This is a genomic window from Paenibacillus sp. SC116 (assembly GCF_024733555.1).
GTDB lineage: Bacteria > Bacillota > Bacilli > Paenibacillales > Paenibacillaceae > Paenibacillus_B.
Genome location: NZ_JANIOF010000004.1, coordinates 230,687 through 288,357, shown reverse-complemented (window position 1 = coordinate 288,357; position 57,671 = coordinate 230,687). Strand labels below are relative to the sequence as shown.

General features: G+C 43.8%; 55 protein-coding genes (2 of these 55 running past the window's edge). All 55 read right to left on the bottom strand.

Annotation, left to right across the window (positions count from 1 at the left end; all coding sequences use genetic code 11):
• Positions 1-843, bottom strand: the 5' portion of a protein-coding gene (locus NQ117_RS17575) for a competence/damage-inducible protein A (protein WP_258279308.1). The gene continues 408 nt to the left of window position 1, outside the view; the window shows 843 of its 1,251 coding nt (coding positions 1-843); it begins with the start codon at positions 841-843; the stop codon falls past the left edge of the window.
• 114 nt (positions 844-957) lie between these two features.
• A complete protein-coding gene (gene pgsA / locus NQ117_RS17570; RefSeq protein WP_258279307.1) occupies positions 958-1,536 on the bottom strand; it encodes a CDP-diacylglycerol--glycerol-3-phosphate 3-phosphatidyltransferase in 579 nt (192 codons plus the stop codon).
• Between the two features lie 289 nt (positions 1,537-1,825).
• Positions 1,826-2,314 (bottom strand): YajQ family cyclic di-GMP-binding protein, encoded by a 489-nt coding sequence (locus NQ117_RS17565; RefSeq protein WP_258279306.1) that lies wholly within the window; start codon positions 2,312-2,314, stop codon positions 1,826-1,828.
• Positions 2,315-2,421: 107 nt separating this feature from the next.
• Positions 2,422-2,586, bottom strand: a complete 165-nt coding sequence (locus NQ117_RS17560; protein WP_258279305.1) for a hypothetical protein — start codon at positions 2,584-2,586, stop codon at positions 2,422-2,424.
• A gap of 141 nt (positions 2,587-2,727) precedes the next feature.
• Entirely contained in the window at positions 2,728-3,666 is a 939-nt protein-coding gene (locus NQ117_RS17555; protein WP_258279304.1) for a helix-turn-helix domain-containing protein, read from the bottom strand.
• Between the two features lie 59 nt (positions 3,667-3,725).
• On the bottom strand, positions 3,726-4,490 hold the full coding sequence (locus tag NQ117_RS17550) for a DUF3388 domain-containing protein (protein ID WP_258279303.1): 765 nt from the start codon (positions 4,488-4,490) through the stop codon (positions 3,726-3,728).
• Positions 4,491-4,709: 219 nt separating this feature from the next.
• On the bottom strand, positions 4,710-4,964 hold the full coding sequence (locus NQ117_RS17545; protein ID WP_258279302.1) for a DUF3243 domain-containing protein: 255 nt from the start codon (positions 4,962-4,964) through the stop codon (positions 4,710-4,712).
• Between the two features lie 141 nt (positions 4,965-5,105).
• Complete coding sequence (ymfI, locus tag NQ117_RS17540; RefSeq protein WP_258279449.1) at positions 5,106-5,852, bottom strand: elongation factor P 5-aminopentanone reductase; 747 nt, start codon at positions 5,850-5,852, stop codon at positions 5,106-5,108.
• Positions 5,853-5,945: 93 nt separating this feature from the next.
• Positions 5,946-7,235: an EF-P 5-aminopentanol modification-associated protein YfmH gene (yfmH, locus tag NQ117_RS17535; RefSeq protein ID WP_258279301.1), complete on the bottom strand. Its 1,290-nt coding sequence runs from the start codon at positions 7,233-7,235 to the stop codon at positions 5,946-5,948.
• On the bottom strand, positions 7,232-8,524 hold the full coding sequence (gene yfmF, locus NQ117_RS17530; protein ID WP_375163087.1) for an EF-P 5-aminopentanol modification-associated protein YfmF: 1,293 nt from the start codon (positions 8,522-8,524) through the stop codon (positions 7,232-7,234). The genes yfmH and yfmF overlap by 4 nt, the downstream gene beginning before the upstream one ends.
• A gap of 295 nt (positions 8,525-8,819) precedes the next feature.
• Positions 8,820-9,575, bottom strand: coding sequence for a spore cortex-lytic enzyme (gene sleB / locus NQ117_RS17525; RefSeq protein WP_258279447.1), 756 nt, complete (start codon positions 9,573-9,575; stop codon positions 8,820-8,822).
• A gap of 81 nt (positions 9,576-9,656) precedes the next feature.
• Positions 9,657-12,416, bottom strand: a complete 2,760-nt coding sequence (locus NQ117_RS17520; protein ID WP_258279300.1) for an FtsK/SpoIIIE family DNA translocase — start codon at positions 12,414-12,416, stop codon at positions 9,657-9,659.
• A 162-nt stretch (positions 12,417-12,578) separates the two neighbouring features.
• Positions 12,579-12,812: a YlzJ-like family protein gene (locus NQ117_RS17515; RefSeq protein WP_258279299.1), complete on the bottom strand. Its 234-nt coding sequence runs from the start codon at positions 12,810-12,812 to the stop codon at positions 12,579-12,581.
• A gap of 11 nt (positions 12,813-12,823) precedes the next feature.
• Complete coding sequence (locus NQ117_RS17510) at positions 12,824-13,636, bottom strand: ClpP family protease (RefSeq protein WP_258279446.1); 813 nt, start codon at positions 13,634-13,636, stop codon at positions 12,824-12,826.
• Between the two features lie 309 nt (positions 13,637-13,945).
• Entirely contained in the window at positions 13,946-15,622 is a 1,677-nt protein-coding gene (locus NQ117_RS17505) for a ribonuclease J (protein WP_258279445.1), read from the bottom strand.
• 297 nt (positions 15,623-15,919) lie between these two features.
• Positions 15,920-16,810 (bottom strand): 4-hydroxy-tetrahydrodipicolinate synthase, encoded by an 891-nt coding sequence (dapA, locus tag NQ117_RS17500; protein WP_258279298.1) that lies wholly within the window; start codon positions 16,808-16,810, stop codon positions 15,920-15,922.
• Positions 16,811-16,881: 71 nt separating this feature from the next.
• Positions 16,882-18,099 (bottom strand): aspartate kinase, encoded by a 1,218-nt coding sequence (gene dapG / locus NQ117_RS17495; protein WP_258279297.1) that lies wholly within the window; start codon positions 18,097-18,099, stop codon positions 16,882-16,884.
• 66 nt (positions 18,100-18,165) lie between these two features.
• The gene (locus NQ117_RS17490) at positions 18,166-19,209 is read right to left on the bottom strand and encodes an aspartate-semialdehyde dehydrogenase (protein WP_258279296.1); all 1,044 of its coding nucleotides are present in this window, start codon (positions 19,207-19,209) and stop codon (positions 18,166-18,168) included.
• 81 nt (positions 19,210-19,290) lie between these two features.
• The gene (locus tag NQ117_RS17485; protein ID WP_375163086.1) at positions 19,291-19,893 is read right to left on the bottom strand and encodes a dipicolinate synthase subunit B; all 603 of its coding nucleotides are present in this window, start codon (positions 19,891-19,893) and stop codon (positions 19,291-19,293) included.
• A complete protein-coding gene (gene dpsA / locus NQ117_RS17480) occupies positions 19,890-20,789 on the bottom strand; it encodes a dipicolinate synthase subunit DpsA (RefSeq protein WP_258279295.1) in 900 nt (299 codons plus the stop codon). The genes NQ117_RS17485 and dpsA overlap by 4 nt, the downstream gene beginning before the upstream one ends.
• Positions 20,790-20,960: 171 nt before the next feature.
• Positions 20,961-21,419 carry a dUTP diphosphatase gene (gene dut, locus NQ117_RS17475; protein WP_258279294.1) on the bottom strand — a complete coding sequence of 153 codons (459 nt, stop codon included), beginning with the start codon at positions 21,417-21,419 and terminating at the stop codon, positions 20,961-20,963.
• Positions 21,409-22,662, bottom strand: a complete 1,254-nt coding sequence (locus NQ117_RS17470; RefSeq protein WP_258279293.1) for a M16 family metallopeptidase — start codon at positions 22,660-22,662, stop codon at positions 21,409-21,411. The genes dut and NQ117_RS17470 overlap by 11 nt, the downstream gene beginning before the upstream one ends.
• Before the next feature lie 57 nt (positions 22,663-22,719).
• Complete coding sequence (locus NQ117_RS17465) at positions 22,720-23,745, bottom strand: polysaccharide deacetylase family protein (protein ID WP_258279292.1); 1,026 nt, start codon at positions 23,743-23,745, stop codon at positions 22,720-22,722.
• A gap of 202 nt (positions 23,746-23,947) precedes the next feature.
• On the bottom strand, positions 23,948-26,173 hold the full coding sequence (gene pnp / locus NQ117_RS17460) for a polyribonucleotide nucleotidyltransferase (protein WP_258279291.1): 2,226 nt from the start codon (positions 26,171-26,173) through the stop codon (positions 23,948-23,950).
• Between the two features lie 239 nt (positions 26,174-26,412).
• Entirely contained in the window at positions 26,413-26,682 is a 270-nt protein-coding gene (rpsO, locus tag NQ117_RS17455; RefSeq protein WP_028595531.1) for a 30S ribosomal protein S15, read from the bottom strand.
• 184 nt (positions 26,683-26,866) lie between these two features.
• The gene (locus tag NQ117_RS17450; protein WP_258279290.1) at positions 26,867-27,805 is read right to left on the bottom strand and encodes a bifunctional riboflavin kinase/FAD synthetase; all 939 of its coding nucleotides are present in this window, start codon (positions 27,803-27,805) and stop codon (positions 26,867-26,869) included.
• A 155-nt stretch (positions 27,806-27,960) separates the two neighbouring features.
• Entirely contained in the window at positions 27,961-28,881 is a 921-nt protein-coding gene (gene truB / locus NQ117_RS17445) for a tRNA pseudouridine(55) synthase TruB (protein ID WP_258279289.1), read from the bottom strand.
• The gene (locus NQ117_RS17440; RefSeq protein ID WP_258279288.1) at positions 28,878-29,960 is read right to left on the bottom strand and encodes a DHH family phosphoesterase; all 1,083 of its coding nucleotides are present in this window, start codon (positions 29,958-29,960) and stop codon (positions 28,878-28,880) included. Before NQ117_RS17440 ends, truB begins: the two co-directional genes overlap by 4 nt.
• Positions 29,950-30,312, bottom strand: a complete 363-nt coding sequence (gene rbfA, locus NQ117_RS17435) for a 30S ribosome-binding factor RbfA (protein ID WP_258279287.1) — start codon at positions 30,310-30,312, stop codon at positions 29,950-29,952. The genes NQ117_RS17440 and rbfA overlap by 11 nt, the downstream gene beginning before the upstream one ends.
• A gap of 31 nt (positions 30,313-30,343) precedes the next feature.
• Positions 30,344-33,046 (bottom strand): translation initiation factor IF-2, encoded by a 2,703-nt coding sequence (gene infB, locus NQ117_RS17430; protein WP_375163096.1) that lies wholly within the window; start codon positions 33,044-33,046, stop codon positions 30,344-30,346.
• 40 nt (positions 33,047-33,086) lie between these two features.
• A complete protein-coding gene (locus NQ117_RS17425) occupies positions 33,087-33,431 on the bottom strand; it encodes a L7Ae/L30e/S12e/Gadd45 family ribosomal protein (protein ID WP_258279285.1) in 345 nt (114 codons plus the stop codon).
• A complete protein-coding gene (gene rnpM, locus NQ117_RS17420; RefSeq protein ID WP_144990915.1) occupies positions 33,421-33,732 on the bottom strand; it encodes an RNase P modulator RnpM in 312 nt (103 codons plus the stop codon). The genes NQ117_RS17425 and rnpM overlap by 11 nt, the downstream gene beginning before the upstream one ends.
• 48 nt (positions 33,733-33,780) lie before the next feature.
• Complete coding sequence (gene nusA / locus NQ117_RS17415) at positions 33,781-34,971, bottom strand: transcription termination factor NusA (RefSeq protein WP_258279284.1); 1,191 nt, start codon at positions 34,969-34,971, stop codon at positions 33,781-33,783.
• A gap of 76 nt (positions 34,972-35,047) precedes the next feature.
• On the bottom strand, positions 35,048-35,509 hold the full coding sequence (gene rimP / locus NQ117_RS17410; protein WP_258279283.1) for a ribosome maturation factor RimP: 462 nt from the start codon (positions 35,507-35,509) through the stop codon (positions 35,048-35,050).
• 224 nt (positions 35,510-35,733) lie between these two features.
• Entirely contained in the window at positions 35,734-40,047 is a 4,314-nt protein-coding gene (locus NQ117_RS17405; protein ID WP_258279282.1) for a PolC-type DNA polymerase III, read from the bottom strand.
• A 124-nt stretch (positions 40,048-40,171) separates the two neighbouring features.
• Positions 40,172-41,620: a proline--tRNA ligase gene (gene proS, locus NQ117_RS17400; protein WP_258279281.1), complete on the bottom strand. Its 1,449-nt coding sequence runs from the start codon at positions 41,618-41,620 to the stop codon at positions 40,172-40,174.
• A gap of 114 nt (positions 41,621-41,734) precedes the next feature.
• Positions 41,735-43,009 (bottom strand): RIP metalloprotease RseP, encoded by a 1,275-nt coding sequence (gene rseP / locus NQ117_RS17395; RefSeq protein ID WP_258279443.1) that lies wholly within the window; start codon positions 43,007-43,009, stop codon positions 41,735-41,737.
• Between the two features lie 106 nt (positions 43,010-43,115).
• The gene (locus NQ117_RS17390) at positions 43,116-44,267 is read right to left on the bottom strand and encodes a 1-deoxy-D-xylulose-5-phosphate reductoisomerase (protein ID WP_258279280.1); all 1,152 of its coding nucleotides are present in this window, start codon (positions 44,265-44,267) and stop codon (positions 43,116-43,118) included.
• Positions 44,268-44,320: 53 nt separating this feature from the next.
• Positions 44,321-45,115, bottom strand: coding sequence for a phosphatidate cytidylyltransferase (locus tag NQ117_RS17385; protein ID WP_258279279.1), 795 nt, complete (start codon positions 45,113-45,115; stop codon positions 44,321-44,323).
• 18 nt (positions 45,116-45,133) lie between these two features.
• Positions 45,134-45,904: an undecaprenyl pyrophosphate synthase gene (locus tag NQ117_RS17380; RefSeq protein WP_258279278.1), complete on the bottom strand. Its 771-nt coding sequence runs from the start codon at positions 45,902-45,904 to the stop codon at positions 45,134-45,136.
• Positions 45,905-46,026: 122 nt separating this feature from the next.
• On the bottom strand, positions 46,027-46,581 hold the full coding sequence (gene frr, locus NQ117_RS17375; protein ID WP_258279277.1) for a ribosome recycling factor: 555 nt from the start codon (positions 46,579-46,581) through the stop codon (positions 46,027-46,029).
• On the bottom strand, positions 46,581-47,309 hold the full coding sequence (gene pyrH / locus NQ117_RS17370) for a UMP kinase (RefSeq protein ID WP_258279276.1): 729 nt from the start codon (positions 47,307-47,309) through the stop codon (positions 46,581-46,583). The genes frr and pyrH overlap by 1 nt, the downstream gene beginning before the upstream one ends.
• A 119-nt stretch (positions 47,310-47,428) precedes the next feature.
• Positions 47,429-48,079 carry a translation elongation factor Ts gene (gene tsf / locus NQ117_RS17365; RefSeq protein ID WP_258279275.1) on the bottom strand — a complete coding sequence of 217 codons (651 nt, stop codon included), beginning with the start codon at positions 48,077-48,079 and terminating at the stop codon, positions 47,429-47,431.
• A 128-nt stretch (positions 48,080-48,207) separates the two neighbouring features.
• Complete coding sequence (rpsB, locus tag NQ117_RS17360) at positions 48,208-48,906, bottom strand: 30S ribosomal protein S2 (protein ID WP_028595549.1); 699 nt, start codon at positions 48,904-48,906, stop codon at positions 48,208-48,210.
• Positions 48,907-49,101: 195 nt separating this feature from the next.
• On the bottom strand, positions 49,102-49,677 hold the full coding sequence (locus NQ117_RS17355) for a hypothetical protein (protein ID WP_258279274.1): 576 nt from the start codon (positions 49,675-49,677) through the stop codon (positions 49,102-49,104).
• The gene (locus tag NQ117_RS17350) at positions 49,670-50,266 is read right to left on the bottom strand and encodes a hypothetical protein (RefSeq protein WP_258279273.1); all 597 of its coding nucleotides are present in this window, start codon (positions 50,264-50,266) and stop codon (positions 49,670-49,672) included. The genes NQ117_RS17355 and NQ117_RS17350 overlap by 8 nt, the downstream gene beginning before the upstream one ends.
• 83 nt (positions 50,267-50,349) lie before the next feature.
• Positions 50,350-50,676, bottom strand: a complete 327-nt coding sequence (locus tag NQ117_RS17345; RefSeq protein ID WP_258279272.1) for a hypothetical protein — start codon at positions 50,674-50,676, stop codon at positions 50,350-50,352.
• Positions 50,677-50,700: 24 nt separating this feature from the next.
• Positions 50,701-52,104 carry a flagellar assembly protein A gene (locus tag NQ117_RS17340; protein WP_258279271.1) on the bottom strand — a complete coding sequence of 468 codons (1,404 nt, stop codon included), beginning with the start codon at positions 52,102-52,104 and terminating at the stop codon, positions 50,701-50,703.
• An 87-nt stretch (positions 52,105-52,191) separates the two neighbouring features.
• The gene (locus tag NQ117_RS17335; RefSeq protein ID WP_375163085.1) at positions 52,192-52,983 is read right to left on the bottom strand and encodes a FliA/WhiG family RNA polymerase sigma factor; all 792 of its coding nucleotides are present in this window, start codon (positions 52,981-52,983) and stop codon (positions 52,192-52,194) included.
• A 9-nt stretch (positions 52,984-52,992) separates the two neighbouring features.
• Positions 52,993-53,433, bottom strand: coding sequence for a hypothetical protein (locus NQ117_RS17330; RefSeq protein WP_258279269.1), 441 nt, complete (start codon positions 53,431-53,433; stop codon positions 52,993-52,995).
• A 1-nt stretch (position 53,434) separates the two neighbouring features.
• The gene (locus NQ117_RS17325) at positions 53,435-53,929 is read right to left on the bottom strand and encodes a chemotaxis protein CheD (protein WP_258279268.1); all 495 of its coding nucleotides are present in this window, start codon (positions 53,927-53,929) and stop codon (positions 53,435-53,437) included.
• Positions 53,926-54,546, bottom strand: a complete 621-nt coding sequence (locus tag NQ117_RS17320) for a chemotaxis protein CheC (protein ID WP_258279267.1) — start codon at positions 54,544-54,546, stop codon at positions 53,926-53,928. The genes NQ117_RS17325 and NQ117_RS17320 overlap by 4 nt, the downstream gene beginning before the upstream one ends.
• Positions 54,547-54,550: 4 nt before the next feature.
• A complete protein-coding gene (locus tag NQ117_RS17315; protein WP_258279442.1) occupies positions 54,551-55,012 on the bottom strand; it encodes a chemotaxis protein CheW in 462 nt (153 codons plus the stop codon).
• A gap of 16 nt (positions 55,013-55,028) precedes the next feature.
• Complete coding sequence (locus tag NQ117_RS17310) at positions 55,029-57,122, bottom strand: chemotaxis protein CheA (RefSeq protein WP_258279266.1); 2,094 nt, start codon at positions 57,120-57,122, stop codon at positions 55,029-55,031.
• A 41-nt stretch (positions 57,123-57,163) separates the two neighbouring features.
• Positions 57,164-57,671 carry the 3' end of a protein-glutamate methylesterase/protein-glutamine glutaminase gene (locus tag NQ117_RS17305; RefSeq protein ID WP_258279265.1) on the bottom strand. Its footprint extends 893 nt past the window's final position, so the window shows 508 of its 1,401 coding nt (coding positions 894-1,401); its start codon lies off the right edge, out of view; it ends in the stop codon at positions 57,164-57,166.

Genomic DNA, 57,671 nt, shown 5'->3' with positions numbered 1-57,671 from the left:
ACAACTCTCAGCCGATGCCAATGTTAATCCACGCGCAGTCATCAGGTCAACAACAATACTTTCAAGCGGCAAATCCGCTGTTGCATAAATATATGATTCCAAGCGTGAACGTATAAGCAGCTCCAATTGGTCCAGTTTGTGATTAGCGTCATATTGTGAAGCACTTTTCGTCGCTAATCGAATCAACACTTCGCCTTCCTTTGCATAAGGAGCGATGGTAGGATCTGTCTGTCCAGCGATCAAATCTTTCAATTGCTCTTCTAGGCTCGATTCACCAATACCAGCAAATTTCAACATGCGCGTGTACAATGCTTGTTCTTCCTGAAGCACATGCTGCTTCAGCCAAGGAACTGCAACATTAAGAAACATAGGCTTCATTTCTTTTGGAGGACCGGGCAGAAGCAGGTACGTGGTACCATCAGCAACAATTGCATTACCAATTGCAAGGCCTGCTTCATTATCCAATGGGGACGCACCTTCAATCGAATCTGCCTGGCGCTTATTGCTCTCTACCATATGAATACCGCGCTCACGGAACATATTCTCGATCTTCTCTAAACCCGGTTTGTAGATGCTTATTTTTCGTCCTAGCAGCTCCGCTACAACTTCCTTCGTTATATCATCCATAGTCGGTCCAAGCCCACCTGTTAAAATAACGATATCTGCCCGCTTTCGAGCCGTATCAACGACTTCTTTCATCCGATGAGGGTTATCTCCCACGACAGTCTGATAATATACATCGATACCCAACAGGGCAAGTTGCTGCGATAAAAACTGTGCATTCGTATTTACGATCTGACCGAGCAGTAATTCTGTTCCAACGGCTATCATTTCCGCTTTCATCTTACGTCCACCACCTTCATTTTATAAGTATAAATCTTATTAACCTTACAAATATCAAAAGCAGCAGGCTACTCAAATTAAACTGAGCTTAAGCCTGCTGCCAATCTTTTAGTGCTAAGAGAGCCGCAGCACTTTTTTATTCTTTACAAAGTAGTCAATCCCAGAATATACCGTAATCAGCGCCGCCGCCCATGTTGCAACCACATCAAATGGGAAGCCGATAAAAGCAAACGGGAAATTGTTCAACAACATAGCAACAATAGCTGTAATTTGGATGGCCGTCTTCCATTTGCCCCACTTGCTCGCAGCAACAACAGTGCCTTCAAGCAATGCAACTTGGCGCAAGCCTGTTACAGCAAATTCACGGCTAATGATAACAACAGCAATCCACGCATCAGTTTTGCCCATTTCCACAAGTGAGATGAGAACAGCTGCAACCAGCAGCTTATCCGCTAGCGGATCAAGCAGCTTGCCCAGATTGGTTACCATTTTGCGCTTGCGCGCTATGTATCCATCCAAACCATCCGTACTCGCAGCAATGATAAAAATTAGTGCCGCCATTATCTGGTTGTACGTAATATAAAATTCGTTTATACGGATTGGCGGGAAATAATCAACGTTCACCAGTAAAAAGAACATCATAATTGGAACGAGAAAGATACGCGCCAATGTAATCTTGTTAGCCAGATTCAACTAAACACCCTCCCCGGCCAAGTAAAGCTCATGTGCATGTGCAATGACCGATTGTTTCAATGCCATGATTGTATGCTTGTCTGACATAAATGCATCTCCCACTATGGTAATACAATTCAAACATACCTCTATTCGAATCGTAATATACCTCTGTAATTATTAAGTTTTCTTAATAAGTATAATACAGAGCAAATGATATAGTCAAAATGCAAAACAAGCATGCGCCCTCTCATGGCCCTAATGTCGACAATGATAAAGTCAATATACCTAGAAATAAATCTATGTAGTCCTAGCGATAGTTAGTAAATTGCAAATCCAATTGCAAATTCGCTTCACGCAGCAATTTCATAACAGCTTGAAGCTCATCCTTGTTTTTTCCTGTTATCCGCAGTTGGTCACCTTGAATCTGGCTTTTTACTTTAAGCTTAGAATCGCGGATTAGTACATTAATCTTTTTAGAAATATCTTGCTCAATTCCTTGTTTTAAGCGAACACGCTGGCGCACAGTACCGCCTGAAGCTGGTTCAATTTTGCCGAAATCCATATTTTTAATAGAAACTCCGCGCTTAATTAGCTTGGATTCTAAAATGTCGATCAAACTTTTCAACTTGTAATCGTCATCTGAGACAAGTACGAGCTCCTCTTTTTCCAATGACATCGCACTTTTACTACCTTTAAAATCAAAACGAGTAGCTATTTCGCGTTCTGCCTGCGTAATGGCGTTGCTTACTTCTTGCAAATCCGTCTTGCTTACAATATCAAATGAATATTCAGCCATATGTATGCCTCCTTAAATTTCATGACCTAATCTATAACAACACAAGGGCATCCCTTTGCACGCAAACTGCGATAGGAATGCCCCAGTGCTTTCATCCGATTACGGCGCTAATATCGGGCACGAGAAGGTGCTCGGAACATGTCCAATATTCCTAGGAGGACATGTGCTAGACCGAACCCCATGATCCCAAAGCCCCATGCACTAGGCGTCAAATAATAACCTAACAAGCTGACGACAACACCAATAGCTGCTACACTCCAACTAACCGCCATAATCGACACCTCGCTGTTCATGAGAATATTCGCCGCAGTCCTATTCTCTCCGAAGCCAAATCAAATATGCTTCAGAAATGGAACAGGAAAATAGTGCGCAACTGTTCAGCATGAAATCAGCAATCAGCAGTTTAAATAAACCTATGGTGTCTCTGTAGCAGCACCTGTGTTGCTAGTATCTGCCTGTTCTTGAAGTTGCTTAGCTTCCTCTCCAGACACCGCTCTAACCCGTATCGTCTTCGAACTCGTCTTATCACCGTCATCAAGAACTTGACCATTAACAGTTATCTCAATAAGGTCAGCTCGTCCAGTACGAATATTGACACCTTGCTCAGTTATATCAATAACTTGTGATTTTCCATTTTCAAGTGTGTTCCAGAACAACCGTTTACCATTCTGATCCCGTTCAGTGACGCCAAGCCAACTATCACCGCCCACACCTTTAATTTCAACCTTTAAAGGCTCCTCACCAGGCGCAGCTACGACGAACGTATTCATACGAGAAGTAGAACTTTCCTGAACAACTAACGGCTCTTGAGTCTGCTCAGGTTCAGTTACAGGTTCTTGTTCAGGAGTTGGTGTCGACTCTGTAGTACCACCGCTTCCATTTTCCGCATTTCCTGTATTTTCAGCAGGCTGTTGAACCCCTTCAGAAACATTGGTGTTATCAATGTTTTTCGATTCATCGCCTTTGGAAGCCTGGTTCGCAACAATATAGAGAATAACCAGTATTAATATGACAAATGACCACATTAATAGTGTCGTTGCCCATTTTCCAAAGCCTTCGCTATGTTGTACCTTTCGCTTGTTGCGAATCATCGGTTCAACAGGCTGCTCTTGCTCTTCTACCGGCATTGTATTGCGATAATATTGTAAAATTTCATCCGGGTTCAATCCGACCGTTTCTGCATAAGTCTTAACAAACGCCCGTACATAAAACGTACCTGGAAGAACGTTATAGTCTCCCTCTTCGATCGCTTCCAAATATCGTCTGCGAATCTTTGTTGCTTCCTGTACGTCATCTAAAGATAATCCTTTTTCAAGTCGAGCTTCCTTAAGCATTTGCCCAAGTTCTGACATATTCTCACTCACCTCCTACATCAAATAATGATCCGAGCTTATCAGGAATATTATTTATATTATAAATCGTTATAATTCAGCGTAAACGTTTCATACGTAATTTCTTCTTCAGGTGTGTTCCGCAGCTCAATAATATAATCGAAAAAGTCATAATCATACTGCGTTTCCCGTACAAAAATATCTGGATGTTCGATCACTTTTGTAGAAGGCATATTCATTATTTCTTGAAGAAGCAGTTCGTGCTTCTCATTGGAACGAATTGTAGAAACGATGCCATCAATAATGAATATATTACTCGGCTGACTTTCTTCTTCAGACATTTGGCTGCGCACCGTCTGTCTAAGCAATGTGGATGACACAAATGTCCAACGCTTCATGGCACATACACTTCCAGCTATTATGGATTCCGTCTTGCCGACACGCGGCATTCCACGCAAACCTATAACTTGATGCCCATCTCGTTTGAAGATTTCGCCCAGAAAATCGACGAGCAAACCCAGCTCATCACGCGTGAATCGAAATGTCTTACGGTCATCACAATCCCGTTCAATGTAGCGACCATGGCGAACAGCCAAAATATCAACTAACTTCGGCTGACGAAGCGCAGTAATCGTGATGTTGTCTACTTTCTTCATCATTTGACCCATGAGCTGAATCTTCTCATCATCATCTGTCTGAAGCAGCATACCCCTTGTCTTACCTTCAACACCATTTATCGTCAATATATTGACTTCCAACATCCCAAGCAACGAGGCTATATCTCCTAGCAAACCGGGACGATTTTTATGTATTTTATACTCCATATACCACTGTTTATACTCCATAACACAACCCCATTCTGCGTTATCCGCTTCCATTCTACAATAACTGAGACATAAATACCACAGACCTTGTCGAAAATTAACGAAAATTATAATTTATAGATGTAATCTTACTCTTCAAGGTAGAATGACCTTATTATAACAGATTGTGAGCACGTATTCATGGGGCAGTGGAAAAAGAGCGGCCAGATAGCTTTTACCGCTTCTGTCCGCTCAATTGTATCAGCCTTTTTGTTCCGCAAGCTTTACCATCAAACGAGCAATTGTCTTTTTATCCTGCTCGTCTCCAACGTCCCATAGCTCTTTAATCGCATGCTCTTGCTCATTCTGAGGCGATACCTTTTCATCTAAAAAAGAACCGATCTCGTAAGCAAGCTTAGCAATGGTTTCTTCACTGAGACCTACTTTTTTCGCTTGCTGAACACGCTCACCAAGGAACTTTTTCCAAGAATCAAAGTTTTCTAATACAGATGACATATTCCATACCTCCTGACCAGTTACTCAACTCAATGGGTGAAACATCGCGCATTTGTAATATGTGCGAACGTTAAAAACTTATGCATGCTTTGCACATCACCACTGACAAGAGAACATAGATATGGAAGGTTCAATAACGTATTATGTAAGCCAACCACCGTTAGGACTAATAATCTGTCCATTAATATAGGCAGACTCAGGCAATGAAAGGAAATAAATCAATGATGCAATTTCCTGTGGCGTGCCTAAACGACCAGCAGGTATTTCGGTCTCAAGCGCAGCCTTATCTTCCATTGCTAAGTGAGACAGCATGTCTGTCTGCACCGCACCAGGAGCAACCGCATTAACTGTAATGCCCGATGGGGCAAGTTCCTTAGCAAGTCCTTTTGTAAAAGCGTTAATGCCACCCTTGGCTGTCGAATACAGCACCTCACAGGATGCCCCGGTCACACCCCATATGGAAGATACGTTAATAATACGTCCATACTGCTGACGGATCATATGCGGCACAAAAAGCTGTGCACATCGGAACGGACCTTTTAAATTGACGGACATACAGTCGTCCCATTCTTCATCCGTTACATCCGTAAAAAGACCGTATGTAGAACTACCGGCATTATTGACAAGTATATCTGGTGCAAAACCATGTATATCTAGCTGCTCCTTCATACGCACAAGCTGTTCTCGGCTGCGAATATCTGCTGCAACCGTTAATACTTCACTGCCTCTGGCCATACAACGTCGTGCTACCTCATTGGCAGCTTCATGGGCCTGATGATAATGTATCGCAATGCGTACTCCCTCTGCCGCGAAACGTTCAGCAGTAGCAGCCCCAATCCCTCGACTTCCGCCTGTTATTAGAACGGTTGTCTCTGATAAAGCCTTCATCATCCAGTTCTCCTCTTCTCCTTGTATGCACATACATAAGGCGCACTTCCGCATAAGTGAAGTACGCCCAGATGTTATTTCGCTGTTGTCGAATCATTCTTCTGTTTTCTGCTCCACGATGGAAACAGCTAACTGCTCCCATTTAAAATGATCTTGTAAACGTTGATTGATTTGCTCTAAAGTTACATGTTCATATACATCCAGTATATCAAACAAATCAGTCCCGCGAAACGTATGCTTTGTGAATTCATTTGCAATCGATTCCGGAGAATTCAACAAACGCATATAGGTTCCAATGCGCTTATTTCTTGTCCGTTCGAATGCCTCTTGCGAAAAGCCCTCTTTTTTCTGAGCTTCAATTGCTTCCTTTACCCGCTTTACTAGCTCATCAGGATCTGTTGTTTCCCCCCCAATGATCGTAAACGCAGCGTTTGTATCACAATTATACTCATAACCTATATTATCTGAAGTTAGCCCTTCTTCATAAAGAGTCTGGGATAGCTTTGTACTGCTGCCCAGCATAAGGTCCAGCATAATGCGTGTTGCCAACTCATGCTCCAGCAATGCTTTTCCTTCTAATCCTGGACGTTCTTCTTTACAACCGAATAAGCATTTAGGCATCGACACAGGCAAGCTCGTTACTTTGCGAGGCGTTCTTACTTGTAACGGTTCCTCATCGAAGAAACGCTCGATTTCCCCTTGTTCTGAGAATGACTTGGCTGCTTGATTTCCACGTACTAACTCAAATATTTCCTCTGGCTCTACACCACCTACAATGAATAGCATCATATTGGAGGGGTGATAGAATGTATGGTAGCACTGAAGAAGCGTATCTCTCGTAATTTCTTGTATCGATTCAACCGTACCTGCAATGTCAATATAGATTGGATATCGCTGATACATCGCTTCAATAAGTCCGAAGTACGCTCTCCAATCCGCATTATCACGATACATATTAATTTCCTGCTCAATAATTCCCTTTTCCTTTTCCACACTTTCTACGGAGAAATAAGGATTTTGCACGAAATCGATCAATGTCGTTATGTTCTTTTCAATCTGATCGGTAGCCGAAAACAAATAAACCGTGCGATCAAATGTTGTAAAGGCGTTTGCAGAAGCACCTTGTTGAGCAAAGGAAGTGAACACATCTCCTTCAGGCTCTTCAAACATTTTATGTTCTAAAAAATGCGCGATTCCATCTGGTACTTGAACAGGTTCTTCTGCTTCTACCTTAAAGTGATTATCGATGGAACCATATCGAGTAGAAAACGTCGCATACGTTTTCTGAAATCCTGGCTTTGGCAAAACATAAACATCTAAACCATTGTCCATACGCTCATAGTAAAGTGTCTCTTGGATGCGATTATACTCCCGCTTATTCATGACTTCTTTTCCTCCCGATTGCGTAAGACATAAATCGTATCGAGATGAAACGTTGCTGCCGCGGTCTGTATCTCATCAGCAGTAACATCCCCTAACTGCTCAATTAAGCTAGAAGTTGTTCTTTCACGTCCCGATAGGACACGATTGAAATCAAAGCTTATCATTTCAAAAGCAGAATCATCTATTTCTCTCAATTGATTAGCGATCATCGCTTTCGTTTGACTTAACTCTAATGGTTCAATACGGCCTTGACGCATCACTTCAAGCTGTTCTTGGATAATCGTCGAGGCCTTTTCAATCTTGTCAAACTCTACGCCTGACTGAATCGTACAAATGCCTTTATGTCCATCGAAGCGGGAAGAAGCATAATAAGCAAGACTGTTCTTCTCACGCACATTGATAAATAATTTGGAATGTGGGTAGCTGCCCAATACTCCATTGTATAACAGGGCCGCAGGATATTTATCGTCATGATACGTAATGGTAGTTCGAAGCCCCATATTAAGCTTGCCTTGCGTAACATCCAGTCTATCAGTTACGTAACGAGGCTCTCCTGTACCTGGAACAGACAAAGATCGGATATAAGCTACATCTTGTGTACGCTCCACTTGAAAATACTTTTCTACATACGATTGAACGGTAGAAAGATCGGTGTCACCAATCACATAAATATCGATACTAGCATGCTCAAGCCACCATTTATACGTATCATATAAATGTTTCGACTCGACTTTCTTTACTTCATCACGGCTGCCTAGCGGATGTAATCGATACGGTTCATCCTTGCACATCTCTTCGACGCATCGTTCTTGAGCATATCGAATTTTATCGTTTACGATCGCTTCCAAGCGCTTGCGTACCGTCTCTTTTTCCTCTTGAACATATTTATCCCTAAACTTCTCTTGTTCCGAAACAGGAGCTGTAATCGCCTCGCCTAAAAATTGGAAACACTGCTCCAATAATGGTTGTGACGCATTGACAAATGCATCATTTATAATATCCATTCGGAACTGGACAATTTGATAGTCTCCTCGCTTATATACATCAAAGCCAAATCCCGCTCCATACAGCTCATCAAGACGTTCACGAAACTGGATCGTTTCAGGCAAAGAAGTCGTACCACGTCTCAATACGAATGGCGTCAAGCCAACAGCTGTAACCGTCTCCTCCTTTAAGGGAACACCGATATAGGCACCGATGGCAAATGTCTTGAATCGCTTACTCGGCATTACATGGATACGAATACCGTTCACAACACCTCGTTCAAATGCTTGTTGGCGAACTTTCACGATAGGCAATCTCCTTTTCTCTGTCAGTTAATTGTCCTTACATCCAGATGTTAGCTTTAAATCAATTAAATCATATCTTACTCTCAGTATATGCATGTTATTAACTTATCAACATCTTACTTCTAAATGACGCCTTATACAAAAGGAAGAAGCAGTGCCGTTAGGCCAACCGCTTCTTCGCTTGTGCAATGCATGTGAATTTCGAGATGATGCAGCTGTTGCTGCTCTCCTGTTTATGGATAGACCCAAGATCTTACCGTCGCTATACGCTGTAAATAGACTCTGTTGACGTACTCTACATACAAAAGATATGTTTGCCAATTGTCTTCACTTGCGGTCGTGTCCATATCCACTTGGAAGTGGCCGTCACCGGATTAAAATAGTACAAGCAGCCGCCGGATGGGTCCCATCCATCAACTGCATCTTGCACAGCTTGTCGTGCTTTTTCATTAGGAGTCAAATAAATTTGTCCATCGGCAACTGCCGTAAAGGCGCGTGGCTGGAATATGACTCCTGCAGCTGTATTAGGGAAACTAGGCGACTTTATGCGGTTTATGATAACTGCAGCTACAGCTACCTGACCTTCATACGGCTCACCGCGTGCTTCTCCATAAACCGCATTTGCCATCAGCTTCAAATCATTTTCGGTTAATCCCAAATTATTGGAGCCGCTTGGCTTGGACTTAGGCTTTCCAGTTGATGTTTGTGGCGGCTTTGAAGTTTTCGATGATGGACTCCAATTTTTCGTAGCCTTTACTAATTTGGAACGTGTCTTTGAACCTACAACTCCATCAACCTTCAATCCGAACTGTGATTGAAACCATTTTACAGAGCCTTGCGTCTTACTCCCGAATACACCGTCTACTTTGCCGTAATAGTAACCTAAAAAGGCAAGTCGTCCTTGTAACTCCGTTACGTCTTGTCCTCTAGAGCCAGATTGCAATTGGGCACCGCTAAAGGCAGCCGTACTATCTGACATATGTGTATACTGATAAGCCCCGAACAGGATGCATACCATACAGACGGTAATCCAGATTATCCGTTTTCTCATCATCGTTACCTCTTTCGTTCTTGGTTTGACAGTATTGGCAACTTTATTATGAGATAACGGATTATGTTCTATACACGTCTTTTAGGAAGACATCTTTGTTTGTTGATATTGCTCCAGAGTCATCAAGACTTCACGCGGACGACTTCCATCAGGTGGCCCTATAATGCCTTGCATCTGCATCGATTCAATGAGACGGCTCGCACGGTTGTATCCAACACGTAATCTGCGCTGCAATAACGACGCTGATGCTTGCTGTCCTTCAAGCACGATCGTAACAGCCTGCTCGAATAATTCATCAACCGGCTCCCCATCAAATGAGGCAAGGTCATCAATTTCAGGTACCAAGTCTTCATTGTATTCCGCTGTTCCTTGATCTCGACAGAATGACACGACGGCTTCTACTTCTGGATCAGATAAGAATGCACCCTGAACCCGTTGTGGCTTCGAAGAGCCCATAGGAAGATACAGCATATCCCCTCGACCAAGTAGCTTCTCAGCGCCAGCCATGTCTAGAATGGTGCGGGAATCCACTTGCGAAGATACCCCGAATGCAATACGAGACGGGATATTTGCCTTGATAACGCCTGTAATTACGTCAACGGACGGTCTTTGTGTCGCAATAATAAGATGAATGCCCGCTGCACGCGCCATTTGAGCCAAACGACAGATCGCATCTTCAACATCATTTGCGGCAACCATCATCAAATCAGCCAGCTCGTCCACAATAACAACGATATAAGGCAGGAATTTCTCTTTGTCATCTCCGACCAGTTTGTTGTATCCTTCAATATTCCTTGTACCAGACTTGGAAAATAGCTCATATCGCTTTTCCATCTCTACTACAATCTTCTTTAGCGCTAAAGATGCGCGACGAGGATCGGTTACGACAGGAGCTAACAAATGAGGAATGCCATTATACACGTTCAACTCCACCATCTTTGGATCGACCATTAGGAACTTTACTTCGTCAGGCTTTGCTTTATACAAAATACTCGTAATAATCCCGTTAATACAAACCGATTTACCTGATCCGGTAGCACCTGCAACGAGCAAGTGAGGCATCCGGGCTAAATTGCCTATAATAGGTGCTCCTGAAATATCACGCCCGAGTGCAATCGTTATATTCGAATTGGCATCGACAAATGTCGGTGTTTCCATTACTTCACGCATCGTAACTATTGATACTTCATTGTTAGGCACTTCGATTCCGATTGCAGACTTGCCTGGGATTGGTGCTTCCATCCGAATATCCTTAGCTGCCAGCGCCAGTGCAATATCGTCAGACAAGCTAACAATCCGACTTACCTTAACACCGATGTCAGGCTGAATCTCGTAACGAGTGACAGCAGGTCCACGAACAACTTCCAGTACCTTAGCTCGAACGCTGAAACTCTCCAATGTAGCTTCTAGCTTACGAGCAGTCTGCATGAAGTCCGCTTGCTCTCCTCCTTTGCCACTTCCTTGTGGTTTGGCCAGCAATGAGAAGCTAGGCAATTTGTATGGCTTAACAGGCGGTTTTACTGGAACTATAATTTCTTCCTCATTGGAAGCACTATCTTGCTGTGTACCATTCGTTACATCTAGTGCCGAAGATACTTCTTCTCCTGCTGCTGGAAGCTGCGGCAATGAAGGCACAGACGAATCTACCGTGGCTGTTGTAGGTTGTTTCCCATCAGACACAGCATCTAAATCAATGTTCCAATCTTCATCTATATCATCTTGTGTTCCTATATATTCTGCTTCAGCAGCGGGGTTCCAACCATCATAATCAGGGGACATAAAGTCTCGGAATAATGGTCCATTGCGATCGTCAGCTTCATTTTCCAATGGAGCGTTATCTGCATTGCTCATACTATCATAGCCACGTGTATGTTGCGCTTCCCTCACAGTACGTGCATCTGCATCGGAGTTCGACACATCCGTCCACTCTGCTTCAACAGCAGGCTCTGCCTTCGTTCGTTTGCCTTTACGTTTCAATGAACGGTCCAGCCATTCATCATCTGCATCAATCAGCTCTTCCTCATTAGAGACATTGCGTCTATCGCCAAACAATTGAAAGAACACAGGTGTCTTAGATGCTTTACGTGGAGAACCATATTCTTCGATATCTTCATCATCAGAGAAATCAGGAATGTTATCGTTTTTAGAGCTTGAACTTTCTCGTTTTTTCTGCTCAGCCTCCCGAACTTTTCGCTCATTGATACGTGCTTTACGCTGTTTATGTATAGCTTTCATTAGTTTTTTAATTTGCGTGCGCATGAGCTGCGCGAGTTCCACATAAGATAATTGGGTTGCCAGCATAAAACCGATAATAAATAGAACGATTATCAACAACTTCGTCCCTAATGCCCCAAATAATGCAAAAACGAGGCAATATAATGCTGCCCCTATATACCCGCCGCTTATGTCTTTATTCCACATATCACTTGCTGTTCCCGTTTCGGCAGCCGTAACTAGTTCTTCCTTCATTGTGTTATGTATCGCTTGAAATATACTTCCTGCACTAATATCATCTGCTACAGGGAGCAACCGCATTTCCACTGCGCTCATCGTGCTCATCATTGTGAATCCGATCAAGATTATTATCAATCCAGACTTTCTTGCGCTCCAACCATTGGGCCATTGCCGTTTAATCATTACAGCTAAGCCTACATAAATAAGAACAAGCGGTATAACAAAGTAAAACTTTCCAAGCAGTAATCCGAACAGCTTGGACAACGCTCGTCCGAAGGCTGCTCCGCCGGAAAGCGCGATGACAGAGCTCGTTATGAGCAATATACCATATATTTCATATTTGAGACTCTTGCTTAAAGACTGCTTTTTACGTTTTCTTCGGGCCAATTGTTGTCACCTCCACATGCCATTATATCACAGAACAGCCGTTCTTACTATGTTCTACCGTTATCTGCTTGGAGATCATTCCGAAGTCATGCAAAATAGCGTAGTTATCATGAACAGGAGCTTACTCGTTCTTCAAACCACGCTATTTTATAGTGGAGTTATTTACGTTTTATTTAGTTGTAGAACAGTGCCAGGTTGAAAGGCAGGCTCTAAAAAGTCTTGAATCCCGCACGGCTGTAAAATTCTTTCCACCCGAATATATTCATCATTAAGTCTTTCGACAAGCAGCAAGCGCCCCTCCCAAGCCATTTCAAGAAATTCACTTACTTGCTCCGTTCGCTCCTGACTTGCATTTTTAAATATTTCTTCTTCAGGTATGACGGTATAAAGAGTCATTACCGATCCCCCTATCTTAATGTTGGAGGAATTGGCGGCATGGTTTCATTCCCCAGTGTAGGTAAAGCTACAGATTGATCTCCCAAAGGAGCTCTGCGCAGTTCAATGAATTCATTCAACCGCTTTAGCGCTTGACCAAGTCCACCAATTTCATCAATAAGCCCATGCTTTACTGCTTCCGGACCAATAATCGTTGTTCCAATATCACGAGTCAGCTCTCCAGTTTTAAACATTAATTCTTTGAACGTTTGATCTGAAATTTTTGAATGTGCAACTACAAACCGAACGACCCGCTCCTGCATTTTATCCAAATATTCAAATGTCTGAGGCACGCCGATGACAAGGCCTGTCAAACGGATTGGATGTATAGTCATCGTCGCTGTCTCTGCTATAAATGATGCCTGTCCTGACGTTGCAATCGGTACACCTATACTATGCCCTCCACCGAGGACAAGCGTTACGGTCGGCTTCGTCAATGACGATATCATCTCTGCGATTGCTAATCCTGCCTCCACATCTCCTCCAACGGTATTCAACATAATCAAAATGCCTTCAATTTTAGGATTTTGTTCTGCTGCGACAAGCTGTGGAATAATATGTTCATACTTAGTCGTTTTGTTTTGAGGAGGAAGCACGATGTGGCCTTCAATCTGACCAATAATATTCAGACAATATATATTGGATTCGCCCGGGCTCGGAATCGATGCGGTTCCCAACTGCTGTATCGTTTGGATAGCAGGTGGAGCTTCTTTGATCAATGGAACTTCGAGCGGTGGCGCTTGAGGAGGCTCATCTTGGCGAAGCCAACCTTCTAATGCATCCATATTCCATCTGTGCATAGAAGAAAAGTCTAAGGTTGTTTCTGTTTTACTATAAGTCGATAGATCCTGTGAGTTTGTCAAGCTTCTCCCTCCAATCTGGGAATACACGCTTATCTTGCGTAGACCACTGCATCGTTATGCAGCATATTTATAATTGTTTTTCTTGAAGTAGTAAGCACAGAGCATGATGATTAAAAATAAAATCGGATGAACTAATGACACTAAAAAAGTCCTTTGCCGGGTAGGCAAAGGACTGAATTCAGTGACGTGAGCGCGACCTAAGGTCACACGATATAATATTTGTAGCAATTATTATACTTCCATAATGATTGGAAGTATCATCGGACGGCGCCGTGTTTGTTCGTATAAGAAACGACCAAGAGCATCTTTCACATGTGTTTTAAGTGAAGCCCACTCATTGACGTTCTCATTCATAAGACGGTGCAGCGTGGATGTAACAATGCGATTCGCTTCATCGAGTAGACCCTCAGACTCACGAACATAAACAAATCCACGTGAAATAATATCTGGACCAGACATAATTGTACCGTCCTGCTTACTTAATGTAACGACGACGACGAGAATACCGTCTTGTGACAACAGCTTGCGGTCGCGCAGAACAATATTGCCTACATCTCCCACTCCAAGACCATCAATAAGTACATAGCCAGATGGTACTTTAGAGCCGCGACGAGCAACTCCATTCTGAATCTCAATCGTTTCTCCAATATCTGTAATAAAGATATTTTCAGGTTCAATGCCAACTGATTCTGCCAATCTTGCATGATGACGAAGCATGCGATATTCACCGTGAACTGGGATGAAATATTTAGGTTTCATCAAGTTAATCATTAGCTTTAGTTCTTCTTGGCTACCATGTCCGGAAACGTGAACACCAGTCATTGAACCGCCATAAATTACATTTGCACCTAATCGGAACAGTTCATCAACTGTGCGACCCACATATTTCTCGTTACCTGGGATAGGCGTCGCTGCGATTACAACTGTGTCACCTGGAAGGATGTCCACTTTACGATGCGTAGAACGTGCCATACGCGTCAATGCAGACATTGGCTCCCCTTGGCTTCCTGTTGACAAAATAGCAACACGATCAGCAGCCATTTTGTTTACTTCTTCAGGCTCAATGAGCATTCCATCTGGAATGTGCAAGTAGCCTAACTCTGAAGCTATGGAGACGACGTTCACCATACTTCTTCCAACTACTGTAAGCTTGCGGTTTGTTGCATATGCAGCATCAATAACTTGCTGAACGCGATGAATATTGGAAGCAAATGTAGCAACAACGACGCGCTGCTGAGCTTTGCTAAAGATATTTTCTAGTTCAACTCCAACACTGCTTTCTGAAGGCGTAAAGCCTGGACGTTCAGCATTTGTACTGTCTGATAACAGAGCTAGTACACCTCTTTTACCGATTTCAGCCATACGGTGAAGATCAGCATATTGCTCATTAACAGGTGTGTGGTCAAATTTGAAGTCACCCGTATGTACAACAGCCCCTTCAGGAGTATCTAAGCATACTCCAACGGAGTCTGGGATCGAGTGATTCGTTCTAAAGAAGCTCGCACGCATAGAGCCTAGCTGAACTTCAGAATCAGCAGTAATCAAAATGCGCTTCGTTTCTCCAAGAAGGTTCGCTTCTCTAAGCTTGCTCTCAATAAGACCAAGTGTTAGACGAGTACCATACACAGGAACGTTCAAGTGACGCAATACATATGGCAAACCACCGATATGGTCTTCGTGTCCGTGCGTAATCAATATTGCTCTTACTTTATCTCGATTTTCTGTTAAATATGAAATGTCTGGAATAACAATGTCAATTCCAAGCATATCTTCTTCAGGGAACTTCAGCCCTGCGTCGATAACGACGATGTCATTGCCATATTGAACTGCGTACATGTTCTTACCGATTTCACCTACGCCGCCCAATGCAAAAATTAATAGTTTATCCGAGTTGTTCTTCTTCGACAATGTCAATCTTAACCTCCTATATTCAGTTGGCCGTCGCACCAATGAACTGCTTTCTTTTGTAAAATATACCGCACCCAGTCACTTGTAACTCATTATACATGAACGTGTGAGAAAAACACAAGCAAGCGTTTTTATTGGCCTATATAATCCCAAAATCATATCATGTAATGCCTGATTTCTTACTCCATAACATTCAAACAGTGGCTGATGAGTGTAAAGTTTTAAGTTAAATTGGAGTGGAAATAAAAAAAGAAAGCGACCACGGCCGCTTTCTTTTTTTATTAATATTGAATTCTTTTACGAGCAAGTTGAATCCAACAATTGTTTAATAAAATCTTGTTCCTGCTCTGTTGCTTGCACAAGCGGCAAACGAACCCCGCCTACGGATACACCTTTCAAGTTCAACGCATGTTTAACCGCAACTGGGTTAGGAACTGGATGTGGACAGTTAAATAACCCTTTGAACACAGGGGAAAGTTTATGGTTCAACTCAAGTGCTTCTTGATTACGACCTTGAACATATGCTTCTATCATTTGTTTCATTTCCAGACCAATGACATGGCTAGCAACACTTACAATACCGTAAATGCCGATACTAAGTCCTGGCAATGTCGTAATATCATCACCACTGTACACCTTGAAATGCTCAGGTGCCTTAGCAACAATTTCAGCCATTTGGTCAATGGATGCACACTCTTTAGTAGCTACAATATTCGGTACATCATTAGCTAAACGCAATGTTGTATCTGTGCTTATGCTGGATACTGTACGTGAAGGCACATTGTAAAGCATAACTGGAAGCTTAGTAGCACTTGCAATAGCTTTGAAGTGCTGATACATGCCTTCCTGACTTGGTTTATTATAATAAGGCACGACAAGTAGAACCCCATCTACTCCAGCTGCCTCCGCTTGCTGCGTCAGATGTATAGAATGAGCTGTATTATTGCAGCCTGTTCCTGCTATAATGCGTGCGCGCCCACGCGCATGCTTAACAGCAAATTGGAACAACTCCACTTTCTCTTCATCTGTTAAAGTTGGGGATTCGCCTGTTGTGCCGCTTATAACGAGGCTATCTGACTTCTGCTCCTCAATCAAATAGTCTATAAGTCTGCCCGTTTGTTCCCAATCAATTGTTAAATCATTATGGAATGGCGTTACCATAGCCGTAATTAATCTGCCAAAATCCATAATGAACACCTCCTTATAAAAGCCTCAGCCTCTCATTTTCTATATCTATGTCTTAGTGTACTTTAATTTGTCTATCGATGAAGTTCAAACTTTGCATGCAAGGCTCGTAAAGCACGGACCATATCATCTTTGCGGACCAGTACCCAAATTGTCGTATTTGAATCCGCAGATTGAAGAATTTGTATTTCTTGTTTTGTTAATGCTTCAACGATATGAGCCATAATACCAGGCACACCATTTATACCGCCACCAATAACGGAAACTTTGGCACATCCAGACAAGGATTTTGGTGCATATCCCATTTCATGCAATACTTCAAGCGCTTTTGGTGCATCTGTATCAAATACCGTATATACCGCCCCAGAAGGGGTTACATTAATAAAGTCAACACTGATTTGATTGTGAGCCATTGCCTTAAATACATGAAGCTGAAGGTCCACCGCACCTTCTTGAGCTTCGACCGTAATTTGGGTAACGTTGCTCACATAGGCAATGCCCGTTACATAACGATCCACGATACCATCCTGAACTTGATTGAAGCATTCTGGATGTGTAACGAGTGTACCTTCTTCGTCTGAGAAAGTACTACGCACACGCACAGGAACACGCGCTTGCATCGCGATTTCAACTGCACGCGGATGTATAACTTTGGCACCATGATGTGCCATGTTGCATATTTCAGCATAACTAACTACCGACAATGGCTTCGCATCTTCAACAACTCTTGGATCTGCCGTCAAAATTCCGTTAACATCCGTATAAATGTCAACCATCTCAGCACGCAATGCTGTTCCAAGTGCAGTAGCAGATGTATCACTGCCTCCGCGGCCCAATGTCGTGAAATCACCGTTCTCCGTTTGCCCTTGGAAACCCGTTACGATAGCAACCTGATTGTTTTCCAACGCTTCACGAACCCGATCAGGTTTAACATCTAGTATACGAGCATTACCATGATGACCATCAGTCTTGAAGCCCGCTTGTGCACCTGTAAATACAGTTGATGCAATTCCTTCTGCCTGAAGCAGACTGCACAACGTAGTTGCTGAAATAATTTCACCACAGCACAACAATAAATCCTGCTCGCGTGATGGCAATGCGTTACCATTGTCCGCAGTCCATTCAAGTAGGGTATCCGTTGCATATGGCTCGCCACGACGTCCCATCGCAGACACGACAACTGCAAGACGATAGCCTTGTTCGAGTTCTCGCCGTATATGATGAATAACGCGTTGTCTTGCTTCAGGAGTTGATAAAGAGGTCCCCCCGAATTTTTGAACTAAAATACGCATGTAACATTCCTCCAACTAAGATGACTGACCGTATTAGAACACGCAAAAAAGGCAGGAGCAACCTGCCTATTCCTGCCGCTCCGATGCCAAATGCTCTGCAATTTGAACCGCATTCCAAGCAGCGCCTTTGAGTAAGTTATCAGATACGATCCACATATTTAACGCTAATGGATGATACAAATCACGGCGTACACGGCCCACAAACACGTCAAGCTTGCCAGCAGCATCTGTCGCAAGCGGGTACGTCTGCGTCCCGATATCATCTTGGAGGGTAACTCCAGGTGCATCACTCAATAGTTGCCTTACTTCATTTATATCGAAATCTTGCTTCAATTCCACATATACAGATTCAGAGTGACCATAGACAACAGGAATACGAACACATGTTGCTGTTACTTGGAGGTCATCGTCGCCCATAATTTTTTTGGTTTCTTGAATCATCTTGATTTCTTCATACGTAAAGCCGTTATCTTGAAACTTATCAATTTGCGGTACTGCATTGAATGCTATTTGATGCTTAACAGGCAGCGAAGATACTGGCAATATATCTGCCTCTACTTCACGCCCCTCCAATACTTCCTTAGTCTGGCGAAGCATCTCATTAATCGCGCTACTACCTGCACCTGAAACAGCTTGATACGTAGATACGATAATGCGGGAAATGCCATAACGATCATAGAGAGGTTTGAGTGCCGCTACCATCTGAATCGTTGAACAGTTCGGATTTGCGATGATTCCTTTATGTTCCTTAATTACATCCGCATTCACTTCAGGAACGATTAGCGGTGTATTTGGGTCCATACGATATGCACTTGTGTTGTCGATGCACACTGCACCGCGCTCAACAGCTGCCGGAGCAAGCGCACGACTTACATCTCCTCCCGCACTGAACAAAGCAAAATCAACACCTTCAAAGCTCTCTGGTTTTGCTTCTTCAATCGTGTGTTCAACTCCGTTAAACATAACGGTTTTGCCTGCAGAACGAGCTGAAGATAATAGCTTCAAGTTACGGATCGGGAATTTGCGTTGTTCTAATAGCTTTAAGATCTGTTCCCCTACTGCTCCAGTAGCCCCAACTACTGCAACGTTAAATTGCTTCTGATTCGACATCTGTTTTGTTTCTCCCCTCTGTCCCGTATATGGAGCACAAAGGAGCGTGAGGACCGGGGTCTTCACGCTCCTTGCGACTTATCATGTATACTGAAAGCGCTCAATAATGAGCGGCTGCAGTTGCTTACCTTCCAGGGCTGCTGCACACGCCTCAGGAATCAATTCCATCCGCGCTACTAAAGAATTTGGCTTCTGAACAGGATTATCCTGACCATAAGGTACAAAATATATATATTTAGCTACTAGCAACTTTGCAATGTTGGCCGCGTTCAAACCCAAACCATCATTGGTCGATATCGCTAATACTAAAGGCCTCTGATTGCGCATTTGCGCCTTAGCTGCCATAAGGACAGGGCTGTCCGTGATAGCATTAGCCAATCGACTAGTCGTATTGCCCGTACAAGGTGCGATCACCAACACATCCAGCAGTTTGGATGGCCCAAGCGGTTCCGCTTCAACAATTGTAGTGATCATATCATTGCCAGTAATATCTTTCAACTGTTTCTGCCAATGATTAGACGTACCAAAACGCGTATCTGTCGTTAATATTGTAGTTGAAACAATCGGAATAACTCGTGCCCCAAGATCAACAAAACGTTGAATTTGTGGCATCACTTCATCAAATGTACAGTGTGAACCCGTCAAAGCATAGCCTACGGTTATCCCAGTAAAATCCAAGCTCATTGGCCATCCCCCCGACTTCGCGTCACTTCATTCAGCAATTCGCTGATACTGTTCGCCAAAATACGACCAGCTGTTTTAGGAGCAACGATACCTGGAAGTCCTGGAGCAAGCATTGCCTTAATACCGCGTTTTTCCGCGAATCGGAAATCAATGCCGCCTGGCTTCGACGCCAAATCTATGAGCACAGCACGGTTTGGCATTTGGGAAATGACCTGCGCTGTGACTATCATAGTCGGTATCGTATTAAAAAGCAAGTCGATATGAGACACATGCTGAGCAAGATTAGCCAAATAAAACGGCTCACATCCCATCTCTACCCCTCTAGCGAAATGCTCCGGTCTGCGCACTCCTAATTTTACCCGTGCACCAAGTCCAAGTAGCGTACGCGCTAGTGTAAATCCGGTTCGCCCCAATCCGAGCACGACAATTTCTGCACCATGAATGGTAATGTCCGTATGCTGTATTGCCATCATAACAGCACCTTCAGCAGTCGGTATCGAGTTGTATATTGCAACATCATCGCGTTCAAATAATTCCAACAGCGTAATACGATGCTTCGCACACAACTTACTTAAATATGGCTTAGCCATACCTGTAAATATGACTGCATGTTTAGGGAGCGCAGCGATATCTTCTTCGGTTAGTGTTATTTCTTCAGATGTAAATATAGCGTGCACTCGGCCATCTTCATCCGTACCAACCGCAGGCAGCACCAATGCATCTGTATCCCTCAACAACTCAAGAGATAGCGATTTACGCTGAATGCCATGGTATGGATTTGACAGTTGGTCAAATCCAACGAGAGTCACACTGGCATCCAACTCTGACAGCTTCTGAAATACTTCGATCTGTCTGGCATCGCCACCTAAGAACACGACACGAACGCCGGTCAACATGGTTGCGAATCACTCCTTTCTAACTTGCCGCTTGCACATCTAAAACATCATATGCCAGCGCCCAGAAAGGGTGCTTATAAGCAAACAACTCCAAAATTGTAAAAAACGACTGCTTCGCATAGAAGCAGTCGTCTCAATCATTGTATAAAAATATACGAGGGCAGAGCCATATTATTTCGTTCCCGTATGGCCAAAGCCGCCTTCACCACGGATTGTATCAGACAATTCGTCTACTTGCACAAGCTTTATGCGAGGCACCTCTTGAATCACCATTTGTGCAATACGTTCGTTACGCTCGATCTTGAACGCCTGCTTACCATGGTTAATAACAAGCACCTTTACTTCACCACGATAGTCCGCATCAATCGTACCAGGTGAATTTAGACATGTGATTCCATTTTTATATGCTAATCCGCTGCGCGGACGAATTTGAGCTTCCAATTGTGGTGGGAGAGCCATGGCAAACCCTGTTGGTACGAGCATACGCTCACCCGGCGCTAATACAATCGATTCCTCTACAGCTGCATATAGATCGAACCCCGCTGCAAGTTCAGACATTTGCTGTGGGAGAGGAATATCCTCATTACCTGATAATTTCTTGATTTGAACTTCATAGCTGTTAACGGACAAGACTATCCCTCCTGAATGCTGCAATCGCCGCGTCATTATTGCCTACCATCGACACTGCAAATGGCTGTGCTGTCATATTCTTGACAATTTCGCGCACATCATCTTGTGTCACTGCCTCAATGCGAGCGATAATTTCATCTAATGTGAAATGTCTTCCTAGCATTAATTCATTTTTGCCTAGACGAGTCATCCGGCTACTCGTACTTTCCAAACTTAAAATAAGACTGCCCTTTAATTGCTCTTTCCCTTTGCGCAATTCTTCGTCGGACAATCCTTTGACCGTAACATCCTGCAGAACTTCTAGCGTCAGTTCCAACACATCAGCAGTCTGCTTTGGCGTTGTTCCGGCATAAACCGTAAACAATCCACTGTCAATATGGGAAGAATGATAGGAATATACCGAATAAGCTAGACCACGCTTCTCACGAATCTCTTGGAACAAGCGTGAACTCATCCCACCACCAATAATGTTATTCAACAACACCATCGCATACAAGTTCGGATCATTCATGGAGCACCCTGGCAAGCTCATGCAAATATGATTTTGTTCCGTTTGCTTCTGATGGAATAGAAGTTCACTCTTGAACGTTGGTGCCTCCACAACTGGAGACTGCCCTTTAATTTGGAAATCACCAAAATGACGCTCGAGCAATTCGATAATCGAATCATCAATATTTCCCGCAACAGCAATAACGGTATTATCGAGTGTATAATGCTGATTCATATAGCGTTTCAAGTCAGCAGAAGTCATTGCGTCTAATCGTTCTTTCGTACCTAATATCGGATACGCCAACGAATGCGATCCATACGCTGCACGAGTTAACAAATCATGAACGAGATCATCAGGTGTGTCTTCGTACATCGATATTTCTTCGAGAATAACGTTTCTTTCCTTATGTAGTTCCTCTTCAGCCATTTGTGACCGGAAAAACATATCCGAAAGCACGTCTACAGCAATTGGCAAATGCTCATCAAGCACTTTCGTATAATAACAAGTATATTCTTTGGAAGTAAATGCATTTACATGTCCACCTATTCCATCGAATGCTTCAGCAATTGACTTTGCATCGTATCGCTCTGTACCTTTAAATAACATATGCTCTATAAAATGAGAAACACCGTTCGTCGTCTCATCCTCATTGCGCGATCCAGTCTTCACCCAGATGCCGAACGAAACTGAACGGCAGGTCGGAATTTTCTCTAAAACGACACGCAGGCCGTTTGTCAGCTGCACTTTTTCCAACAGGAGCTCCTCCTTAAATCAATTCAATGCACTCTTTATCCTATCAAAAAAGTGCTGTCACCTCAACTTATTCCCTAATTGATTTGGGATAACCCGCTTCTCTGACAGCACCTCGCTCACTATTCCTGGCTCTAGCTGTTGTTCTCTAGCCATACGAATAAATGTAGGTAGAGCTTTGCTTGTTGCTGCTGTCGGATGCATAAGTACAAGTACCCCTGGCTTCAACTTAGGCTTTACACGTTGAATAATTGTGCCTGGTTCATTTGGGGTATTCCAGTCAATCGTGTCCGCACTCCATAGCACCGTACGCATTTTCAATTGTTGAGCCGTCTTTACTGTGAGACTGTTAAACGAGCCAGAAGGCGGTGCAAACCAGATGCTTCGCATCCCGAGCTGCTTTTCAATCTCACGTTCTGTCTTTTCCATTTCAACATACTGTCGCCCTTCACTAAGCTGTGCCATATTCGGATGTGTATAGGCATGATTGCCAATCTCATGTCCCTCTTCTGTAATGCGCTTCGCCAGTTCGGGATTACGGCGAACCCAAGAACCATCTAAAAAGAAAGTCGTCTTCACTTGGTGGTCTTTCAATGTTTTTAAAATGGGCTCAATATGTTCATTTCCCCATGCTACGTTAATCATAAACGCAACCATCGGTTTATTTTCATTTCCTCTATATATGGGTTCTATCGGCAAATCCGCCAATGTTACTTCTGGCTTCGTTTCACGGTATACGAGTTTTAGCGGAGTACCTTTCGGTAATTTGCTACTTTGTGCGTAGGATGCCTCCACATCCACTTCAAGACCATTATAACCAGGAACGGCTTTCCATACGCGATCAATACGAGCATTTATCGGTGCTTCTCGTTTCTCATCAGCCGCTTTCTTTATTCGTTGACGCAATTCATCTCCGTCTATTTCATCTAAATTGCTGCTCATCTGAAACGCATCACTATTAACCAGTTGAGCTTTATGTTCAGCCACATATTTACTTGCACCGGTCCAATCTACTATGATCCACGTGATGATACAAGCAAAGCCGACAACAATCCACTTTTGTTTCGTTGCGTTCAATAAGGTCATCCCCTTCGATGGTTGTCCATTCCGATCCATTCCATTCTATGCGACTTTGGACCGTCTTATTCGATACAGCCAAACAACTATCAGTTAGGATGAACATAACGCGTTATTTTTACCAATCCTCCGAAAAAAAGTAGCTGCAAACAAAAAAAGAGCCAGATTCATCTGGCTCTTACAAAGTAACTCATTTGGCAAGCAAATGATATTACGAACGATCTGAACGATTTCCGCCTTGGTTTGGACGTGGTCCACGAGGACCTTGTCCATTAGGTCTGCGACCGCCTTCAGGGCGTGGAGGACGCGCAGTTTGAGAGCTGGAACTTGAAACAACAGCTGTTCCTGCTTCACTAGCTGGTTCCAACAATACTCTGTGGGACAAGTTAATACGACCTTGTTGATCGATTTCAACAACTTTGACTTCGATCTTGTCACCGATGTTCACGACATCTTCTACTTTTGCTACACGCTCTGTAGAAAGTTGGGAAATGTGTACAAGACCTTCTTTGTTAGGAAGTACTTCAACGAAAGCACCGAACTTCTCTACACGCTTAACCGTACCTGTGTACACTTCGCCGATTTCAACTTCACGTACAATGCCCTCAATAATATCGCGAGCACGTTCGTTAGCCTCTTGGCTCGGAGACGCAATGAAAATACGGCCATCTTGTTCAATGTCAATCTTAACGCCAGTTTCATCGATAATTTTGTTAACGACTTTACCACCTGCGCCGATAACATCACGAATCTTATCTGGGTTAATTTGCATCGTCAAGATTTTTGGAGCATATGGAGACAGCGTTTCACGCGGCTGCTGAATAGCTTCTAGCATTTTTCCAAGGATATGCATACGTCCTTCATTCGCTTGTGCAAGCGCTTGAGACAAGATATCACGATTAATACCGTCAATCTTAATATCCATTTGAATCGCCGTTACACCTTCAGCAGTACCTGCAACTTTGAAGTCCATATCGCCAAGGTGATCTTCCATACCTTGAATATCAGACAAGATAGAGAAATGATCTCCGTCTTTAATAAGACCCATCGCAATACCTGCTACTGGAGCTTTGATCGGTACTCCAGCATCCATCATTGCCAATGTACTTGCGCAAATACTAGCTTGGGATGTAGAACCATTGGACTCAAGACACTCAGAAACGAGACGGATCGTATATGGGAAATCAACCTCGTTCGGGATCACTTTGCTCAATGCACGCTCACCCAACGCACCATGCCCAATTTCACGACGTCCTGGCGCGCGAAGCGGTCTTGCTTCACCAACAGAGAACGGCGGGAAGTTATAATGATGCATGAAACGCTTCGACTCTTCTGTACCTACACCATCAAGAATCTGAACGTCGCCAAGAGCGCCCAGCGTACAAACGCTAAGTGCTTGTGTTTGACCACGTGTGAACAGACCTGATCCGTGTGTGCGAGGAAGCAAGCCTACTTGGCTTTCAATCGGACGAATCTCGCTCAATTGGCGGCCATCAGGACGTACTTTGTCATGTGTAATAAGACGACGTACTTCTTCTTTGACGATATCGTACAATGTCTCTTTAACATCGTCCATCTTTTCAGGTTGCTCTATATAGAGCTGCTCGAAGTGCTCAGCTGCTTCCTGATTAATAGCATCAATAGCATCTTGACGAGCATGCTTCTCTTGAATGCGAATCGCTTCAACAAGACGAGGTTGAGCGTATGCACGTACAGCCGCATTCACTTCCTCATCAACTGCATGAAGCTTCGCTTCGATTTTTTCTTTTCCTGAAATTGCTGCGAATTCTTCAATCTTAGCAACAATGTTCTTGATTTCATCGTGACCGAATAGAATAGCCTCAAGCATTGTCTCTTCAGGCACTTCATTTGCTTCAGCTTCTACCATCATGATAGCGTCTTTTGTGCCCGCTACAACGAGATGAAGATCACTCTTCCCTTCTTGCTCAACCGTAGGATTGATTATGAATTGACCGTCAACACGACCAACAATAACGCCTCCGATTGGTCCGTTAAACGGAACATCAGAAATTGCCAATGAAGCAGATGTACCTATCATTGCTGCAATTTCAGGCGGACAATCTTGATCCACACTCATCACAAGATCAACGATCTGAACATCGTTACGGAATCCATCCGGGAACAATGGACGAATCGGACGATCGATGAGGCGGCTCGCCAAAATAGCTTTCTCACTCGGTCTTCCTTCACGTTTAATGAAACCGCCAGGAATTTTACCTACTGAATATAATCGTTCTTCATAGTTGACCGTTAGCGGGAAGAAATCTAGGTCTTTCGGTTCTTTGGACGCTGTGACGGTACACAATACAACTGTGTCGCCATAACGTACAGTTACCGCCGCGTTAGCTTGCTTAGCCAACTGTCCTGTTTCCAGTACAAGCGGTCTTCCGCCGAGGTCCATCTCGATGCGATGCATGGAATCCCTCCTCAATGTATAACCATACTCCAATTCTGTACGTGTACCATTATTTCCTGCTTTGCGCTGCAAAAACCGTCTCTCATTCAGTGAGCCGATAAATCCCAGCTTGTCCAGCATTCATTCAGTCAGAACTGAATATAAGTATGTAAAAACAAATTGACTATACGATAAAAAGCAACCCAGTTGCATGCCGCTCACGGCGGCGATATACAACCAGGCTGCTTGGGTTAGAGCTATTAACGACGCAAACCGAGTTTCTCGATCAATGCGCTGTAACGCTTAACATCTTTGTTTTTCAAGTAAGCCAACAACTTACGGCGTTGACCAACCATTTTCAACAAACCGCGACGGGAATGATGATCTTTCTTGTGCGTACGCAAGTGGTCTGTCAAATTAACGATGTTTTGCGTAAGGATAGCGATCTGAACTTCAGGAGAACCTGTGTCAGAAGCGTGAGTCTTGTGCTCTTCGATAAGCTGTTGCTTACGTTCTTGAGACAATGCCATCCTATTCACCTCCAATTTCATTATTCATATTAGATTCCAATAGCCTCGTTACCGATGGTGAGATCGTGTAACCAAGCAATGGACAAGTGTTGTCTGTAGACAACGATACTAGTATAGCATCATTATAAGAGAAAGTAAACTCAACATATTCAGGACACGTAATCACTGCCATTACATCTTGCCATTAGCCTCGCAATATTGCACGTGCATCCTCAGCATCTCGTGTAATCTGCTCGATCAATTCCTGTATGCCATTGAATTTCTTCTCTGAGCGCAAATACGCAATCAGTGATACAGTCAACGTTTCATCATAAATATCCGCATCAAAGTCAAACAAATGAGCTTCAATAATCGGAGCTAGTATATGACTGTGGAAAGTAGGCTTCAAGCCTATGCTAAGCACACCATCATACGTTTCTCCTCGCACTTGAACGCGTACTGCATACACACCTAAGCGCGGAATATAATATGGCTCTGCCGGATCTACGTTAGCAGTTGGAAATCCAATCGCGCGTCCACGCTTCTCACCGTGCACAACCGTACCAGTAATCGAATATGGACGGCCAAGCAAGTGATTAGCTTGAACCATATCGCCATCATCCAGACACGCACGAATACGGGTACTGCTCACCTTTTGCCCTTTATCATCGAATGGTTCAACGATATCAACAGTGAAACAATCTTTTCCTATATCACGTAGCGATTCAGCTGTACCTGCGCCTTGGAAGCCAAAGCGATAATCAAACCCACATACGACATGCTGAGCCTTCAACTTGCACAAGGCTTCAACAAACTGCTGAGGTGAAATACGAGCGAACTCAAGGTCAAAATTAACGACATACATAAAATCGACCCCAAGTTTCGCTAACTGGCGCTCTTTCTCAGCAAGCGGAGTTAAGTATCGCTCATAGCCTTGTCTTCCAAATACGTATTTGGGGTGAGGATGAAACGTCATAACACCAAGTGGGATATTATGCTCACGACTGTATGCAAGGCCACGCTCTATTACATGAATATGCCCGCTATGAAGTCCATCAAAGTGCCCTAGCACAACAACCTGTGGCTGTGAATGCAGCTGCCAAGCCGAATCATTCAATATATGTTGTAAAGCTATCGTTTCCATATGTCATCGAGCTCCTACATCCAGTTCTAGGGGTTGTTCCTCTATTCACAAGTTCAGCGTCATCAGGACGCATACGAGCAATTTAAGGGCTATGTTGTTAAACATCAGCCAACCGTACTCATTATACATCTGATGACCAGCAGACTACAACCCTATTAGGATGGAAGAAATGCTTTTACTGCACGTAATGCAAACTGACCTTCTGGAACTTGAAATAATCCGTAGAACGTTCCTTCCTCATCATGCAGCCGATACAACTGCTGCGTCAAAGGCTGAAACGAACATGCGCGGAAAGGAATTCCCTTGCCTTGCGTAGCATAAGATGCATAATCATTTTGTATCTGGATAGAAGGAATAAACGAGACAGCCTTTTCGATAGAGATAAGATGATTCTCTAATGAACCGTCGCTCACAGCTTGTTGAATTTGTTCAATCGTCAAGCTGTCTTTCTCCTCAAATCCTGCAGACAATGTACGTACAAGCTTACCCATCGTAGAAGGAACTTGCAGCGAACGGCCAATATCTACACACAAAGTGCGGATATACGTTCCTTTTGAACAAGTTACACGGAATCGAACAGTTGGCTCACTGGTCCCAATCCCTATACATTCAATGATAGAAATATCATGAATGGTAGCTTTTCTGGACTTACGTTCAACAACCTTACCTTCTCTAGCGAGCTCATACAATCGCTTGCCATTTACCTTTACCGCGGAATACATAGGAGGCGTTTGCTCGATCTCTCCTATAAAAGAGAGAATCGATTCACGAATTTGAGATTCCGTCAAATGAGAACAATCAGCGGTCTCTGTTATCTCGCCTGTGCTATCTTCGGTATCCGTTGCTTTGCCAAAACAAATAACGGCTTCGTATTGCTTTGGCTGTTCTTGTAAATATTCTACAATACGTGTCGCCCTACCTAAACAAAGAGGAAGAACTCCAGTTACTTGAGGGTCAAGCGTACCTGTATGCCCAATACGCTTTTCTTTTAGAATCCCTCGTACTTTTGCAACAACATCGTGCGAAGTCCACCCTTCTGGCTTCCACACGGACAACACGCCATTCCATTGTGTCATAACGTTTGTTTCACCTGCTCTACTACTGCTTGAATTGCCTCTTTCAATGGCAAATGCACGGTACAGCCTGCAGCCTTAACATGTCCACCACCATCGAATATTTGGGCAATCGCAGCTACATTTATATCACCTGCTGAACGCATGCTCACTTTGACCCTACCAGGCACGACTTCTTTAAACAATAAGCCAACCTCTACTCCTTCGATGTTTCTCGGATAGTTAACCAATCCTTCAAGATCCTCGTTAGAAGCACCTGTTTGCTGCATATCTTCAGGGGTAATGTATAGCCAAGCAATCCGTTCTTCGGATGCATAGTTTAATCTGCTTAAGCCACGTTGAATCAAATTCATCTGCGGCTTTGAAATCGCTTCTAACAAACGCTCAGCAATAACGTTACCTTTGACACCGTAAGTAAGCAGCTTGGACGCGATTTCCATTACATGTGGTGTTGTATTGCTATAACGGAAGCCCCCTGTATCAGTCAAAAGACCCGTATACAAAATGGTCGCAATTTCATTTGATAGTGGAATGGAGCCGCGATCGAACAAATCAAACAAAATTTCTGCTGTAGCTGCCGCATCTTCTCTAATAAGAGCAACATTTCCATAACGGTTATTTGTAGGATGATGATCAATGTTCAAAATGTGAGCATTAGGTGCTACCCAATCCGATATGCTTCCTATCCTTCCATAATCAGCACAATCTACACAAATGACCGTCTGAAATGGTTCTCTTCCCTCCAAATGACCTTGCTCTGCTATTTGTATCTCGTCTGCCTTTGACAAAAACATGAGCTTGCTTGGTACCTCATTCGCATTGACCATCGTGAATGACTTATTCCATTGCGCTAACAACCAACCAATCGCTACCGTCGAGCTTATTGCATCACCATCTGGGTTTACATGTGCTATAACTAGAAATTGATCATGTTCCTGGATAAACGTTAGCGCACGATCAAGATCGTGCGCATAAGAAGACGGCAGAGCCCCGTCTAGCTGCGAAAGACTATTCGCAGCAGACAGAACTTTGCCGTTATTTTGTAATTGCTCTTGAGTGAAATCAGCTTTCTTATTGCTCATGACCAGTATCTCCATCTTTAATCTCTGATAAGAGACGCTCGATCTTGCTGCCGTATGCAATCGAAGAGTCAAGCTTGAATACAAGCTCAGGCGTATGGCGGAAACGAATTCGCTTACCTAGTTCGGAACGAAGGAAACCATTAGCCTTCTCCAATGCTTTAAGTGAGTTGTCACGTGCCTCATCATCACCAAGTACACTCAAGTATATTTTAGCCATCGACAAGTCACTTGTAACATCAACACCTGTCACTGTTAGAAATCCAATACGCGGGTCTTTCAATTCCGTTTGGATGAGCATGCTCAATTCTTTCTTGATCTGCTCTCCCACACGACCAGTACGAACTTTTGCCATCTTACTTCACCTCTTTTTCTCTTTGAGGGCTTTATTTACGTTCAACTGCTTCCATTTGGTAGGCTTCGATAACGTCGCCTTCTTTGAGGTCATTGAACTTGTCAAACATAATACCACATTCGTAGCCTTGTGCAACTTCTTTCGCATCATCTTTGAAGCGTTTCAAGGAATCTAACTTACCTTCGAAGACGACAATTCCTGCACGGATGACACGTACTTCAGCGTTACGAACCATTTTACCGGAAGTAACCATACAACCAGCGATCGTGCCCACTTTACCGAGCTTGAACATGTTGCGAACTTCAGCATGACCAAGTACAACTTCTTTGTACTCAGGATCCAACATACCTTTCATCGCTTGCTCAATCTCTTCTACGATCGTGTAGATAACGCGGTGCATACGCACGTCGACTTTTTCTTGATCAGCTGTCAATTGAGCCTGAGCATCAGGACGAACGTTGAATCCAATAACAATCGCACTGGATGCTGTCGCCAAGATAACATCAGATTCTGTAATCGCACCTGCACCGGAGTGAATGATTTTAACGCGTACGCCTTCAACTTCAATCTTCTGCAAGGAACCACGTAGCGCCTCAACAGAACCTTGAACGTCAGCCTTGATAATCACGTTAAGTTCTTTCATTTCACCGTCTTTGATATGCTTGAACAAGTCATCCAACGTTACACGCGTGTTCGCACCCAATTGACTCTCACGAAGTGTCGTGGAACGCTTCTCTGCAATAGAACGAGCTTTACGCTCATCTTCAAAGCCGATGAAGACATCGCCAGCTTGTGGAACTTCCGTCAAACCTGTAATTTCTACAGGTGTAGAAGGACCTGCTTCCTTGAGTCGACGACCACGGTCGTTAACCATTGCACGAACACGTCCGAAGCATGTACCTGCAACGAAAGCATCACCGACTTTAAGCGTACCGCTTTGTACAAGAATACGTGCTACAGAACCACGACCCTTATCAAGCTCTGCCTCGATAACTGTACCGCGAGCCAATTTGTCTGGGTTAGCTTTGAAGTCATTTACTTCAGATACTAGAAGGATCATCTCAAGCAAATCTTCTAGGCCAGTACGTTGTTTAGCAGATACGTTAACGAAGATAGTATCTCCACCGAACTCTTCTGCAACAAGTTCATATGCCATCAATTCTGTTTTTACGCGATCTACGTCAGCAGCTGGCTTATCGATTTTGTTAACCGCTACGATAATTGGAACGCCAGCAGCCTTCGCATGGCTAATTGCTTCAACTGTCTGAGGCATTACACCGTCATCAGCTGCAACAACGATAATCGTAATATCTGTAACTTGTGCACCACGTGCACGCATAAGCGTAAACGCTTCGTGACCTGGAGTATCAAGGAACGTAATCTTTTTGTTGTTAATCTCTACTTGATAAGCACCGATATGCTGTGTAATACCACCAGCCTCGCCGCCTGTTACGTTCGTTTTGCGGATCGCATCAAGAAGTGTCGTTTTACCATGGTCAACGTGACCCATAATCGTTACAACTGGCGGACGCGTTTGAAGCTTAGCTTCATCCTCTGCTTCTTCTTGCTCTTCGAACGGATCTTCCTGAACAGGAAGCTTCAATTCAACTTCAACTTTGAACTCTTCAGCGATAAGCTGGATCGTATCCAAATCAACCTCTTGGTTAATTGTCGCCATTACGCCCATGAGCAATAGCTTCTTAATAACTTCGGAAGCATCCTTGTGAAGAAGTTTAGCTAATTCGCCAACTGTCATTGCGCCGCGCACAATAATTTTCTTAGGCGTGTTATCGATCTTTTCACGAACTTCATGCTGTCTCTTGTCGTTACGGCCTTTACCTCTGCCTTTTCCTCTAGGACCGCGGTTACGATTGTCATCGAAACGATTGAATCCTTGAGTCTTCTTGCCAGCAGCGCCGCCATTACGACGATCACTATCTTGTTCACCGAATCTGTTCCCTTTAGGGTTTTGATTCATACGAGCCGGTTGTGGCTTATCTACCGTTGAACGAGCTGGTGCTGGTGTTGCTGGACCACGGTTACCACCTGGTGCTCCACCTGGACGACGATCTTGTTGACCACCGCGGAACCCGCCTTGACCACCTTGACCTCCGCCTTGTGGACGTCCTTGACCACCACTGTTGTATCCACCTTGGCCTTGCGGGCGTCCTTGACCTCCGCCTTGCGGACGGCCTTGACCACCACTGTTGTATCCACCTTGGCCTTGCGGGCGTCCTTGACCTCCGCCTTGCGGACGGCCTTGACCACCACTGTTGTATCCACCTTGGCCTTGCGGGCGTCCTTGACCTCCGCCTTGCGGACGGCCTTGGCCACTGTTGTATCCACCTTGGCCTTGTGGACGTCCTTGACCTTGCGGACGATCACCACGAGGGCGATCACCACCTTCACGATTGAAAGGGCGTCCTCCTTGTTGACCATCACGCGCTGGACGTCCTTCATGCGAACGGGAACCTTCACTGCGCTGCCCACCAGTGCGCTCGCGCTGTTGTTCGCCACCACGTGGCGCCTCAGAAGCCGCTCCAGTAGATTGGCTTACTTGTGCTTCACCTTGTGGCTTAGCCGGTGTTCCTTCGTTCTTAGCTTGTGCATTTGCCTTTACGTCTTTGAAATGTTGCTCTACTTTACCCACAGCATCAGTCTCCATTACACTCATATGATTGTTTACAGGATAATTAAGTCGTTTAAGAATCGTAATAATTTCTTTACTACTCATGTTGATTGATTTTGCATATTCGTAAACTCTTAACTTTTCCTTATTGTCCTTCCCTTGTTTCACCAATATACTCCACCTCCGACATAGTTATCAGCCCGTTATGCATCAAGCTCGCGAAGCCCTTGTCGGTTACCCCCAATATCACTCGGTCTAGTTTACCTATACTTTCTCCAAGCTCATCTCGGGTAAATCCAATAACAAGTGGAACATTGTAGGTGCGACACTTATCTTTGAACTTTTTCTTTGTGTTCTCAGATGCATCACCTGCAACGATTACTAATCGAGCCTGACTATTTCGTATTGCTTTAAACACAATGTCGTCTCCGGATACCAGCTTGCCAGCACGTTGCGCCAAGCCAAGTTGAGACAGGACTTTATTCTTCATCTTCATCTCGCTCCTTGTTAGCGAGAAAATCATCTTCGACGCGGATGAAATCCTGCGCCAACTGTTGATATATATCAGCGTGCACCGCTTGCTTAAGCGCACGGTCAAGAGCTTTTGACTTATGTGCCAGTTTGAAGCAAGCCAGCTTTCCACATAAGTAAGCACCCCGACCCGACTTCTTGCCTGTCAAGTCGATTTGAACCTCATCTTGGGGAGTCTTGACAACGCGGATAAGCTCCTTTTTGGGCATCATTTGCTGACAAGCAACGCATTTGCGCAGCGGTACTTTTCTCGGTTTCATGACTGAACCCCCTTGCCCTTCAGCAGAACGAGAACTTGTTTGTACAAATTACTCTTGTGTCTGCTGAGTCTCTGTAATCTGCTCATCTTCTTCATTTAGAGCTGCTTCTTGTTCAAGCGGTTCCGTTGGGTCGAAGTCTTGTTCAACAGCCAAACGCTCTTGCTCAATCGCTAGATCTTCAGCGTCTAATTCAGCAGCAATGACTTCACCAATTTGGGACTCGCTCTTAATGTCAATCTTCCAGCCTGTCAGCTTAGCTGCAAGGCGCGCATTTTGACCCTTGATGCCGATTGCAAGTGACAATTGGTAATCAGGAACGATTACACGTGCCATCTTCTCAACTTCACGAACATCAACTTCCACTACCTTAGAAGGACTAAGTGAGTTTGCTACGTACTCCTCTACATCCTCAGACCAACGTACGATATCGATTTTTTCACCGCGAAGCTCGTTAACGATCGTTTGTACGCGTGTACCTTTAGGACCAACACAGGAACCTACTGGATCTACTTCTGTATTACGGGAATAAACCGCAATCTTCGAACGTTGACCCGCTTCACGCGCAACAGACTTGATCTCTACGACGCCTTCGAAGATCTCAGGTACTTCCAACTCAAACAGACGCTTAAGCAATCCTGGATGAGTACGGGACAAAATAATTTGTGGGCCTTTCGTTGTGTTCTCTACTTTCGTAATGTATGCTTTAACACGATCTCCGTGTTTGAACTTCTCGTTCGGCATCATTTCGTTCAAAGGAAGAACTGCTTCCACCTTACCCAAATCAATAAATACGTTGCGCGTATCTTGACGTTGAACGATACCTGTAACGATATCTTCGGCACGATCAACGAACGCATGATAGATGAGCCCGCGCTCTGCTTCACGAATACGCTGTGTTACAACTTGCTTAGCCGTCTGTGCTGCAATACGACCGAACTCGCGTGGGGTCACTTCAATTTCACAGACGTCATCAATCTGGTAGTTCGGATTCACTTCACGGGATGCATGCAGCGAAATTTCGTGTCGAGGGTCCATAACCTCATCTACGACCGTTTTACGGGCATATACTTTAATTACACCCGTTGTACGATTAATATCCACACGAACATTTTGTGCTGCGTTAAAATTACGCTTGTAGCTGGAAATCAAAGCAGCTTCAATCGCGTCAATCAATATTTCTTTGGCAATTCCTTTTTCATGCTCTATCTCTGCCAACGCTTCAATAAAATCAATACTCATGCGGTAAGCTCCCCCTTTCAGCCGCGAAACGGCTTCATCATGTACTCATGTACGTAAAGAAAATTACATATTAATGTTAGAACATAATAGCCAAACGTGCGCTGGCTACTTTGGATGTAGACAATTCATACTCTTTCTTGCCAACTCGTACTACGACTGTTTCACCATCATAGGATACAAGCGTACCTTCAAACTCTTTGAGACCTTGAATAGGCTCATATGTAGTCACGAAGACATGCTTGCCAATCGATTTCTCGTAGTCCTTCGGCTTCTTCAACGGACGTTCTGCGCCAGGAGAAGATACTTCTAGGAAGTAAGCATCTGTAATTGGATCATTCTCATCCAATTGCAGACTCAAATATTCGCTAACGCGACCACAGTCCTCAATGTCGATCCCGCCATCCTTGTCCACAAACACGCGCAGGAACCAACTGCTTCCTTCTTTGACATATTCAATGTCAACTAACTCGAACTGATGCTCATCCAAATAAGGTTGCAACATGTTTTCTACTACCGATTTGATGTTCGGTGTGCTCAAGCTTTGTACCTCCCGATACACTACGTATGTCTCTTTTAAATATATGGTTAATTCCGTTGCATCTACATCGCAATTACCTGTTCAATTCTTAACAGAAATTGGTGTTATACAAAAAAAGTCCGGATGTAAATATGAAAGAGTGGGTTTCCCCACTCTTCTCAACGGCTGTATCCACATGATTACCAAAAGAATTATAGCATAAACAATTACCAAAAAGCAATGTGTCAGAACAGCGACAGCTGGTTCGTCTCAGGTAATCCGCGGAAGCAGCCCATCTGTGTTAACAGCTCAATAATCGTCTTCGAAGCTTTAGAACGCTGCTGGAAATCTTCGATCGACAAGTATTCATCACCTTCACGCGAAGCCGCAATGTTACGTGCAGCATTCTCGCCAATACCCTGCAACGCGGAGAAAGGTGGAATTAGCGAATCCCCCTCCACTAAGAACTTCGTTGCATCTGAACGATAAAGATCAAGGGACTTAAAACTCAAGCCACGAGCCGTCATCTCCAACGCCATTTCCAAAACAGGAAGCATGTTCTTCTCTTTCGGAAGTGCTTGGAAACCTTTCGCTTCAATTTCATCAATCTTACGGTTGATCGCCTCATGGCCTTGGCAGAGTAGCTCAATATCAAAGTCTTCCGCACGAACCGTGAAATACGTAGCGTAGAACTCGATTGGATGATACAGCTTATAGTAAGCACAGCGTACTGCTGAAATAACATAAGCAGCAGCATGGGCTTTCGGGAACATGTACTGGATTTTCAAACAAGAATCAATATACCATTGCGGTACATTGCAGCGCTTCATCTCATTAATCCAATCTTCTGAAAGTCCCTTACCTTTACGTACATTTTCCGTAATCTTAAATGCTAGACTTGCATCCATACCCGCTTTGTAGATAAGGAACAGCATAATCTCGTCACGACAACCGATAACGGTCTTAATCGTACAAATACCACTTTTAATAAGTTCTTGAGCATTTCCAAGCCATACCCCTGTGCCATGGGATAAACCTGATATTTGCAGCAAATCGGCAAAAGAACTTGGCTGACATTCGACAAGCATTTGGCGAACGAATCGCGTCCCCATTTCTGGTATACCATACGTCGCAACAGGTGTGCGAATTTGCTCAGGCTCAACCTTAAGCGCCTTCGTAGAGTTGAACAAGCTCATCACTTTGGGATCATTCATCGGGATCGTCGTTGGGTCTACTCCAGTTAAGTCCTGAAGCATACGCATCATCGTCGGATCATCGTGACCTAGAATATCAAGCTTTAGCAAGTTAGCATCGAAAGCGTGATAATCGAAATGCGTAGTCTTCCATTCCGCACTTGTATCATCTGCTGGGAATTGAATAGGCGTAATATCTTCAACTTCCATATAGTCTGGAACTACAACGATACCGCCTGGATGCTGTCCTGTACTGCGTTTTACACCTGTACAACCTGATGCAAGCCGGTTCAATTCTGCACCGCGCCATTTTTTATGGTAATTCTCTTCATATTTCTTCGTAAAACCAAACGCTGTCTTCTCTGCTACCGTACCGATCGTACCTGCACGGAATACACTTTTCTCACCAAATAGCTCCTTCGTGTAATTATGCGCAATCGGCTGATATTCACCTGAGAAGTTCAAATCGATATCGGGAACTTTATCTCCCTTAAATCCAAGGAACGTTTCAAATGGGATATCCTGTCCCTCGCCTTTCATGCGACCACCGCAGTCCGGACAATCCTTATCAGGCAAATCGAACCCACTTGGGACACTACCATCTGTAATCCACTCGTTATGCTTGCATTCTGAGTTAAGGCATACATAATGCGGTGGCAACGGATTAACTTCAGAGATACCAAGGAACGTCGCAACGACTGATGAACCTACGGAACCACGAGAACCAACCAAGTAGCCATCTGCATTCGATTTTTTTACAAGCCGCTCGGAAATCAAATAGTTCGCAGAGAAACCGAATTTAATAATCGGTTCAAGTTCCTTCTCTAGTCGTGCAACAACGATTTCAGGCACAGGCTCGCCATAAATGCGCTTTGCTGTGTCGTAACAAGTATTACGCATCTCTTCATCTGCACCATCAATAATCGGCGTAAACAACTCATCTGGGAACAGTTTCAATGCTTCAAATCGTTCTGCCAATTCATTCGGGTTCGTTATAACAACTCGCTTTGCAACATCAGCACCAAGGAACTCAAATTCCTTAAGCATTTCTGTCGTCGTACGGAAATGAGCATCTGGTTTCTTTTGGTCTTTAAGCGGACTAAAGCCAGTAATACCATGGATCGTAATATCACGGAACATTTTATCCCGTGGATTCAAATAATGAACGTTACCAGTCGCTATGACCGGCTTACCAAACTTGTCTCCAATGTCACATACTTTACGAATGGCTTGCTCAATATCAGACGGTGCGCCCACAAGCCCCTTATCTACAAGATGCATGTACATCGTGAGCGGTTGAATTTCTAACACATCATAAAATTGAGCGATTTCTTCTGCTTCTTCTCGGGACTTGTTCAATACAGCCTCAAAGAATTCGCCTTTCTCACAGCCTGAAATGATAAGCAGCCCTTCACGATGTTCGATCAGCTTGCGCTTTGGAATACAAGCAACACGATGGAAGTACTCCGTATGGGATGACGAAACAAGCTTGTACAAATTCTTTTTGCCCACATTGTTCAATGCATAAATGCTGCAGTGGAATGGACGTGTATTTTTTAAGTTCTGACCGACGTAATCATTAAGACGATCCAACATCTCAATACCACGTATCGAATGCGCGTCATGCAGCAATCCAACTAACACACCTGACAAAGCAATCGTATCATCTATCGCACGGTGATGATTTTCAAGCGATACTTTATACTTGTCTGCCAACGTATTTAGTCGATGATTTTTGATTGTTGGATGAATCAATCTTGCTAGTTCAAGCGTATCCAATACAGGGTTAGACAGTTCCGCCAATCCTAACTGTTTCAGATTATGCTGTACGAAGCCCATATCAAATCGAGCATTATGAGCAACTAGGATATCGTCTTCCACAAACGCTACGAACTGTTTCAACACTTCATCTACTTCGGGCGCATCTTGAACCATATCGTCCGTAATATTCGTTAATTGCTGGATGTTGTATGGAATACGTTCATGCGGATTAACGAATGAAGCGTACCGATCAATCTCTTTGCCGTCCTGCATTTTAACTGCCGCAATCTCGATAATTTTGTTGTTCGATACGGATAGACCCGTTGTCTCGATATCAAATACAACATAAGTTGCCTCTTTCAAGTTGCGGGGTCCTGCATTCATAACGACTTCCGTATTATCATTGACCACATTCGCTTCCAGACCATAAATCACTTTGACACCATGCTTTTTCGCAGCCTTAGCAGCTTCTGGATAACATTGGACATTGGCATGATCCGTAACAGCTATTGCCTTATGTCCCCACTTCGCTGCTTGCTTCACATAACTATCAATTGAAGTAACGGCATCCATCGTGCTCATCGTCGTGTGCAAATGGAACTCTACCCGCTTTTCCTCTGCTGTATCTTGGCGTTCTGGAGGAGCAGTTACTTCTTGCAAATCAGACGCGAGCATAACTAGCTCTGGTGTCATCATAAACCGGTCATACTCGACACGACCACGTACTTTAACCCATTTTCCGTTCGATAAGAGACTAAGTTTAAGTACATCTTCTTTTGACTTAGCAAACATCTTGATTAGCATGGAATCAGAAAAGTCCGTTACATTGTAGGTAAATAGCGTATTACCATTCCGCAGTTCCTTCGTTTCCAATCCGAATACCATACCTTGCAATGTAACACGCTTCTCTTCATCCTGCACGTCCATAATTGGCATAGGTTGATCTTTAACTTCATAGCCAAATTGTAGACGATCCGGAACAACTCCCGGTTCAGCATCTTGATCGACAGACTCCAACGCAGCTTCTTCCATCATGCGCTGAACAGCTTTACGTTCTTCCTCAACCAGCTTCGCTTGGAATTCCTGGACCACTTCTTTGTCTTGCTGTCCAATCTGAAGCTGTACACGTAATTGGCGAGAGAAATACGTATCATAGAAGCGCTTGACGTATTCATCAATTTGCTTTTTCTTAGCCAGTTCCAATGAAGTTTCTTCAGTTAGTAATATCCGAACCAGATCAGATTCAACTTCAATCTGCGCCCGATGCAGCCAACCATTTACGGAAGCAACCTCACGTTTCACCCATTCCATGAATAGCTGCCAATAAGATTCAACGACTTCTTGATAAGAAACCACTTCTTCATAATGAAAAATGATTCTTATCTTTGCGATATGAGACATTTTATCTTGGATTTTCAAACAAAATGTTCGGTACGCTTCCGGTGGTACAATCGTTGATTTTTCGATGTGGATCGTCCATTCCCGATTCGAACGGCTTGTTTCTACACGATCGATATGTCCATCTTGAAAAAAGGTATGGATAAGTTCGGGCGGCAGTTCGGCTTGCTTCATTAGCAGCTCAAAACGTTGTCTACGATCCGTCATGAAGTCCACCTCCTGTCTAATCTATAGAACAGAAATGGCTTTCGCTAGGAGTCATCATTCGGATTGCCGAGGGATGCTCCCGCATCGAAAGCCATTTCATCTTTATTCACTATTAGTATTGTAATTAATATGCACGTGCAAATACAACGGTATGTTTAGCCTTCTCTCCACATACTAGGCAGGAGGACTTATGCTCATCTACCGTGAATGGAATGTTACGGCTAGTAGCACCTGTTTCTTCCTTCACTTGATTCTCACAAGCGTCAGAACCACACCATCCAGCTAATGTGAAGCCGCGTTTTTCTTCCATAGATACTTTCATTTCGTCGATTGTATTCACGGAATAGAAGTTCTCTTGGCGGAATTCTAGTGCACGATTGAACATTTCACCATGTACGTCGTTCAACATCTTCTGCACTTCTTCCGTCAGGTTCGATTGCTCAACAATTCGCTTCTCACCTGTAACACGAGAAACGAGTACACATACACCATTTTCCATATCACGAGGACCGATTTCAAGGCGAACTGGAACACCGCGCATTTCGTATTCGTTGAACTTCCAGCCCGGCGATACATCGGAACGATCATCCATACGTACACGAACGCCTGCACTTTTCAATTCAGCGAACAATTCATCTGCACGACTTACCACTTGATCGCGCATTTTGGCAGGTCCAATTGGAATAATAACAACTTGTGTTGGAGCAACTTTAGGAGGCAAAACCAATCCACGATCGTCACCATGCACCATAATCATGGAGCCAATTAGACGTGTGCTTACTCCCCAAGAAGTCGTGTGTACATACTCCATCGCATTTTCACGGCCAAGGTATTGGATATCAAATGCTACAGCAAAGTTTGTTCCCAAGTAATGTGAAGTACCCGCTTGTACAGCACGTCCGTCCTTCATCATCGCTTCAATTGAATACGTATCTACCGCGCCCGCGAATTTCTCAGAAGGTGTTTTTTGACCAACGATTACGGGAATCGCCAAGTAACCTTCAACAAATTCTTTATAAATTTGAAGCATTTGCATGGTCTCTTGACGTGCTTCTTCTTCTGTTTCATGTGCCGTATGGCCTTCCTGCCACAAGAATTCACTTGTACGGAGGAACGGCAATGTACGCTTCTCCCAACGAACAACATTCGCCCATTGGTTAATAAGAACAGGGAGATCACGATAGGACTGAATCCACTTGGAGTACATATGACCAATCATGGTTTCGGATGTAGGACGAATGGCAAGACGCTCTTCAAGCTTCTCTCCACCTGCTTCCGTAACCCATGGCAACTCGGGATTAAATCCTTCTACGTGCTCCTTTTCCTTTTGGAAGAAGCTCTCAGGAATAAACATTGGGAAATAAGCATTACGGTGACCTGTTTCCTTAAAGCGGCGATCTAATTCCTCACGAATATGCTCCCAAATCTCGAAGCCATCGGGACGGAATACGATACAGCCACGAACTGGGGAGTAATCCATCAGCTCAGCTTTTTTAATAACATCAATATACCAGCGTGAGAAATCTTCTTGCTGTGGTGTAATTTCCGATACGAACTGCTTCTCCTTAGACATGACGGATAAGTTCCTCCTGAATCTGTACATTAGCGAAGCCACATCATTTTCTATTATCTAAATGAAATAACTCTATAGTGAAACGATGCAGACTAGCTAATGACGTCAAAAATATTAGCTTTTAAATAGTCGTAATATATCATTATAAGTAACAACCAGTATAAGCATCATAAGCATAGCGAAGCCGACAAAGTGAACCATACTTTCACGGTTCGGATCAATTGGCTTTCCTCTCAATGCTTCAACTCCGATAAATACTAAGCGGCTTCCGTCCAATGCAGGAATTGGAAGTAGATTGAATATACCTAAGTATAAACTTAGTATGGCTGTCCATAATGTAAGTTGTTCAATTCCTTGTTTGGCAACTTGACCCGTTATTTCGAATGTTCTTACAGGCCCACCCAAGTCATCAAGCTTGAATTGCCCGAATACCAACTGCTTAAAACCATCGAATATTAACTTCGTCATGTTAACCATTGAAGTTCCTGCATGTTGGAACGTCTCTGTAAACGAAGGTGAGCGAGTCGGAAGAATAGGTGAAATACCAACTTTTCCACCCTCATGCCCTTCTAATTTTACAGGAGTCAGTGTCACTTCTAAACGCTCAGTTCCTCGCAATACGCTCCACGTCATCGGCTTACCTTCTGATTCAGCTGTCATTTTCACAAGCTTTTCAGCGTCTCCACCGATTGCGACGCCATTAATTTTCTCAATGATATCGCCTTCTTGGATATTAGCTTTGGCAGCAGGCATATCCTCTTTGATGTTGCCTACTTTGACGTAAGTAGGGTTTTCCAATGGAATGCCAACCATTAAAATATGGGCAGCAAACAAGAAAAACGCAAGAATGAAGTTCATTAATGGTCCGCCAAAAATAGCCAAAGCACGCTGACCAACAGTCTTGCCGCCAAATTGGCGATTACGGGGTGCAATTTGAGTATCCTGATTACGTGCTACGATAAGTGCTTGCGGATGCACCTGATACGTATGCTGTTCGCCATCAACCGCCAGCGTAAGATTTAGATTGCGCTCTAAATCAATGCTAACAATCTCACCACGAATGACATTTTTCCTCATATCGAGTTGATCTGCAAACAGCTTCTTCACTTGTCCATCGCCGATGCGAATCGCAATCGTTTGTCCTGGCTGAATTTCTACAACTTCGGGATCTTCGCCAGCCATTCTGACATAGCCTCCAATTGGAAGCAATCTCAGCGTATAGCGTGTTTCACCCTTCTTGTATGCAAAAATTTTGGGTCCAAAACCAATTGCAAACTCCCGCACTAGAATGCCAGCACGCTTAGCAAATATGAAATGACCCCACTCATGTATCGTTACGATGATGAAAAAAACGAGTACTGAAGACAGTACTATCTGCACCATTTGCAAGCGTAACATCCTCCTTTAGCGTTGCGGGACGCGTATAACCTATACATTATCATTATTCTCCATCATCGCACAAGAGAATCCATTGTCCTAGAATTGTGTACGCTAGTTATTCAACTGGAGGCAAGCTAGCTGCAACAGCTCTCGCTCTTCCATCAGCGTCTTCAATTTCAGCTAAGGAAGGAGCGGCAATAACTTGATGATTGCACAGCACTTTCTCAACGATGCGTTCAATATCTAAGAAACCAATTTCCCCTTTAAGGAAACGACTTACTGCAACTTCGTTTGCAGCATTAAACACAGTCGTTGCCGTGCCGCCTGCTTGACCACTCTCATAAGCATAACGTACCATCGGATAACGAGCCATGTCCATTTCACGGAAATGAAGCTTACCGATCTCAGCTAGGCTTAGTGACGGCCCTTTTATCTCGACCCGTTCTGGATATGTCAATGCATACTGGATAGGCACACGCATGTCAGGCAGCCCAAGCTGCGCGATAACAGAACCGTCCACATATTCGACGAAGGAATGAATAATGCTTTCTGGATGAATGAGCACTTGAATTTGCTCATAAGGAATGTCGAATAGCCAGTGTGCTTCAATAACTTCTAGACCTTTATTCGCCATCGTTGCGGAATCTATCGTAATCTTGGCACCCATAGACCAGTTGGGATGGTTCAACGCTTGTTCTACAGTTACATCTTTAAGTTCTTCTCTTCCTTTATCTCGGAAGCTACCTCCTGATGCTGTCAACGTAATCGAGCGCAAATGACGCATCGATTCTCCGTTTAAACATTGGAAGATAGCTGAATGTTCACTGTCAATCGGTAACAAAGCTACGTTATGCTTTCGTGCCGCCGCTGTCACAAGATGTCCTGCTGTTACGAGCGTCTCTTTGTTAGCCAACCCGATCTGCTTGCCTTGTTCAATAGCAGCTAACGTGGACTTCAAACCGATACTGCCCATTACTGCAGTAACGACAGTATCCGCATTACCATAAGAGGCCACCTCGATTAGGCCTTCCTCTCCATATGTCAGCGCCGTTCCTGCTGGCAGATGGATCCGAATCGCATCAGCAGCTGCTTTGTCCTGTACCGACACTAGCTTTGGGCGAAATTGTTGCGCTTGCTGCAATAGCAGTTCAATGTTCCGGCCAGCAGCCATCGCTTCGATTTGAAAATGCTCAGGGTGCTGCGCTACCACATCTAATGTCTGAGTTCCGATGGAACCTGTGGAACCTAGTAGAGCGATTCGTTTCATGAAACACCTCTATTCATTATGTTTCCGCGTTACGGAAGATGCTGCTTTTTGTACTAATAAACAACACCAATGAAGTACGCAAGTGGGAATACAATTAACCAACTGTCACAGCGATCAAGCACACCGCCATGGCCTGGCAATAAGTTTCCAGAATCTTTGACTCCTTGTACTCGCTTATACGCTGACTGAATCAAATCACCCATCTGGCCTGCAAGTGATACGGTTAGAGCAAGTATTACCGCTTGCGTAATAGACATCATGTCTGGGTTCGTAAAAGCACCAATCAAACATACAATTATAGATACAAGCACGCCTCCAACAGCACCTTCAATTGTTTTGTTAGGGCTAATCGCTGGCCATAATTTATGCTTGCCTATAGCTCGTCCTACAAAATAGGCACCAATATCGGAAGCCCATACTGCAGCAAAAAGCAGTATAGTCCAGAACAAACCGTGCTCTATTTCATTTCGAATCACGATCATATACTTGAATCCAAAGCCAACATACAATGCCCCGAACCATAACACAGCAGCATTTTGGATGGTAATACGATTCTTACTAATGACCGTGATCGATAATGCGATAAACATAAACAGCCACAAAATCACATCAGGTGACCAGTTAATTTCGATCCCCCAACGTGACCAGGGAACTGACAGCAATAGAACTAACCCATATCCTAGGAGAGATATCAAGTCAAAAGGCTGTTTATGAAGCATTCGAGCATATTCGTAAAATCCAATTAACGCCAGAGCGATAAGCAACCCTTCATAAGGAAAGCTACCGATGTAAACCAGCACTGCAAAGAACGATCCGGCGATAACTCCCGTCATGATGCGCTGTTTCATATTGACTCGTCCTCCAACTTATTGTAGTCCGCCATACCGCCTATGACGACTTTGGTACTCGGCTACCGCTTCCTTCAAATGTTCCCCAGTAAAGTCAGGCCACAGCACATCAGTAAACCAAAATTCACTATATGCCAATTGCCATAACATAAAGTTGCTCAGACGCATTTCCCCGCTCGTCCTAATAAGCAAATCAGGATTAGGCAAATGATTTGTTAAAAGATGTGCAGATATCATCTTTTCATCTATCTGCTCCACTTGTACTCGCCCTGCTAATACATCGGCTGCGATTTCACGAACACCTTCAACCAGCTCACGCTGTCCGCCATAATTTAAAGCGAAATTAAGAATAAGGCCAGTGTTGTGTTTCGTCCGTTCAATTGCTTCTTCTAATGGTTTACGTGTATGTTCTGGCAACTGCTCCCGATGTCCCATCATCTGAACTTGAACGTTCTCTTTAATCAGTTCATCTAGCTCAATGGCCAAAAATTCTTGAGGCAATTTCATTAGAAATTCCACTTCATCCTTGGGCCGTTTCCAATTTTCTGTTGAAAATGCATACATCGTAAGTACTTTGATACCCAACTCATTTGCGGCTATCGTCACATTCTTGACAGCCTTCATGCCGGTATGATGGCCAGCAACACGAGGCAATCCACGGCGCTTCGCCCAGCGTCCATTGCCATCCATTATAATGGCAACATGTTCTGGGACATTGTCTTTAGATATGTGCAAAGGCTTATGGCTAGTTTCGCGTTGCTTCAACCACGCTTGGAATCGCTTAATCATTCCGTCTCCTCCAACCCGGTGATAACATACTGACGTCGAAGCCCTTAAGACTGTCGGGTTCGAATAAAAAGACAATAAACCCCACCGTGTGGAGGGGTATCAAGTCACTGTTGTCTAGAACGTTACACTTCCAGAATTTCTTTTTCTTTTGCAGCAAGTACTTTGTCAACTTCGACTATGTACTTGTCTGTAAGCTTTTGAACATCATCCTGATGGCGACGAGACTCGTCTTCAGAAATATCTGTCTTTTCCATCTTTTTGATATCATCATTCGCATCACGACGAATATTACGAACAGCTACTTTAGCTTCTTCGCCATATTTCTTCGTTTGCTTTACGAGTTCCAAACGACGCTCTTCTGTAAGAGCAGGAATCGTAATACGAATCATTTGTCCATCGTTGGCTGGAGTTAATCCAAGGTCAGACTTCATAATTGCTTTTTCGATAGCACCAATAGAAGTTTTATCCCATGGCTGAATCATCAAAGTACGAGCATCTGGCGTATTGAGGTTAGCAAGCTGATTAACAGGCGTCATTGCACCATAGTATTCAACTTGAATGCGATCAAGCAAAGCCGGAGTAGCGCGACCTGCACGAAGTGACGTCAATTCACGTTTGAGTGCACCAATCGCTTTTTCCATACGCTCTTCTGCATTTTTTTTAACTGCTTGCGGCATTAGTCTACACTCCCTTTTACAATAGTACCGATCTTCTCACCGAGCACGACTCGCTTAATGTTACCATTTTCTGTGATATTAAACACAACAAGTTGAAGATCATTGTCCATACACAGAGAAGTAGCTGTTGAGTCCATAACACCAAGATTTCGGTTTAACACTTCCAAGTAAGTCAACTGATCGAATTTCTCTGCTGTTGCATCTTTGAAAGGATCTGCAGAGTATACGCCATCCACTTTGTTTTTAGCCATTAGGATGACATCAGCTTCGATCTCCGCAGCACGTAGAGCTGCAGTCGTATCCGTCGAGAAGAACGGGTTTCCTGTACCTGACGCAAAAATAACTACTCGACCTTTCTCCAAGTGACGAATAGCACGACGACGAATATACGGTTCAGCAATTTGCTGCATAGCAATCGATGTTTGAACACGTGTAGGCACGCCAATTTGCTCTAGTGCATCCTGCAAAGCTAGAGAATTCATTACAGTTGCAAGCATACCCATGTAGTCTGCTGTGCCACGATCAATGCCTTTCTCGCTTCCTGCAATTCCACGCCAAATATTCCCACCGCCACAGACGATAGCCACTTCAATGCCAAGCTCTACGACTTCTTTAACTTGCTCTGCAATAGAAGTGATCATATCTGACTCGATGCCATATCCAGCTTGACCTGCCAACGACTCACCGCTAACTTTCAATACGATGCGTTTATAAACCGGTTGCTTCAATGTATACCCTCCACTTTCCATAACGACCGCTAAAAAAGAAGGAACACAATGTGTCCCAACTTTTCAGCGTGCCTGTTGATAGCCTTAAGGCTTGCTTGCAATGTATTTCCGAACGAAAATTACATTTTAGCTTGTGCCATAACCTCTTCAACAAAGTTATCTTGTTTTTTCTCCAAACCTTCACCAAGCTCGTAACGAACGAAGCGACGGATAGAAATGTTTTCGCCGATTGTAGCGATTTTTTCTTTAAGAAGTTCTTCGATTGTTTTGTCCGGATCTTTAATGAAGGATTGCTCCATCAAGCAGAACTCTTCGTAGTACTTGCTGATACGGCCTTCAACCATTTTCTCAACGATTTTCTCAGGCTTGCCTTCGTTAAGAGCTTGAGCTTTCAAGATTTCTCTTTCTTTCTCAATCTCATCAGCAGATACTTCTTCACGACGAACGAACTTCGGAGCAGAAGCTGCGATATGCATTGCGATGTCTTTTGCGAAAGCTTGGAACTGATCTGTCATTGCAACGAAGTCAGTTTCACAGTTGATTTCAACCAATACGCCGATACGGCCGTTAGCATGGATGTAAGATTGTACTACACCCTCTGTAGCGATACGATCGCCTTTTTTAGCTGCAGCAGCCAAACCTTTTTCACGAAGGATTTCGCTTGCTCTTGCGATATCACCATTTGCTTCTTCCAACGCTTTTTTGCAATCAAGCATACCAGCGCCTGTTTTTTCACGTAGTTCTTTTACTGCACTCGCATTAACTGCCATGTTAGTTACCTCCAACACAATATTAGCTTCGTTATGTAACGAAGACGTAGAGTTCGATTCTCTTCAAAAAAAGGGCGGCGAGAGGTGTATCACCTTTCAACCACCCTTTGTTCATCCAATTCTTATGCTTAAGCTGTTGTTTCTTCGCCTTGGTTAGCTTCGATAATTGCATCAGCCATTTTAGCAGTCAACAATTTAACAGCACGGATTGCATCGTCGTTACCAGGGATAACATAGTCGATTTCATCCGGATCGCAGTTAGTATCAACGATACCTACGATTGGGATACCCAATTTGCGAGCTTCTGCAACAGCAATACGCTCTTTACGTGGGTCGATTACGAACAATGCGCTAGGCAATTGTTTCATGTGTTTGATACCGCCCAAGAATTTCTCAAGACGATCTTTCTCCTTACGGAGCAAGATAACTTCTTTCTTAGGAAGTACTGCGAAAGTACCGTCCTCTTCCATAGCCTCAAGCTTCTTCAAACGATCAACACGTTTTTGAATGGTTTGGAAGTTAGTCAATGTACCACCCAACCAACGTTGGTTGATGAAGTATTGACCAGCACGAGCCGCTTCTTCTTTAACGGAATCTTGTGCTTGTTTCTTAGTACCAACGAACAACACTGTGCCGCCGTCAGCTGCAAGGGATTTTACAAAGTTGTAAGCTTCCTCGACTTTTTTCACTGTCTTTTGCAAGTCAATGATGTAAATACCGTTACGTTCTGTGAAGATATATCTGTCCATCTTTGGGTTCCAGCGACGAGTCTGGTGACCGAAATGTACGCCAGCTTCCAAAAGCTGTTTCATGGAGATAACTGCCATCTTCACTACACCTCCTAATTGGTTCGTTTTCCTCCGCCAATGTCATCTTCCGACAAGACTTCCCGCACAGTTTCCCACGACAGAAAGCACCCTTGCCAAAATTAATCGGCGTGTGTTCTTAACACCGTCAATTAATATATCATATTGTGCATAACGTTGCAACCATTTTCACTTTACATCCATTTACTATTTCAACTAGCCATTCGGTGTTTTCAGTAATGTTTGCAGTACATCTTGCTCAGACATAGGGAGTGTGAATTGAAACTTGCCAGTACGCAAACTTCGAGCCTTTTTCTCCCGCTGCAAAAATTGTTGAAAAGCCTCAGCATCTTTCACAACTCCGGCTGTCTCTAATAACTTGGAAATATCATCTGAAGTAGACTTTGCTGGTATAAACACACTAATAGTATTACTGTCTGCTTTGTTTTTATCAGCATTCTTATCAGCTATCTTATTTTTTGCAGCAGGAAGCTCTGACTTCTCTGTCTCAGAAGTAGACTTAGTCAGATTGGAGTTTGTCGTTTCATTCTGCTTTATATTTTGAGCCTCATTATCAAGTTTGCCTTTATCAGAATTGTTAGCATCCTTTTCTGGTGGAAGAACTGAAGCTTTTGGCACAAGGTCATATCCTTGGCGATCCGCTTCTCGTACAAGTTGCTGTTCTGTCAATTCTGTACTCACTGTCTGTCCGATCAACATGATTTGTAGCAATAGCGTACCGATGATGACTCCTGCTCCTAGACCGATTAAAAATGTACGATCCTTAAACACGCCGCTCACTCTCCTGTTGACTCAGCTGGCGGATAAGCTCGACTTCACCGCGATTCATTTGTAACTCATCAGCAATCTGTTGATTGGACTTACCCTCGTCTACTAGCGTAAACAATTGTTCATAGCGGGTGCGGATCGATTGAGGCGCTGTATTTGGTTGATCGGACGCACTTTCACTTTCAATATCATGTTCTAGTGCTGAAATCATGTGTCCGCTATCAGTAGTAATTGTATTTGCAGTATAAGACATATTCACACCGACAGGTGGCAACATAGATTGTTCACGACGAATCTGAATAAGTGTCTGCTCCGCATGCCATGCACGCTCTTCAGCCTGAGATAATGTGGCTTCTAGTGCATCCATTCGATGACGAACAGCATTAAATCGCAGATCATTTTCTTTCTTCAACTGTTCAACGACAGCTAGCACTTTTTCATTTTCTTCACCAACTTCGTGAATGAAATGCTCTAATGTTGCTTCTATATTTTCAGAAAACTGTGCTTCATTGTTGCTGCGAGCAGGCTTTTTCCAGCCAACGAGCATAATGACTGCCCCTAATAGTACGAGATAAATCCATGGCTGTTCCATCAGTGCCCTCCTCTAAATCAGACGAAAATACCTTTATTATAACTATAACGCCGCAAACTCATAATGGAGTAGCGGCGTCGTGTTCAAACCGAAAAATCTATATGCTTGCCTTTGTAAGGGTGTTCAGCTGCAATCGTTTCAACTTGGTTCTCACTTTGGCTTCCAGAACGCTGCTGTCTCGACTGGTCGTCCCCTTTATGTTCTCCATTTTGTCCATCATCACGAATACGACCGTCCGCCGTTGCATCAACTTCTTCCCCTCGCTGGCGAGATATCTCAATCTGCTTAGCAGCATGATGATTAAGCAGAGACTGCTCAGCAGTAGGACGATGCTGCATCTGGTTCTGAATAGATGATGCTTCTTGTGTACGCGGTATAGCCACCTGCAATTCAACGGGTTTCAGATTCATAACCTCACCTCAATTGTTTGCTGCTTACATGGAAGACATGCCGACTTCTCCATCTACAATCTGGAATGTAGCGCGCTTACAAGCATCTTTAACGTATCGTGTATAACGTCCTATAACGATTTTGGCTCCGCCATATATCGTTTGAGTGACATGTACAAGAGACACATTCGTTTCTTCAAGCTTTCTTTCGATTTCAAGTATTCGGTCCCGAATATTTAATTTTTCTTGTGCAGCTTGCTTCCTTGTTGCATTAAGCTTGATACGCATTACAAGCTTTTCATCTGTTAGCTGTCCGACTGATGCAAGCTGATCAAGTATACGCAATGCTTTCTCTGTTTTCTCAAGATTGTCTGAGCATACTTTCAGATTCGCACGCAACTGGTTCAACTCATTTCGCAAATCAGGCAGTACTCCAACTTCGATCGTTGTCACTGTAGACATCGTATTGCCTATCGTGCGAGCTTCTACCCGTTCACCAGCTTGAATCAGTCCGCCAACGATAAGACCCTTCATACCTTTGCAGAAGACACCACGCCCCGCTTTAACTTGAGCATGCATAATGCTTTGAGATACAATTACGTCCAATCCAGCATTTACATTCGCTTCCTGAATGAAAGAGCATTTAATCGTGTGATTTGCATTAACACTACCTTTATTTCCTGCAATAATGCCGCCTGATACCTCAACAGATCCTTGTGACTCCAGCACAGCTCCTTCCACGCCACCATAGACACGGATATCGCCTACCGCTTTAACTTTGAAACCAGTCAGCACATTCCCCCGAATAACCACGGTTCCGATAAAATCAATATTTCCTGTTCGATAATCAACGTCTCCATTAACCTCAAATACAGGAAACACATTCATCTTTTCGCCTTCCGTTTTGCTTATGAGACCGTCAATGGCAGCATACATGGCTCGATCCTCTTCAACGACAACAACGTTTTTACCAATCTTGAATCGAGCCTCTTTACCCATTTTCCCATCAACAACCTCACCAGTTACATCCATTCCTGGAATCCCTGCGAGAGGTGGTACCAATTCGGCAATCCGTTGACCTTTAGCTACATTCTGCAGCTGCTTGAGTTCTTTAAGATTTACTGAACCGTCTTCTTGCTCTAAGGGACGCGAGTCCCCTACCTCAACATTGATAAGCACTCTCATGCTGCCATCTTTTCCTGGAACCGGCAGCTTTCCGCTCGCAACCAATGTTGACGTTTTTGCATACAGTTCAGGCTGGGAAACGATTTCGCGAAGCACTTCCATATTGATGCCGTATTTCACCTGATGACTCCGGAGATAATGAATTACATCATCTACCGTACATTCAAGAGGGTCATCCTGCTTCAAAACATGCACATATGCGCTCATTTTATCTTCAGACAAAGTCACGTCCATATATTGCGCCAACATATCCACGGTGCTCATAGTCGTTCCCCTTTCCATATATTAGCGAACTAGTTGTATAACCTATGTAAACTTATCGATACATATATTCCAAATAACATACGTACGCTACGACTCTAGCAGCATTGTCTTATGCTTATCGAGTACAGAACGCAAGCGCATGATAGCTTTCGAGTGTAATTGTGAGATTCGCGAAGGAGATAGACTCATAACCTCTGCAATTTCACTTAGAGATAAGTCTTCATAATAAAAGAGAGATACAACCGTACGTTCTTTCTCTGTCAATCTATCAATTCCTTCAACAAGGCATTGATGCAAAAAATGTTCATTCACTTTGAACTCAGGATTTTTAGCCTTTTCATCAACCAACAATGAGATTCGCATCTCAGAATCTTCTTCGCGAATTGGGTCCTCCAATGAACAAAGAGACATGACAGAAACATCCTGAAGCATCGTATGAAAATCCTGCCCAGATATGTTTAAATAATCGCTCACTTCTTCTTCTGTTACCGTACGTAAATATTTTTGTTCAAGGTGTTGATAAGCTTCCTCAATCTTTTTGGCCTTCTCTCTAACAGAGCGGGGAACCCAATCTCCTGAGCGCAAACCATCCAAGATTGCTCCACGTACCCTCCAAGATGCATATGTTTCAAACTGAAGCCCGCGGCTGTAATCAAACTTCTCGATAGCATCTATTAAGCCCATTACCCCATTGCTGGCAAGATCGTCTTTAGATACACTTCGCGGCAATCCTGCAGCCATTCGATTAGATACAAAGTCCACGATAGGTAAATACAGCTCTATAAGCTGTTTTTTTGCATCTACATTCTCGCGCTCTTTCCACGCTTGCCATAACTCATAATGCGAACATTGGGTTATTTTTTGCACGCTCACCGACATTCAGCCTCCTTACTTTTGTGTCAGGTGACGAACGGCTTGAGCCAATTGTTCGTCATTAAGCGGCGGCTTAGTGACTAGCTTAGGTGGGTTCATCGGTGTAAACCCCACAGCTTGGTCTGAATGTGCCGTCGAAGAACTGCTTTCAACTGGTGAAGATGTTAAAATCGCTTGAAGGTCTTGCTCATCGGGTGTTGTGTAATCAATATTTTGCCCTCGCCCCGTATCTGATGTACGTTCCCTCGCCTGGTTACTATGATTACCTTCACCACTTCCCTGCAGCAGCATATGAGCAACCCAACGAAACCCGAAAACAATCCCAAACCATATTACACCACCGATTAATCCACGAACGATGCTCGTTGACAAAGGGTTCGTCATCGAAGCAGCAAAGGTTGTTATAAGGAAGCCTATAATTCCGCCAACAATATTCCATCGAAATGATCCAGCCATATTAAATATCCTTCGTTCCTTTTTGTACACTGCGAATATTCAAAATACCATCCTCACAGCGAATTTCAATGGTACGGCCGTAATTGCCGCCTGTATCCTCACCAATGATAGGGATAGAGAGATGATCGAGAACCTGCTTGCAAGATTCAACATTTCTCGGACCGATCCGCATCATATCGTTATTGGATGAAAAAGCAAACATTTGAGCCCCACCAGCCATTTTAGCTTTTAGTCTATTGACGATCGCACCTTGTTCCTGCATAAGGCGAATTAATTCTGGAATCGCTGTATCTGCATATTTGGCAAGATTCAGCTTGCCTTCTCTAGCAATTTCAGATGAAGGCAGCATAACATGGGCCATTCCGGTTACTTTGCTAATTGAATCGTATAAGGTCAACCCAACACATGAGCCAAGTCCCGTGGTGCGCAAAGAACCTTCTCGACAAACATTGAGATCAGCCATTCCGACTTTTACTACGGTGGACTCTTCTATCATTCGAACGGCACTCCCAATGCTGTAAATATTTTAGAAAAGGAGTCTGGATCTGGGATTAGGAAAAATGTTCCTTGTATCTCTTCGCAACCTTCAAGAAACTTTGTATCGATCAGCAATGCGCTGTCGCCCATTTCACCATATTGAATCAGCCCATAGTTAAGTACAGCACCCGCCATGTCAATTGCCAACTGAGGCACTGTCGGACTCATGGCTAGTTTCGTAAAATCAGCTAACGATGATAGATACGACCCGGCTAAAATGTTTCCGATTTCTGAAAGTGCCGAGATCTCCATATCACAGAAGTCCAAATCCTTATTGTCGTTCATATTCACTAGATAAGAAAGCAATCTTTTTGCAGGCTCCTGCTCAAAAATAAAGAAGAGATGTCCCGGAACCTGCCCTTCAACACGAAAATAAATTGCAATTACGACCTGCTCAGGGCCACCTACTTCATCTGCAATGCATTCGAAAGGCAGCACTCTTACTTTCGGAACTTGCATGTCTACTGGACGATTTAGAAGTCGGGAAAGGGCCGTGGCGGCGTTCCCGGCACCAATATTCCCGATTTCTTTTAATACATCCAGCTTAAATTCGCCTAGGCTCTCGTACAGTTGCACGTAATTAAGCCTCTAGCTCTTCCAACTTAATAATTTCTTCTCGATTCAACACTTCAGCCAAATTCAGCATGATGAGCAATCGTTGATCGTTAATTTTGGCTACGCCGCGCAAATATTTCGCCTTAACCCCACCAACTACTTCTGGAGGAGCCTCAATCTGCTCTGCATTCATATCAATGACATCACTTGCACCATCTACTATGAATCCTACTTCCATTTCATGTGTGTTCACAATAATGATACGAGTCTGATCATCATACTCTGCTTCTGGAAGACCAAAGCGACCTCGCAAATCCATAACAGGTACAACTACACCTCGCAAGTTGACAACACCTTTTATAAAGGTAAATGTTTTGGGTACACGTGTAATCGGCATCATCCGCTCAATTGTTTTTACTTTCTCTACCTCTATACCATACTCTTCGTGTGCTAGCTTAAAGACGACTACTTTAATCTCTTCTGCCATCATGATTCCTCCTTGCTTATTTGAGTAGTGCGTTAGGATCTACGATAAGTGCCACTTGACCGTCTCCCAATATCGTTGCACCAGAAATGCCCTGCACAGATTTTAAATAGTTTCCAAGCGGTTTGAGTACAATCTCACTTTGTCCAATAAAGTCATCAACAGCAAGAGCTGCTACACTATCTCCTTTACGGATAATGATGATTTCCACTTCATCTTCCTCAAAATCAGAGTACCCCGTACAGCCAAACATAGAGCTTAGTGATAACAAAGGAATTACACCCTCGCGATAATCTATCATGCGCATTCCGCCATGCACGCGTCTGATCTCTTCTTTACGAACTAATCCTGTCTCAACAATAGAAGTTAGCGGGATCGCATACTTTTCATCACCGAGACGGAATAGCATCGCAGATAAGATAGACAACGTCAGTGGAAGTTGAACAATAAACGTTGTACCTTGACCCGGCTTGGATTGCACAACAACGTGTCCACCGAGCGAAGTGATCTTGGTTTTTACAACATCTAGTCCTACACCACGGCCTGAAATATCGGATACTTGCTCCGCTGTACTAAATCCAGATGCAAATAGAAACTGGTATACCTGTTCATCTGTCATGTTCGTTGCTTTATCTGCATCAATTAATCCGTTATTGATTGCTTTCTTCAGTACAGCTTCACGGTTTATACCTTTACCATCTTCTTGAATCTCAATAAACACGTGATTTCCGCTATGATAGGCGCGCAGATTCAAGGTACCTGTTTCTGGCTTTCCTGCTGCAACACGATCTTGTATGGATTCGATACCATGGTCGATTGCATTACGAAGCAAGTGAACGAGCGGATCTCCAATCTCATCAATGACTGTACGGTCTAGCTCCGTATCAGCTCCTGTAATGACGAAATCTACCTTTTTGTTCAATGAGCGTGCTAAGTCACGAATCATACGTGGGAAGCGATTAAATACAACATCAATCGGAACCATGCGCAGTTTCAATACGATACTTTGCAAGTCAGTGCTGATACGAGCAAGATGCTCTACTGTCTCTGTCAAATCCGTACGTTTAATATCTAACGCAAGATCTTCCAAGCGCGCTCGATCGATAAGCATCTCACTAAGCAAGTTCATCAACACATCTAAACGCTCTATATCCACACGAATCGTACGATTTTGTACAGCTTTATTCGAGCTGCTTCCTGACTGAACAGAACGACTAGCCTTCTGTTCATCGGTAGGCTTCTCAGCAGGGCTTTCTGCTACAGCATTACTTGCCGCTACTTCAGATAAGGCTGCTGTTGCTTCTTGCTTCGCTTGAGACTCCGCATCTTTCATATCATTCCAGTTCTTCACATCTTCAATCGTGAGTACCTGAATTTCAACCGATTCTACCTCGGAAATATCAGCAATGTCTTTCTTTACTTCCTCTAATCCAGATCCAGATACGAAGAAAATAGAGAACCCAGAGTCGAAATTCTCCTGTTCAATCTCATGAGCAGGAGGTGTAGTCTTCACAACTTCACCATGTCTACCCAGCGCTTGGAAAATCATATACGCACGAGCTGCTTTTAGCACACAAGATTGTTGCAGTGTAACTTTTATGTAAAAAACGTGCATACCCGCTTCTAGTGACTGTTCTAGAATGGAACGTTGAAACTCATCAATTCGATCTTCGGCATGCTCGTCTTCATTATTGCTAGTTTCAACAGCTGCCCCTGTTTGCTCTTTTTTGTAATCCCCGCTAACAATCGACTTGAGCGAAGCTACAATGGAAGAGACGTCGGACTTACCTGTTCCTCCATTTGCAATATCGGCAACCATCGTTTCTAACGCATCTAAACTTTTGAATAAGGTATCAAATATAATTTCATCCATCTTTAACTGATGATTTCGAACGAGGTCCAATACATTCTCCATCTCATGCGTTAATGATGCTAAGTCTTCATATCCCATCGTAGCGGACATACCTTTAAGCGTATGAGCCGAACGGAAAATAACTTGTACAATCCCTACATCATCCGGAGAGTTTTCAAGCTCCAGCATATGTTCGTTAAGTGCTTGCAAATGGTCGTTCGCTTCATCCAAGAACATGGACAAATATTGATTCAAATCCATGTTTGAACACCCCTTTCCTCGTTTCCATAGCGAATTAATCGCTATTTCATCGCTTTTACGAGTTTCCTTGCCATATCTTGTATAGGAACCACGTGAGTCACACAATTCATTTCAATTGCAGAACGCGGCATTCCATATACAACACAACTTTGCTCGCTTTCAGCAAACGTCGATCTTACACCATTCTGGTACAACGTATTCATCGACTTAGCGCCGTCACTTCCCATCCCTGTTAGCAGGACGATATGTCGTTCAAATCCGTCGAATGGATGCAGAGATTCAAACAACACATCAACGGAAGGACGATGCCCTGAGCGAGGCGCAGTTACGCTTAACTCAATGACATGAGTGCCATCCGGTCGAGCAACAACGGTCATATGTTGTCCACCTGGTGCCAAATACGCCCAACCCGACTGCAGTACATCTCCTTGTTCAGCTTCTTTCACATGCAGTTCAGAGTAAGTATTGAGTCGCTGAGCCAAAGAATGCGTAAAATTAGGTGGCATATGTTGGACAATCAATACAGGAGCTGGCAAGTCTCCTGGCAGA

Excerpts from the sequence above, each read along its gene's own strand:
- NQ117_RS17565 (WP_258279306.1), bottom strand. The coding sequence starts at position 2,314 with ATGGCTGAATATTCATTTGATATTGTAAGCAAGACGGATTTGCAAGAA.
- NQ117_RS17560 (WP_258279305.1), bottom strand. The coding sequence starts at position 2,586 with ATGGCGGTTAGTTGGAGTGTAGCAGCTATTGGTGTTGTCGTCAGCTTG.
- NQ117_RS17555 (WP_258279304.1), bottom strand. The coding sequence starts at position 3,666 with ATGTCAGAACTTGGGCAAATGCTTAAGGAAGCTCGACTTGAAAAAGGA.
- NQ117_RS17550 (WP_258279303.1), bottom strand. The coding sequence starts at position 4,490 with ATGGAGTATAAACAGTGGTATATGGAGTATAAAATACATAAAAATCGT.
- NQ117_RS17545 (WP_258279302.1), bottom strand. The coding sequence starts at position 4,964 with ATGTCATCTGTATTAGAAAACTTTGATTCTTGGAAAAAGTTCCTTGGT.
- ymfI (WP_258279449.1), bottom strand. The coding sequence starts at position 5,852 with ATGAAGGCTTTATCAGAGACAACCGTTCTAATAACAGGCGGAAGTCGA.
- yfmH (WP_258279301.1), bottom strand. The coding sequence starts at position 7,235 with ATGAATAAGCGGGAGTATAATCGCATCCAAGAGACACTTTACTATGAG.
- sleB (WP_258279447.1), bottom strand. The coding sequence starts at position 9,575 with ATGAGAAAACGGATAATCTGGATTACCGTCTGTATGGTATGCATCCTG.
- NQ117_RS17515 (WP_258279299.1), bottom strand. The coding sequence starts at position 12,812 with ATGACTCTTTATACCGTCATACCTGAAGAAGAAATATTTAAAAATGCA.
- NQ117_RS17510 (WP_258279446.1), bottom strand. The coding sequence starts at position 13,636 with ATGGATGCATTAGAAGGTTGGCTTCGCCAAGATGAGCCTCCTCAAGCG.
- dapA (WP_258279298.1), bottom strand. The coding sequence starts at position 16,810 with ATGGATTTTGGCAGATTAATTACGGCTATGGTAACGCCATTCCATAAT.
- dapG (WP_258279297.1), bottom strand. The coding sequence starts at position 18,099 with ATGCGTATTTTAGTTCAAAAATTCGGGGGGACCTCTTTATCAACTCCT.
- NQ117_RS17490 (WP_258279296.1), bottom strand. The coding sequence starts at position 19,209 with ATGTCGAATCAGAAGCAATTTAACGTTGCAGTAGTTGGGGCTACTGGA.
- NQ117_RS17485 (WP_375163086.1), bottom strand. The coding sequence starts at position 19,893 with ATGAGCTTGGATTTTACTGGGATAACCGTAGGCTATGCTTTGACGGGT.
- dpsA (WP_258279295.1), bottom strand. The coding sequence starts at position 20,789 with ATGTTGACCGGCGTTCGTGTCGTGTTCTTAGGTGGCGATGCCAGACAG.
- NQ117_RS17465 (WP_258279292.1), bottom strand. The coding sequence starts at position 23,745 with ATGACCTTATTGAACGCAACGAAACAAAAGTGGATTGTTGTCGGCTTT.
- pnp (WP_258279291.1), bottom strand. The coding sequence starts at position 26,173 with ATGCATCGCATCGAGATGGACCTCGGCGGAAGACCGCTTGTACTGGAA.
- rpsO (WP_028595531.1), bottom strand. The coding sequence starts at position 26,682 with ATGGCATTGTCTCAAGAACGTAAGCAACAGCTTATCGAAGAGCACAAG.
- NQ117_RS17450 (WP_258279290.1), bottom strand. The coding sequence starts at position 27,805 with ATGGAAACGATAGCTTTACAACATATATTGAATGATTCGGCTTGGCAG.
- truB (WP_258279289.1), bottom strand. The coding sequence starts at position 28,881 with ATGACACAATGGAATGGCGTGTTGTCCGTGTGGAAGCCAGAAGGGTGG.
- NQ117_RS17440 (WP_258279288.1), bottom strand. The coding sequence starts at position 29,960 with ATGAGCAATAAGAAAGCTGATTTCACTCAAGAGCAATTACAAAATAAC.
- rbfA (WP_258279287.1), bottom strand. The coding sequence starts at position 30,312 with ATGGCAAAAGTTCGTACTGGTCGTGTGGGAGAGCAGATCAAGAAAGAA.
- infB (WP_375163096.1), bottom strand. The coding sequence starts at position 33,046 with ATGAGTAGTAAAGAAATTATTACGATTCTTAAACGACTTAATTATCCT.
- NQ117_RS17425 (WP_258279285.1), bottom strand. The coding sequence starts at position 33,431 with ATGAAGAATAAAGTCCTGTCTCAACTTGGCTTGGCGCAACGTGCTGGC.
- rnpM (WP_144990915.1), bottom strand. The coding sequence starts at position 33,732 with ATGAAACCGAGAAAAGTACCGCTGCGCAAATGCGTTGCTTGTCAGCAA.
- nusA (WP_258279284.1), bottom strand. The coding sequence starts at position 34,971 with ATGAGTATTGATTTTATTGAAGCGTTGGCAGAGATAGAGCATGAAAAA.
- NQ117_RS17405 (WP_258279282.1), bottom strand. The coding sequence starts at position 40,047 with ATGACGGATCGTAGACAACGTTTTGAGCTGCTAATGAAGCAAGCCGAA.
- proS (WP_258279281.1), bottom strand. The coding sequence starts at position 41,620 with ATGTCTAAGGAGAAGCAGTTCGTATCGGAAATTACACCACAGCAAGAA.
- NQ117_RS17390 (WP_258279280.1), bottom strand. The coding sequence starts at position 44,267 with ATGAAACGAATCGCTCTACTAGGTTCCACAGGTTCCATCGGAACTCAG.
- NQ117_RS17385 (WP_258279279.1), bottom strand. The coding sequence starts at position 45,115 with ATGAAACAGCGCATCATGACGGGAGTTATCGCCGGATCGTTCTTTGCA.
- NQ117_RS17380 (WP_258279278.1), bottom strand. The coding sequence starts at position 45,904 with ATGATTAAGCGATTCCAAGCGTGGTTGAAGCAACGCGAAACTAGCCAT.
- frr (WP_258279277.1), bottom strand. The coding sequence starts at position 46,581 with ATGCCGCAAGCAGTTAAAAAAAATGCAGAAGAGCGTATGGAAAAAGCG.
- tsf (WP_258279275.1), bottom strand. The coding sequence starts at position 48,079 with ATGGCAGTTAATGCGAGTGCAGTAAAAGAACTACGTGAAAAAACAGGC.
- rpsB (WP_028595549.1), bottom strand. The coding sequence starts at position 48,906 with ATGGCAGTTATCTCCATGAAACAGCTTTTGGAAGCTGGCGTACATTTC.
- NQ117_RS17350 (WP_258279273.1), bottom strand. The coding sequence starts at position 50,266 with ATGGAACAGCCATGGATTTATCTCGTACTATTAGGGGCAGTCATTATG.
- NQ117_RS17345 (WP_258279272.1), bottom strand. The coding sequence starts at position 50,676 with ATGAATCTGAAACCCGTTGAATTGCAGGTGGCTATACCGCGTACACAA.
- NQ117_RS17340 (WP_258279271.1), bottom strand. The coding sequence starts at position 52,104 with ATGAGCACCGTGGATATGTTGGCGCAATATATGGACGTGACTTTGTCT.
- NQ117_RS17335 (WP_375163085.1), bottom strand. The coding sequence starts at position 52,983 with ATGTCGGTGAGCGTGCAAAAAATAACCCAATGTTCGCATTATGAGTTA.
- NQ117_RS17330 (WP_258279269.1), bottom strand. The coding sequence starts at position 53,433 with ATGGCTGGATCATTTCGATGGAATATTGTTGGCGGAATTATAGGCTTC.
- NQ117_RS17325 (WP_258279268.1), bottom strand. The coding sequence starts at position 53,929 with ATGATAGAAGAGTCCACCGTAGTAAAAGTCGGAATGGCTGATCTCAAT.
- NQ117_RS17315 (WP_258279442.1), bottom strand. The coding sequence starts at position 55,012 with ATGGCAGAAGAGATTAAAGTAGTCGTCTTTAAGCTAGCACACGAAGAG.
- NQ117_RS17310 (WP_258279266.1), bottom strand. The coding sequence starts at position 57,122 with ATGGATTTGAATCAATATTTGTCCATGTTCTTGGATGAAGCGAACGAC.